General features: G+C 71.7%; 41 protein-coding genes and 3 pseudogenes (1 of these 44 cut by a window edge). 16 read left to right on the forward strand and 28 right to left on the reverse strand.

The window, feature by feature from the left end; genetic code table 11:
* Positions 1 to 115: 115 nt before the first annotated feature.
* The 4 genes from ACGF2Y_RS24790 to ACGF2Y_RS24805 all read right to left on the reverse strand — a co-directional run bounded on the left by ACGF2Y_RS24790 (position 116) and on the right by ACGF2Y_RS24805 (position 3,749).
* A complete protein-coding gene (locus ACGF2Y_RS24790; RefSeq protein WP_392951376.1) occupies positions 116 to 868 on the reverse strand; it encodes a hypothetical protein in 753 nt (250 codons plus the stop codon).
* Positions 869 to 913: 45 nt separating this feature from the next.
* On the reverse strand, positions 914 to 1,207 hold the full coding sequence (locus ACGF2Y_RS24795) for a 2Fe-2S iron-sulfur cluster-binding protein (protein ID WP_392951379.1): 294 nt from the start codon (positions 1,205 to 1,207) through the stop codon (positions 914 to 916).
* A 10-nt stretch (positions 1,208 to 1,217) separates the two neighbouring features.
* Complete coding sequence (locus tag ACGF2Y_RS24800) at positions 1,218 to 2,237, reverse strand: NAD(P)/FAD-dependent oxidoreductase (protein ID WP_392951381.1); 1,020 nt, start codon at positions 2,235 to 2,237, stop codon at positions 1,218 to 1,220.
* 468 nt (positions 2,238 to 2,705) lie between these two features.
* Complete coding sequence (locus ACGF2Y_RS24805) at positions 2,706 to 3,749, reverse strand: ParB/RepB/Spo0J family partition protein (RefSeq protein WP_392951384.1); 1,044 nt, start codon at positions 3,747 to 3,749, stop codon at positions 2,706 to 2,708.
* A 406-nt stretch (positions 3,750 to 4,155) separates the two neighbouring features.
* Here ACGF2Y_RS24805 and ACGF2Y_RS24810 point away from each other — a divergent pair, with 406 nt between their 5' ends.
* Positions 4,156 to 5,241: a transposase gene (locus ACGF2Y_RS24810; RefSeq protein ID WP_392951387.1), complete on the forward strand. Its 1,086-nt coding sequence runs from the start codon at positions 4,156 to 4,158 to the stop codon at positions 5,239 to 5,241.
* A gap of 183 nt (positions 5,242 to 5,424) precedes the next feature.
* On the opposite strand, the gene ACGF2Y_RS24815 is transcribed toward ACGF2Y_RS24810, so the two are convergent.
* From ACGF2Y_RS24815 to ACGF2Y_RS24825, 3 genes are all read right to left on the reverse strand, one after another.
* Positions 5,425 to 6,006: a TetR family transcriptional regulator gene (locus ACGF2Y_RS24815; RefSeq protein ID WP_392951389.1), complete on the reverse strand. Its 582-nt coding sequence runs from the start codon at positions 6,004 to 6,006 to the stop codon at positions 5,425 to 5,427.
* Between the two features lie 984 nt (positions 6,007 to 6,990).
* A complete protein-coding gene (locus ACGF2Y_RS24820; RefSeq protein ID WP_392951392.1) occupies positions 6,991 to 7,851 on the reverse strand; it encodes an NAD(P)H-binding protein in 861 nt (286 codons plus the stop codon).
* Positions 7,848 to 8,471 carry a ScbR family autoregulator-binding transcription factor gene (locus tag ACGF2Y_RS24825; protein ID WP_392951395.1) on the reverse strand — a complete coding sequence of 208 codons (624 nt, stop codon included), beginning with the start codon at positions 8,469 to 8,471 and terminating at the stop codon, positions 7,848 to 7,850. Before ACGF2Y_RS24825 ends, ACGF2Y_RS24820 begins: the two co-directional genes overlap by 4 nt.
* Before the next feature lie 91 nt (positions 8,472 to 8,562).
* Between ACGF2Y_RS24825 and ACGF2Y_RS24830 the strand changes: the two genes are divergently transcribed.
* Complete coding sequence (locus ACGF2Y_RS24830; RefSeq protein ID WP_392951398.1) at positions 8,563 to 9,540, forward strand: ScbA/BarX family gamma-butyrolactone biosynthesis protein; 978 nt, start codon at positions 8,563 to 8,565, stop codon at positions 9,538 to 9,540.
* 167 nt (positions 9,541 to 9,707) lie between these two features.
* A complete protein-coding gene (locus ACGF2Y_RS24835; RefSeq protein ID WP_392951401.1) occupies positions 9,708 to 13,049 on the forward strand; it encodes a S8 family serine peptidase in 3,342 nt (1,113 codons plus the stop codon).
* A 286-nt stretch (positions 13,050 to 13,335) separates the two neighbouring features.
* On the opposite strand, the gene ACGF2Y_RS24840 is transcribed toward ACGF2Y_RS24835, so the two are convergent.
* From ACGF2Y_RS24840 to ACGF2Y_RS24890, 11 genes are all read right to left on the reverse strand, one after another.
* Positions 13,336 to 13,941 (reverse strand): hypothetical protein, encoded by a 606-nt coding sequence (locus ACGF2Y_RS24840; RefSeq protein WP_392951404.1) that lies wholly within the window; start codon positions 13,939 to 13,941, stop codon positions 13,336 to 13,338.
* Entirely contained in the window at positions 13,938 to 15,461 is a 1,524-nt protein-coding gene (locus ACGF2Y_RS24845; RefSeq protein WP_392951406.1) for an ATP-binding protein, read from the reverse strand. The genes ACGF2Y_RS24840 and ACGF2Y_RS24845 overlap by 4 nt, the downstream gene beginning before the upstream one ends.
* The gene (locus ACGF2Y_RS24850) at positions 15,458 to 16,141 is read right to left on the reverse strand and encodes a response regulator (protein WP_392951409.1); all 684 of its coding nucleotides are present in this window, start codon (positions 16,139 to 16,141) and stop codon (positions 15,458 to 15,460) included. Before ACGF2Y_RS24850 ends, ACGF2Y_RS24845 begins: the two co-directional genes overlap by 4 nt.
* A 177-nt stretch (positions 16,142 to 16,318) precedes the next feature.
* On the reverse strand, positions 16,319 to 16,945 hold the full coding sequence (locus ACGF2Y_RS24855; protein ID WP_392951412.1) for a class I SAM-dependent methyltransferase: 627 nt from the start codon (positions 16,943 to 16,945) through the stop codon (positions 16,319 to 16,321).
* A 204-nt stretch (positions 16,946 to 17,149) separates the two neighbouring features.
* Positions 17,150 to 17,428 (reverse strand): hypothetical protein, encoded by a 279-nt coding sequence (locus ACGF2Y_RS24860; RefSeq protein WP_392951415.1) that lies wholly within the window; start codon positions 17,426 to 17,428, stop codon positions 17,150 to 17,152.
* Positions 17,428 to 18,792 carry a helix-turn-helix domain-containing protein gene (locus ACGF2Y_RS24865; RefSeq protein WP_392951417.1) on the reverse strand — a complete coding sequence of 455 codons (1,365 nt, stop codon included), beginning with the start codon at positions 18,790 to 18,792 and terminating at the stop codon, positions 17,428 to 17,430. Before ACGF2Y_RS24865 ends, ACGF2Y_RS24860 begins: the two co-directional genes overlap by 1 nt.
* A gap of 732 nt (positions 18,793 to 19,524) precedes the next feature.
* The gene (locus ACGF2Y_RS24870) at positions 19,525 to 20,091 is read right to left on the reverse strand and encodes a DM13 domain-containing protein (protein WP_392951420.1); all 567 of its coding nucleotides are present in this window, start codon (positions 20,089 to 20,091) and stop codon (positions 19,525 to 19,527) included.
* A 250-nt stretch (positions 20,092 to 20,341) separates the two neighbouring features.
* Positions 20,342 to 21,004: a hypothetical protein gene (locus ACGF2Y_RS24875; protein WP_392951422.1), complete on the reverse strand. Its 663-nt coding sequence runs from the start codon at positions 21,002 to 21,004 to the stop codon at positions 20,342 to 20,344.
* Between the two features lie 342 nt (positions 21,005 to 21,346).
* On the reverse strand, positions 21,347 to 21,544 hold the full coding sequence (locus ACGF2Y_RS24880; RefSeq protein WP_392951424.1) for a ferredoxin: 198 nt from the start codon (positions 21,542 to 21,544) through the stop codon (positions 21,347 to 21,349).
* Positions 21,545 to 21,549: 5 nt separating this feature from the next.
* A complete protein-coding gene (locus ACGF2Y_RS24885; protein ID WP_392951427.1) occupies positions 21,550 to 22,812 on the reverse strand; it encodes a cytochrome P450 in 1,263 nt (420 codons plus the stop codon).
* A gap of 512 nt (positions 22,813 to 23,324) precedes the next feature.
* A complete protein-coding gene (locus ACGF2Y_RS24890) occupies positions 23,325 to 23,816 on the reverse strand; it encodes an FBP domain-containing protein (protein ID WP_392951429.1) in 492 nt (163 codons plus the stop codon).
* Between the two features lie 82 nt (positions 23,817 to 23,898).
* On the opposite strand from ACGF2Y_RS24890, the gene ACGF2Y_RS24895 reads away from it, so the two are divergent.
* The 4 genes from ACGF2Y_RS24895 (at position 23,899) to ACGF2Y_RS24910 (ending at position 27,445) form a co-directional block, all read left to right on the forward strand.
* The gene (locus ACGF2Y_RS24895) at positions 23,899 to 24,471 is read left to right on the forward strand and encodes a TetR/AcrR family transcriptional regulator (RefSeq protein ID WP_392951432.1); all 573 of its coding nucleotides are present in this window, start codon (positions 23,899 to 23,901) and stop codon (positions 24,469 to 24,471) included.
* 43 nt (positions 24,472 to 24,514) lie between these two features.
* On the forward strand, positions 24,515 to 25,699 hold the full coding sequence (locus ACGF2Y_RS24900) for a GDSL-type esterase/lipase family protein (RefSeq protein WP_392951434.1): 1,185 nt from the start codon (positions 24,515 to 24,517) through the stop codon (positions 25,697 to 25,699).
* A gap of 271 nt (positions 25,700 to 25,970) precedes the next feature.
* Positions 25,971 to 26,876, forward strand: a complete 906-nt coding sequence (locus tag ACGF2Y_RS24905; protein WP_392951437.1) for an NAD-dependent protein deacetylase — start codon at positions 25,971 to 25,973, stop codon at positions 26,874 to 26,876.
* Between the two features lie 239 nt (positions 26,877 to 27,115).
* Positions 27,116 to 27,445, forward strand: a complete 330-nt coding sequence (locus tag ACGF2Y_RS24910) for an antibiotic biosynthesis monooxygenase (RefSeq protein ID WP_096624240.1) — start codon at positions 27,116 to 27,118, stop codon at positions 27,443 to 27,445.
* 127 nt (positions 27,446 to 27,572) lie between these two features.
* On the opposite strand, the pseudogene ACGF2Y_RS24915 reads toward ACGF2Y_RS24910, so the two are convergent.
* Positions 27,573 to 27,900: pseudogene (locus ACGF2Y_RS24915) on the reverse strand (kinase); the annotation flags it as partial.
* Positions 27,901 to 28,140: 240 nt separating this feature from the next.
* On the opposite strand from ACGF2Y_RS24915, the gene ACGF2Y_RS24920 reads away from it, so the two are divergent.
* Together ACGF2Y_RS24920 and ACGF2Y_RS24925 are read left to right on the forward strand one after the other, a co-directional pair.
* A complete protein-coding gene (locus ACGF2Y_RS24920) occupies positions 28,141 to 41,112 on the forward strand; it encodes an amino acid adenylation domain-containing protein (RefSeq protein ID WP_392951441.1) in 12,972 nt (4,323 codons plus the stop codon).
* Positions 41,109 to 41,234 carry a hypothetical protein gene (locus ACGF2Y_RS24925; RefSeq protein WP_392951444.1) on the forward strand — a complete coding sequence of 42 codons (126 nt, stop codon included), beginning with the start codon at positions 41,109 to 41,111 and terminating at the stop codon, positions 41,232 to 41,234. The genes ACGF2Y_RS24920 and ACGF2Y_RS24925 overlap by 4 nt, the downstream gene beginning before the upstream one ends.
* A gap of 115 nt (positions 41,235 to 41,349) precedes the next feature.
* On the opposite strand, the gene ACGF2Y_RS24930 is transcribed toward ACGF2Y_RS24925, so the two are convergent.
* Positions 41,350 to 42,114: an SDR family oxidoreductase gene (locus ACGF2Y_RS24930; RefSeq protein WP_392951447.1), complete on the reverse strand. Its 765-nt coding sequence runs from the start codon at positions 42,112 to 42,114 to the stop codon at positions 41,350 to 41,352.
* Between the two features lie 250 nt (positions 42,115 to 42,364).
* Between ACGF2Y_RS24930 and ACGF2Y_RS24935 the strand changes: the two genes are divergently transcribed.
* Together ACGF2Y_RS24935 and ACGF2Y_RS24940 are read left to right on the forward strand one after the other, a co-directional pair.
* Positions 42,365 to 43,252 carry an SIS domain-containing protein gene (locus ACGF2Y_RS24935; RefSeq protein WP_392951450.1) on the forward strand — a complete coding sequence of 296 codons (888 nt, stop codon included), beginning with the start codon at positions 42,365 to 42,367 and terminating at the stop codon, positions 43,250 to 43,252.
* A gap of 49 nt (positions 43,253 to 43,301) precedes the next feature.
* Positions 43,302 to 44,171: a ketose-bisphosphate aldolase gene (locus tag ACGF2Y_RS24940; protein WP_392951452.1), complete on the forward strand. Its 870-nt coding sequence runs from the start codon at positions 43,302 to 43,304 to the stop codon at positions 44,169 to 44,171.
* A 279-nt stretch (positions 44,172 to 44,450) separates the two neighbouring features.
* On the opposite strand, the gene ACGF2Y_RS24945 is transcribed toward ACGF2Y_RS24940, so the two are convergent.
* Positions 44,451 to 45,380 (reverse strand): NAD(P)-dependent oxidoreductase, encoded by a 930-nt coding sequence (locus tag ACGF2Y_RS24945; protein ID WP_392951455.1) that lies wholly within the window; start codon positions 45,378 to 45,380, stop codon positions 44,451 to 44,453.
* On the reverse strand, positions 45,373 to 46,401 hold the full coding sequence (locus tag ACGF2Y_RS24950) for an NAD(P)-dependent oxidoreductase (RefSeq protein WP_392951458.1): 1,029 nt from the start codon (positions 46,399 to 46,401) through the stop codon (positions 45,373 to 45,375). Before ACGF2Y_RS24950 ends, ACGF2Y_RS24945 begins: the two co-directional genes overlap by 8 nt.
* Here ACGF2Y_RS24950 and ACGF2Y_RS24955 point away from each other — a divergent pair.
* Positions 46,400 to 49,513 carry a BTAD domain-containing putative transcriptional regulator gene (locus ACGF2Y_RS24955; RefSeq protein WP_392951460.1) on the forward strand — a complete coding sequence of 1,038 codons (3,114 nt, stop codon included), beginning with the start codon at positions 46,400 to 46,402 and terminating at the stop codon, positions 49,511 to 49,513. The two genes, ACGF2Y_RS24950 and ACGF2Y_RS24955, sit on opposite strands and share 2 nt — an antisense overlap.
* A 192-nt stretch (positions 49,514 to 49,705) precedes the next feature.
* On the opposite strand, the gene ACGF2Y_RS24960 is transcribed toward ACGF2Y_RS24955, so the two are convergent.
* The gene (locus tag ACGF2Y_RS24960; RefSeq protein ID WP_392951462.1) at positions 49,706 to 50,692 is read right to left on the reverse strand and encodes a hydroxyacid dehydrogenase; all 987 of its coding nucleotides are present in this window, start codon (positions 50,690 to 50,692) and stop codon (positions 49,706 to 49,708) included.
* Positions 50,693 to 50,949: 257 nt separating this feature from the next.
* Positions 50,950 to 52,084: pseudogene (locus ACGF2Y_RS24965) on the reverse strand (substrate-binding domain-containing protein).
* Positions 52,085 to 52,488: 404 nt separating this feature from the next.
* Between ACGF2Y_RS24965 and ACGF2Y_RS24970 the strand changes: the two are divergent.
* A pseudogene (locus ACGF2Y_RS24970) lies at positions 52,489 to 53,000 on the forward strand (DinB family protein).
* 65 nt (positions 53,001 to 53,065) lie between these two features.
* The gene (locus tag ACGF2Y_RS24975; RefSeq protein WP_392951464.1) at positions 53,066 to 53,809 is read left to right on the forward strand and encodes a transporter substrate-binding domain-containing protein; all 744 of its coding nucleotides are present in this window, start codon (positions 53,066 to 53,068) and stop codon (positions 53,807 to 53,809) included.
* A gap of 211 nt (positions 53,810 to 54,020) precedes the next feature.
* Here ACGF2Y_RS24975 and ACGF2Y_RS24980 read toward each other — a convergent pair whose 3' ends face one another.
* The 3 genes from ACGF2Y_RS24980 to ACGF2Y_RS24990 all read right to left on the reverse strand — a co-directional run bounded on the left by ACGF2Y_RS24980 (position 54,021) and on the right by ACGF2Y_RS24990 (position 55,590).
* Positions 54,021 to 54,521 carry a GNAT family N-acetyltransferase gene (locus ACGF2Y_RS24980; protein ID WP_392951466.1) on the reverse strand — a complete coding sequence of 167 codons (501 nt, stop codon included), beginning with the start codon at positions 54,519 to 54,521 and terminating at the stop codon, positions 54,021 to 54,023.
* Between the two features lie 93 nt (positions 54,522 to 54,614).
* Entirely contained in the window at positions 54,615 to 54,785 is a 171-nt protein-coding gene (locus ACGF2Y_RS24985; protein WP_392951469.1) for a DUF6381 family protein, read from the reverse strand.
* Positions 54,786 to 55,155: 370 nt separating this feature from the next.
* A complete protein-coding gene (locus ACGF2Y_RS24990) occupies positions 55,156 to 55,590 on the reverse strand; it encodes a hypothetical protein (protein ID WP_392951471.1) in 435 nt (144 codons plus the stop codon).
* Between the two features lie 173 nt (positions 55,591 to 55,763).
* Between ACGF2Y_RS24990 and ACGF2Y_RS24995 the strand changes: the two genes are divergently transcribed.
* Entirely contained in the window at positions 55,764 to 56,294 is a 531-nt protein-coding gene (locus tag ACGF2Y_RS24995; protein WP_392951473.1) for a helix-turn-helix domain-containing protein, read from the forward strand.
* Positions 56,287 to 56,673 (forward strand): DUF4180 domain-containing protein, encoded by a 387-nt coding sequence (locus ACGF2Y_RS25000; RefSeq protein WP_392951476.1) that lies wholly within the window; start codon positions 56,287 to 56,289, stop codon positions 56,671 to 56,673. Before ACGF2Y_RS24995 ends, ACGF2Y_RS25000 begins: the two co-directional genes overlap by 8 nt.
* 31 nt (positions 56,674 to 56,704) lie before the next feature.
* On the opposite strand, the gene ACGF2Y_RS25005 is transcribed toward ACGF2Y_RS25000, so the two are convergent.
* Positions 56,705 to 57,671 carry the 3' portion of a sporulation protein gene (locus ACGF2Y_RS25005; protein ID WP_392951478.1) on the reverse strand. The gene runs 59 nt beyond the window's last position, so 967 of the gene's 1,026 nt are visible here — the last part of the coding sequence; its start codon lies beyond the right edge, outside the window — the gene reads right to left on this strand; it ends in the stop codon at positions 56,705 to 56,707.

The raw sequence follows: 57,671 nt of genomic DNA on the forward strand, positions 1-57,671 counted from the left end.
ACCCGCCGGGGCCCCCCCCCCCCCCCCCCCCGCCCCGGCCCCCCCCCCCCCCCGCCCCCCCCGGGGGGGGGGGGGGGGCGGGGGCCCCCCCCCCCCACCCCCGCTGGGGCGGGTATCAGGCAGGCTGCTGCTCGGCCTTGGCGACGGTGTCCAGGTAGAGCTCCTCGAAGTACTGCGCCAGGATCGTCTGGTGCTCGCGGAGGTACCGCTTGAACGCGACGATGTCGTCGTCGTTGCGCAGCAGGTGCCGGACGGCTGCCCAGACCTCGCCGGGGTGGTCGTCGTTGATGTCGGTGTGCGAGTGGTTGATCTGGCCGCCGATGTTGCCCTCGCCGACCGAGTTCTTCAGCGCCTCCAGCTTCTTGGGCTCCAGCTTCACGTTCACGTATTCGACGAGATAGGAATACGCGACGACGCCGAGCGGGCCCTCGTGGTCCAGGAGGTAGGAGAAGTAGCCGGTCAGCAGCTTGGTCGACAGGTAGGGCTCGGTGGCCAGGAACTCCTCGCGCGACACGCCGACCTTCTCCAGGTCGGTGATGAAGAGCTCGTCGTGAAGCATCTCCTCCTGCTCGTAGTTGGCCCAGACCTGCGCCGCCTCCGGGCTGCGCTTGGCGATCTCGACCAGGGCCTTGGCCTCGGAGACGCGCAGCATCCGGATGCGCCAGGCGGTCTCGATCAGGTTCCGCTTGTAGTACTCGGAGTCGACGTTCCTGCCCTCCAGGTGGGCGGCCTCGGGAACGTTGGCGTACCACTCGAGGACCTGCTGGTCGAGCTGCTCGTCGATCTCGGCGCGCAGCTTCGCGGAGGCGGTGGCGGTGAGGAACCGGGAGCGGTCCCCGTAGCCGACGTTCGTCACGCGGTTCGGCATGGTTCACCTCTTCTTTTGCATGCTCGGACGTTTGTACGAGCGGTTTCAGGTGGCGTCGACGACGCGGATGGCCGCGTCGCCCTGCAGCCGGCACTGGCAGGCCAGGCGATGTGAGCCGCCGGTCCGGCCGAGGTCTTGCAGGAAGTCGAGTTCGTCGTCGTCGGGCTCCCCGAGAGAGCCGGAGCCCTCCAGGACCTCGATCACGCACGCACCGCAGGATCCGGAGCGGCAACCGAACGGAATGAGCCGCTGCGAGATCTCGTACTCGACTTCGGTCAGGGGGGATCCCGCGGGCAGCAGGACCTCGGTTCCTGTCGGGAGGATTTTCAGTCTTTTCATGGTCATGGCATCAATGGCCGTCGGTGTCGGTGGAGTGGCCCGGCGCGAGACGGGAGCCGGGGCGAAGCTCTACCGCCACATGGTTCGCCGCGGTCGCTGCCTCTCCGAAGCCCACCGACACGAGCGGAACACGCCCCTCGTAGGAACACATGTCGCCGATCGCGTAGACCCCCGGCACATTCGTGCGCATCGTCATGTCGACCACGATCTGGCGATTTGCCATTCGGAGCCCCCAATCAGCGATCGGGCCCAGGTCGGTGATGAATCCCAGCGCTGCGACAAGAGCCTGGGCGGGCAATGTCCGTTGCTCTTCACCGACCCGTACGCGCACTTCGTCCAGACGCTCGGCACCGTGACAGGCCACCACCTCGGCATCGGTGATCACGCGAATACCGCACGCGTACATCTGCTTGACGCTGTGCTCGTGGGCACGGAAGGCCGAGCGCCGGTGGACGACGGTGACGGACCGCGCGATCGGCGCGAGGGCGAGGGCCCAGTCGACCGCACTGTCACCACCCCCCACGATCACCACGTCGCGGTCGCGGTGTTCGTCGAGACGCGGCACGTGGTACGCCACGCCCCGCCTCCGGTAGGGCCCCAGGCAGGGCAGGGTGCGGGGGACCGCGCGGCCGAGTCCGGCCGCGATCACGACGGCCCCGGCGCACACTCGCTGGCCGCCCTCGAGGCCGATCGCCCAGCCCCCGCCCTCGTCGGGCGTCAGGGAGACCGCCGTCCGGCCGAGCAGGTACACGGGCCGGAACGGCTCCACCTGGGCGACCAGGTTGTCGACCAGTTCCCTGCCCCGCACAGCCGGGTGCCCCGCGATGTCGTAGATCTTCTTCTCCGGATACAGGGCCGCGATCTGGCCGCCCGGTTCGGGCAGCGCGTCGATCAATACGCTGGAAAGCCCCCGGAAGCCCGCGCAGTAGGCGGCGTACAGCCCGGCCGGGCCCGCTCCGACCACAGCGACGTCCGCGCTCGTCTCCGCATCGGCCGCGGTCGCATCCACTCGAACTTCCGCTCGGTTCATCCTGAACTCCAGGCCTTTCTCGCGTTAGGTCGAACAGCTCGGACAGCTCGTTCTCTCGGCCGGTTCATCCTTTTCGCTTCCGGATATCCACACCTCCTGCCATGCGGAATTCTCACGCCTCGCGCAAGAGCACTCAGGTGAATTCTCTTTACGCTCCAGGCGAATCACCGCCGAGTGCCATTTCATAGTCCAGCGGCATGTCCACACCGTCAAGAAAGGGACTCGGAACTCCGAACCGCCCTGTGCCCGGGTGAAATCAGAATGCGTTTTCCGTTTACGCACGGGGCGCGGGGTGCCCGCCACCGGGACGCCCTCGCCCAGTCGGCGGGCGTCCGGTTTCCGGAACGATCCTCCGCCGGGACGCGAAGCGTCACCACGTTCCACGCGCCGGCACCGATTCGCTTTGCTCCTGGCTCCCACGCGCCGCACACCCGGGTCCGGCACGCCCTCCTCCCGGACCCACACGCCCTACTTCTCGTCGGTGTCGCTGACGGCCTGGTCCAGGGCGCTGGCGAACCGCTGCCATTCCCGGGCGTAGGAGTTGGCCAGGTCGGCGACGACGACGGCGCAGTGCGGCGGCACCGCCGCCATCAACTGCTGCCCCACTTCGAGGTTGGGTGCGCGCTCGTTCAGCCAGCGCAGCAACGCGCGCCCCGACTCCGTGAGTCGGAGCGACGGGTCCTTCGCCAGGGTCTCGGCGCGCTGTGGCCGGCCGCGCTCCGCGCACCGGCCGCCCGCCGGTTTCCCGTCGGTGCCCGCCGGGTCACGGTCCGGGGTCCCATGTGCGGCGCCCGGGTGCGGCGGGGAGACCGGCTCGTCACGCCGCATGCGCTGCCGTACATCGCACGCGGTGCTGACCGACACTCCCGCGCTGGCGGCCGCGTCATTGAGCGTGGCGTCCGGGTGCTCCGCGAGGAAGGCGCGCACGGCCTCCCTGCGTCGCGCCGCGTCGAGTGGTCGGGACCGGCCGTCCGCCCCGACCCTGACCTTCGACTGTGGAACATCCTCGGTCGAAACCCGGCGAACGGCGCTCACCGTCTTCGGGGACAGCCGGGTGATACGGGCGATCGCCCGGTCCGACAGGTCAGGGTGCGAACCCAGGATCCGCCGAGCTGCGGCCCTTCGGTCCGCGAGCGTCAGCGGCAGACCGTGGCTGACGTTGGCCGCCACGGAGTGGATGAAGACCTCGCTGACCGGCCCGTCCAGGTAGCGGACCGGGATCGTCTCCTCGCCCTGGAGCCTGGCCGCTTGGATCCGGTGCATCCCGTCGACCACCCGCCGGGTGTCCCGGTGGACCAGGATCGGCTCGATGTCACCCTGCGCGAGCGCCTCGACGTGCTCCTGATCCACCCCGCCCAGACGTGGCGAGTCGGCGACCACCAGGGAGGCGAGCGACACGTGACGGACGTCGGAACACCCGGATCCCGTCACGTTCTTGAGGTCGCGGGCCGTCGTCTTCAGCTGGTCCGTCAGGTACGTGGAGGGCGGTATGTCCGCCAAATCTAAAGGCACCGAAGGTCTGCTTTCTATCCGGTCTTCCGCAGGTGGATGTTGCAGCGCCGGGAACGCGCGGACGACTCCGGTCGGCATGGTCCCGGCTCTGGGCGTGCCGTGCAGGTGACGGGCAGAAGGTGGATCCCGCCGGGAGCGCGGACAGCGCTCCCCGGGAGAAGGCTGCGTGCGCTGCGTGCCGGACCGGCAGACCGCGCGCCGGGCTGCCGGGTCCGCGACCGGGCGGGAATCGCCCGATGACGCGCATGCCGGGCCGAACCCTCGGCAGTGGCCTCGCCCGTCGGCCGTGCTGCGGGGAACGGGCGGGCCTCCCCCGCCGGCGACGAGACCGGCCGTGCGGGCGAGTCCGTCCGGGGGCGCTGCCCGATGTCCGCGACAAAACCTCGGCATACGGCTTCGGCCATGCGTGCCGGCTCGTTCGGGGGAGACAGCCGAAGACGGTCTCCCCCGAACGGATCAACGCAGATGGGCGAAGTTCTACATCAGGGCGCTGCTACAGACGCCGGGCAAGAAGTCGACGCGTCGGCTGGCGGAGTCCGTCAGCGACTCCCCGACGGCCTCCCAGGCTCTGCACCAGTTCGTGAACGCGAGCCCTTGGGACTGGCTGGCGGCACGTCAGGGTCTGCTGCGCTGGGTGGCACAGAGCGGCTCGGCGGTGACGGCCTGGACGCTGGCCCCGGTGTACATCCCCAAGCGCGGCGACCACTCCGCCGGGGTCCACCGCAGGTTCGATCCCACGCAGGGGCGGCTGTCGAACTGTCAGCTGGGAATGCTCGTGCTGGCCACGGGTGAGTACGGCCCACTGCCGGTCGACTGGGACCTGTACATCCCCTGCGGGTGGACCAGGGTCCGGCGGGCCAAGGCGCGGGTGCCGGAGGAGATCCGCGGCCCTTTGTGGTTGCAGGCCTCGGAACTACTGGGACGGGCCCCCTCGTGGTCCCCTGACCTGCATGCCCCTGTCACAGCCGAACTGTCCTGGCTGCCGGACCGAGAACTCTTCCTCACTCATCTGGCACAGAACGAGCAACCGTTCGTGGTGGAGGTCCCCGACACCATGCGCGTCGCACATACGGCCTCCCCGGCCGCCGGCACACCACTGCTCACCGTCCGGCAGATCCTCATGGACCCCGCGACCGCGGCCACGAAGGAAGGAGAGCCCGTCCTCTCCCTCCCGGTGACCCTGTCCAGCTCCTCCGCGGAACGCGTACCGCTGCGGCTGCTCGCCCGGCGCCGCCCGAACGGTTCGGCGCGGACGTGGCTGACGAATCTGGTCGACCGACAGCTGCACGAACTGCTGCCGCTGATGCGCCAGCCAGGGCTGGCCGCGCGTGTGGTGAGCACCCTGAACGGAGACTTCGGGCTCCAGGACTTCGAGGGCCGGTCGTTCCCGGGGTGGCATCACCACACGACGCTGGTCTCCGCCGCCTTCACCTACTCCCGGGTCAACGACCGCGGTGCGGTGCGCGGTGCCGGAACCGGCCCTCGCGGCTGAGATCCCGGAACACCTGCTGCCCGCCCGTCACACACGGAGGTCGGTTTGTGCGCGGGGACCGGTCGCAGGAGAAGACCGCAGGCTGTCCCCACCGCGTCTCCCTGTGCGCGTCGGCCCCGCAGCGAACGCGCCTGCCCGACGGCCGACGGCCGCGTTTCCGAAGGCATATGCTGACAGCGCTGCTCAGTGTGTGTCGGCGGCCAGGCCGTTGAGCACGGCGCGCCAGACCTCGGCGAAGTCGAGACCCGTCGGGCCTCCCCCGTCCACAGCTCTCCTGGCCTCCGCCGTGGCCCCCTCCACCACGTACATGACGAGACGCTCGGCAGTGACCAGCCGTACGTCGGCGACGAGGTCACCGGTGGCGAAGGCCCTTTCGAGGAGGCGCAGAACCTCTTCACGGAAGGCATCGAGCCAGTCGGAGGCGGCGTGTCCCTCCTGGACCAGGCGTAGGGCGGCCCGGGTGAGGACGTTGCGCTGGAGGGCCGTCGCCACCTGCCGGACGAGGAGTGACAGCTCGGGGAGGGCCCCGGTGTCGGCAGAGCACGCCGTGCTGATGCGCCGCAGCTCTTCGACGCCCTCCCGCACCACCGCGGACGCGAGCGTCGCCTTGCAGCGGAAGTGGAAGGTGAGGGCCCCGAGCGTCACGTTCGCCTCCGCGCACACGCTGTTGAGCGTCGTACCGTCGTAGCCGTGCTGATCGAAGTGGCGTGCTGCTGCCAGGACGAGATTCGCGCGAGTGCTTGCGGCTCGTTCACTGTTCTTCATGTGGTCCTCGGGGATCGCAACGACAATGAGGGCGCACAGCTGACCCGCCGGGAGCGGGCTCCAGATGGGCCGGCCAGACCGAAGGGGCCCCTTCAGAGGCCGGGTCAGAGGGCGCTGGCTGTGCGGGGCAGGGCGGGGCGGGTGGCCGCTGAAGAACGTCGGCGAAGAGCGGCGGGTGCCGGCCGTGCACCGCGAGGGCCGCGGGAAAGGGACCGCGCCTCTTCGCCCAGCGCTCTTTGATCGACTTCTCCGCGGTGGCGGGTCCCCGGCGCCGCCACGAGGCCATCGCGCCCGCGGCGTGACGGCGTGGCGCCGGGACCGGCCCACCGGGCCGGTGCTTCGGCTCCGGATTCGACGCCGGGTCCGCCGGGCTTGTCGGCCTGCCGTCCGGAACGGTCCGGGCAGCACCTGCGGCGGCAGGGGAGTTGTCGCACCGGACCGGGTATGACGGCTCCCGGCGTCACCGGTGACGCCGGGACCCTCCTGGCCGGGGGCGGGGCCGGATACCGTGCCGAGCCCGACGGTCCGCGAGCCGGGCCTGCCCCTTCCGAGGGAACGGGGCCGCCGGACCGGCCGGTTCCTCCCCAGCCCTCCACGACACCGCGGTCGCCACGTGTGATGACGAGGCCAACCAGGTCCCTCACGTACCGTCCTCAGATCTGGCTGCCCGTGGCAGCGGGCGGCGCGGTCCCGCGGCAGCAGCTCGACGGGCGGTCCGACCATACGGTGGGCGTCGAGTGATGAGCACGGGAACGAAGGAAACCCGGAACGTTCTGGGCAAGTTCGCCAGTGCGGCGTGGTCTACCGGGCGGTCCGTCCCCGCTTCGTCCCCTTCGGTACGGGCACCCCGGGAGTCGTCATCCCGAAGAGGCCGGGCTCACGAGCCGGCCCGAGCCGTTCCCGGTCGCCGGCCCGCCGGACGGAGGCCGGCACCATACGGACCCGGGGGCGCGTCCGGCACCCGTGCCTCAGCGGGTGCCGGTCTCACTCGAAGCGGTCCCGGTGGTCGGCCGCCCACTGCGCGAAGGTGGTGGCGGGCCGTCCGGTGAGACGCTCGACCGTGTCGGTGGCGTGGGCCTTGGCACCGGCGAGTTGCCTCCCGGCGCTCGCGAGCAGGGCGTCGGCCATCGCCGCCGGGTACCGGCGTGAGTAGTGCAGGTGAGCCTCCTCAGGAGAAAGCGCTCGGCAGACGAGGGGACGCCCCAGCAGTTCGGCGAGGACGGCCGACTTCTCATGGGCCGAGAGCGGCTGCGGCCCGGTGAGTTGGTACGACCGGAAGTGGTGTCTGCTGTCACCCAGGACGAGGGCGGAGACCTCCGCGATGTCTTCGGGCGCGATACAGGCGTTGCGACTGTGGGGATACAGAGCGTACGTGGAGTCGTGACTGCGGATGCCAGGCGCCCATCCCAGGGCGTGGGACATGAACGACCGCGGCTGGACCATGGTCCAGGGAACGCCGCTCGCCTTGATGCGCTCCTCGTTGCTCCGCTGCCACTCGGTGACGAGGTCGTGCGCGGCGCTGTCGAGCACCGCCGCCGCGGAGAGCTTGACGATGTGTTTCACGGAGGCCTGGACAGCAGCCCTCACTATGTTCCGGTCGTGTTCGGGACGCGTGGGATCGCTGGTCACGACGAAGAGGGCGTCGGCGCCGCGGAAAGCGTCGACGAGGCTCCCGTACGCGTCATAGTCACAGGTGACGTGCCGGACACGGGGGTGCCGCACCATGGGGGGCGGAGTGCGGCTGGTGAGGGTGACTCGGTGATGAGCCGTGAGGTGCCGGACCATCAACGGGGCGATCTGCCCCGTCGCCCCGGTGAGCACGACGTGGGACGCGACTACGGTCACGGTCTCGGGACACGGACGGGGCCGACCTGGATGTCGTGCACCACGGACTCGGACGCGACGCTGGGCAGCAGCAGATCCCACATGTCGCAGACCCTTTCCGTGAGATCGGCACGGGTGGTCGCCAGATTCGAGTAGACCTGTATGCCGGTGCAGGCACCAACCACGAACCGCGCCAGCCGGTCGGGACACACCCCGTCGCGGAGTTCACCGTTGCCCAGGGCAACGTCGAGATGGGTGCGCATGAGCTCCCGCCACTCCTCGAAGGAGGTGGCGTCGTTCATACCGTGGCTGCCCTGCTCTATGGCGAGACGAACGCCCGCACGCAGGATCGGGTCGCGCTTCATGCGGTCCGCCCACACGAGGGTGATGTCGACCAGGCGCTGCAGTCCGGTCGATTCCAGGTGGGGTTCTATCGTCGTCGGCTGGGCGTCCATCAGGGCTTTGGCCAGCCCCTGCTTCGAGCCGAAGTGGAAGTAGAGCGCACCGAGGGTGAACCCCGCCTGTTCGGCGATCCGGGTCACCGCCGCCTGCTCGTAGCCGGCTTCGTCGAAGACTTCCGCCGCCGCCCGCAGGAGTCTTTGCCGCGTCTGAGCAGCCCGCTCCACCTTGACAGACGTCACCCTGAATCACTCCTCGACAGACATAGATAGCGTAATTTATGTTAGCTGCACGGTCGTCACGCAGGCCAATGATTCAGGGGGGCAGTGCTGCATGTCCAACGTTCACGATGGCAGACAGGACAGATCGCGAACCGTCGGAGGAGTCTCTCAGGAGCTCGTCCACAAGCACGACTCGACCGAGGTCCTCCTCACCGGCTGGACCACCCACGGCGGCAACCTGCACACCGTCCACGCCCGGTGGCCCCGTTGCCACGCCTTCTACCGGCCCCGCCACCGGCGCTTCGACCCCTTGCTCTTCGTCGAGACGGTGCGTCAGACGTTCCCGCTGCTGTCCCACGCCGCCTACGACGCACCCTTCGGCGGCCATCTGGTCTGGGGCGACTTCTCGTTCGAAGTCGAACCGCAGGCCATGCTGATCCCGCAGGCCCAGGCCGATGTCGTCCTGGAGGTCGCCTGCACCGACGTCCGGACCAGAAAGGGCTGTCTGGCCTCGATGACCATGCACGCGGAGGTCCTGCTGAACGGTCATCGTGTCGGCAGCGCCAAGACTCGGTTCACCAACCACTCCCCCGCCGTCTACCGGCGATTACGCGGCGAGCGCGACCTCGCCGAGACACGCCGCCGGGCCTTGCCGCCACTGCCTCCGCTGCCGCCGGCCACGGTCGGACACCACCATCACGAGAACGTGGTCCTCGCGGACACCGGGCGCGCGGACCGATGGCGGTTACGCGCCGACCTGGACCACCCCGTCCTGTTCGACCACCCGGTCGACCACGCCCCCGGAATGCTCCTCCTGGAAGCCGTCCGCCAGGCCGCACACATGAACTCCCCCACCGCGAACCGCATGGTGACCGGAATGGCTGTCTCCTTCGACGGTTGGGTGGAACTGGACGCCCCGGCCTGGGTCTCGGTCACACCGGCACGCGGCGACACACTGCGGGCCGTCATCGAGCAGGAGCACGGCACCTGCCTGGCCGCCGACGTCACGGTCGAGGCCGTGCCGCCCCGAACGGCGGAACACCTGACCGTTCGGAGTCCAGTGAACCTCCAGCTGTCGCCTCAGCCTTGAACCGCTCCGGGTCCGCCGGATCACGCCGGGCGCCTGTTACACAACGATCATTGAGTGCCTTCGAACGGCCTCTGCATACTTCAGAAATCCGGGGCGCACACGTAGCCGAACACGTCCCGTGCGGCCGGGCCTTCGCCCGCCCGATTCACTTCTGAGCAGGGACCATCTTGCGTAAACGACCAATGAAAGCCTGCGCCGTCGCGGCGGCCGCAGTCGCCATGACGATGGGCATGACCGGCCCGGCGTCGGGGAAGACCGGCGGCCCGGACACGGCGTCGCCGGTCACCGCCAAGGGTTTACAAGAAGCGGCCGGCGGGACCGTTCACACCGTCACTCTGATCACCGGAGACCGGGTCCTCGTGGACGCCGAGGGCCGGGTCGGCGGCATTCAGCGGGCCAAGGGCCGGGAGGGCATCCCCTTCTTCACCGAGATCCATGACGGCCGCACCCATGTGGTGCCGCGTGACGCCCGGCAGCTGATCGCCGACGGCAGCCTGGACCGGCGGCTGTTCGACATCACCGCACTCGCCGAGCCGGAGAGCCGCAAGGTCCACCGGGCCGGCCTCAAGGTGATCGTCGGCTACCGGGGGGCGGCGGCCGATTCCGCCCGCGCCGAGGTGCGGTCCGCCGACGGGACCACCGTCCGCCGGACCCTGTCGGCCCTCGACGCCGATGCCGTCACCACTGCCGCCGCCACCGACAGCGAGGGCGCCCTGTGGGACGCGCTGACGCGTCAGCAGCACGACGGTTCGGCGGCCACCGCCTCCGGCATCGCGCGGATCTGGCTGGACGGTGTGCGCAAGGCGTCGCTCGACCGCAGCACCGGCCGGATCGGCGCCCCGGCGGCCTGGTCCCGGTCGTTCGACGGCACCGGTGTGAAGATCGCCGTCGTGGACACGGGTATCGACGCCACCCATCCGGACCTGGCGGGCCGGGTGGCGGCGGAGCGCAACTTCAGCGCCTCCCCGGACGCCAACGACCGTAACGGGCACGGCACGCACGTCGCGTCCACGGCGGCCGGCACCGGGGCGAAGGACGCCCGGTTCAAGGGCGTGGCCCCCGGGGCCCGGCTGATCAACGCCAAGGTGCTGGACGATCAGGGGTTCGGTGACGACTCCGGCATCATCGCGGGGGTCGACTGGGCCGTCGCCCAGGGCGCCGACGTCATCAGCATGAGTCTGGGCGGCCTCGACACCCCCGGAATCGACCCGCTGGAAGCCCAGGTCAACAAGCTCTCCGCGGAGAAGGGCGTCCTGTTCACGATAGCCGCGGGCAACGAAGGGCCGCGCGAGGGCACCGTCGGGTCGCCGGGCAGCGCCGACGCGGCCCTGACCGTCGGCGCCGTCGACGACGACGACCGGATCGCCGACTTCTCCAGCGCCGGACCCCGTACCGGCGACAAGGCCGTCAAGCCCGACATCACCGCGCCGGGCGTATCGATCACGGCGGCCGCCGCGGCGGGCGTGGAGGGGCAGGACCCGCCCGGCTACCAGAGCCTGAACGGTACGTCGATGGCGACCCCGCATGTCGCGGGCGCCGCGGCGATCCTCAAGCAGAAGAACCCCGCCTGGACCGGAGCACAGATCAAGGCCGCCCTGACGGGCTCGGCCAAGGACGGCTCCCACTCGGTGTTCCAGCAGGGCGCGGGCCGGCTCTCCGTCGACAGGGCGATCGACCAGACGGTCGTCGCCGAGCCGGTGTCGGTCTCCCTGGGCACCCAGCCGTGGCCCCACGCCGACGACTCCCCTGTCACCGAGCAGGTGACGTACCGGAACAACGGCAGCGCCGATGTGACGCTGGATCTGTCGCTGGCCGCGCCCACCGGCGGGGACGGACAGCCCGCCCCGGCCGGATTCTTCACCCTCGGGGCCCAGCGGGTCACGGTCCCGGCGGGCGACACCGCCGCCGTGGACCTGACGGCCGACACCCGCCTCGGCGGTACGGTCGACGGCTCCTACTCGACCACCGTCGTCGCGTCCGGCGGCGGCCGGAGCGTGCGCACGGCGGCTGCGGTGGAGCGCGAGGCGGAGTCGTACGAGGTCACCTTCCGCACCACCGGCCGGGACGGCGCGCCCAGCACCGGCTGGCAGGCCGACCTGAAGGGGTACGACGGCTCCGCATCGGGCCTGCGGTTCTTCCCGGATCTGTCGTCCGGTTCGGCCACGGTCCGGCTGCCGCGCGGCACCTACAACCTGTCGGCAGACATGCTGGTCGACCCTGCGGCCCCGGGGAAGGGCGCCGACCTGATCAACAACCCGCAGTTCTCGGTGACCGGCCCGACCACGGTCGACCTCGACGCCCGGACCACCCGGCCGGTGTCGTTCAAGGTGCCGGACGCGACGGCCACGCCGACGCGCGCGGGGATGATGTACTCCCTGAACACGCCTGACACGGGCATCACTTTGTGGAGCGACTTCACGAGCTTCGACAACGTCCGTACCGCCTACCAGGGCGCCCGGGTGACCGACGGGTCGCTCTACCAGCAGTGGTCCGCCCACTGGAAGCGGGGGGCCACCGAGTACAACGCGCTCGCCGGCAGCCTGGTTCCGGAGCTGGCCACCGGCTACAGCAAGACCTACACGACCAAGAACATGGCCCTGGTGAAGGTGAAGATCGGGTCGTCCGCGCCCGGCGTCGACGGCATCGTCCAGGCGTACGGCGAACTGGCCAACGGGGGTGTCGAACCGGTCTTCACCGCGCATGCGCTACCGGGGACCCGGAAGGTGTACCTGTCCACGGACGACGAGGCCGTCTGGAACATCACGGCCGGTGTGCTGGGTGAGAAGGACCCGGCGGGCAACCGGCAGGCCGAAGCGGCCTACTCCCTCGACAGGGCGCGGCGCTTCGAGCCGGGGACGACGCACACCGAGAAGTTCCATGCCGGTGTGATGGGACCGCAGGTGAACGCGGGCGACGGGATCGTCCGCGACGGCGACGCCATCCACGGCTCGCTGACGCTGGTCAGTGACGAGGCGGGCCATCCCGGGTTCGCCCGGTACGCCGGCGCGAGCACCACCATCCACCGCAACGGCGTGCTGTACGCGAAGGAGGACGCGGCCATCGACGAGCAGTTCTTCACGCTGCCTCCGGAGTCCGCCACGTACAAGGTGGCGACCACGATCAACCGGAACCCGGCGGTCTACCGCGCCGGGACCCGGATCGACGCCTCGTGGACCTTCACTTCGGCCCGTACCGAAACCCGTACGACGCTGCCGATTTCCACGGTCCGCTTCCTGCCGAGGCTCGCGCTTGACTCCACCGTTCCGGCGGGCCGCAAGCAGACGATTCCCGTCGTGGTGCAGGGCGCGGCGGCCGGATCCGGTCTCAAGTCGCTGCGGGTGCTGGTCTCGTACGACAACGAGAAGTGGCTGCGCGCCAAGGTCGGCGCGGGCAAGGTCACCGTACGCGCCCCGGAGAAGGGCAGGGCGATATCGCTGAAGGCCGTCGTCACCGACAAGAAGGACAACAAGTCGACGGTCACGATCCACAACGCCTTCTTCGGCAGGTGAAACGCTCACGGGGCCAAAACCCACGCGCGGCGCGCGACCGGGTGAGGCTGCGCCGGGCGGGACACGGCCCGGGGTGAGTTGAGGAGAGCGGCCCGCCGGAGCGGAAGTCCCGGCGGGCCGCTGCCCTTTCGTGCGAGCGGGCCGGTCGGCCGATGCGCAACGCACGGCGGCCCGGCTGCCGGGCGGCCCGGCAACCCGCAGCCCGTCGGCCCGGCGGCACTCGGCCCAGCAACCCGCAGCCCGGCGGCACCCGGCCAAGCAGCCCGGCAGCACTCGGCCCGGCGGCTCAGCGTGCCGGGGCCGGGACCGGGCGAACGGGGCAGTCGGCCGGGGCGAGGCGCCCGTCCGGCCCGACCAGGCTGACGGACACAGCCCCCTGTGCGTGCGCCGCATATGCGGCCGTGCAGACGAGCTGGTCACGGGCGGGGGCGGCCAGTCGCGTCACCCGCAGCCGCAGTTCGACCTCGACGGTGGGGCCGTCCACCACGACCCGGTACGCGGCGGAGCCCGCGCGCGGCAGCGAGGGGGCGTTGCGCAGTCCGGCCCGCCGTTCGGCCTTGTCCGGTCCGGCGAGCAGGGCGGTGACGGCCACGAGCGGCGAGGCGGACTCGTTCATCTCCTCGCCCGCCGCGGCCGAACTGCCGGGCCCCTCGTTCCCCCTCTCCCACGGCGACTCGACGATCCGGGGCACGGGCAGCAGTTCGTCGTCGGGGGAGAAGAAGAACAACAGGACGCGTCCCTCGCGCGGGGGAAGGAGGTCGGCGACGACCGGCCGGCCCGCCTCGATCACGGCCGTCTCCTGGATGCCGCAGCCGGCGAGGAGTCCCCCGGCGAGCACGGCCGGCGCGGCGAGTCCGACCGCCGGGCGCCCGCGGAACACCGTCCGTCTCATGCGGTGGCCTCCGTTCGCTCGCGGTTGTCCGCCGGCTCCGCGTCGTGGGCGGGTTCGGGGCCGTCCGGTGTGCTGTTCCTGGACCCGGGCCCGTCGAAGGGCAGGCGTACCGTGAATCGCGCGCCGCCGCCGGGGGCGTTCTCCGCGTGGATCGTGCCGCCGTGCAGCCGTACGTTCTCCTCGGTGATCGCGAGTCCGAGACCGCTGCCCGACGACCGGGACCGCGCGGCGTCCGCCTTGTAGAAGCGGTCGAAGATGTGCGGCAGCGCGTCGGGGGCGATCCCGGGGCCGCTGTCGTACACCTCGGTGATCAGCGCGCCTCCGTGGGCCGAGAGCCGTACGGTGACCGGTACGGTGCCATGGCGCAGGGCGTTGCCGACGAGGTTGGCGACGATGACGTCGAAGCGGCGCGGGTCGAGGCGGATACGGAGTCCGTCGGGCAGCTCGGCGCGGACCCTGCCCTGCCACTGCCTGCCGGACAGGGTGCTGCGCACGGCCTCCGCCGCGTCCACCTCGTCGGCGTTGAGCTCCGCCGCGCGGGCGTCGAAGCGGGAGATCTCCATCAGGTCCTCCACCAGCACGGCCAGTTTGCCGGTCTCGGCGCTGATCAGGCGCACCGCTCGCGCGGTGTCCGGGTCGAGCGCCCCGGCGTCCTCGTCCAGCAGGTCCGTGACGGCGAGCATCCCGGCGAGCGGGGTACGCAACTCGTGCGAGACGTCCGAGGCGAAGCGCCGGGCCCGCCCGCCGGCGTCCCGCAGCTCCTGTACGGAGTGTTCGAGGCGAGCGGCCGACTCGTTGAACGTCCTGGCCAGGTCGGCCATCTCGTCCCGGCCGTGTACGGGGATACGGGTGTCGAGCTGCCCACCGCCCATGGAGTGCGCGGCACGGCGCAGTTCGCGGACGGGGCGCAGCACGCTGCGCGCGGCGAGCAGGGCGGGCACCAGGGCCACGGCCAGTCCCGGCAGCGCACCGTCGCGGGCTGCGGTCACCAGTGCGTCGATGTCCACCTCCTCGTTCGTCATGGCCATCACGGCGAAGAGGACGAGACCGCTGGGCACCGCGTCACCGCCGGCCACCACCCGGGTCATCACCGGCATCCCGATCGTCAGGTAGGCGCGCCCGTCCTTGACGACCCGCTGGAAGCTGCCGTGCGGCGACGTGAGTGCGGTGCGACGCAGCTTCGCGGTCAGCACTCCGGAGGCGGGCCGGTCACCCGAGGAGACGCGGAGTGAGCCGTACTCGGCGAAGACGATCCACGGATGGGGCTGGGAGCGCGCCGCGATGTCGTAGAGGTCCCACCGGAGCGATTCCGGGTCCAGGGGCAGGCTGGGGGCGAATCGTTCCGCCTCCTCGCGGAAGGAGACGACAGCGGTGTCCTGCGCGCGTTCGAGGACCGCGCTGCGGGCCTCCCGGTAGGTCAGCGCGGCGGTCGTGACGGCGCTGACGGCGGCCACCAGCAGGAACGCGAGTACGAGGCGGGTGCGCAGCCCGAACGCGGCGGTCGTCGCGGTCCTTCTCACAGCGGGCCGAAGCGGTAGCCGAAGCCGCGCAGGGTCTGGATGTACCGCGGGCTGCGGGACGGGTCCTCGATCTTGACGCGCAGTCGGCGCACGCAGGCGTCCACCAGCCGGACGTCGCTGTGGTAGGTGTGCTCCCAGACGCTTTCCAGGAGCCGCTGCCGGCTGAAGACCTGATGGGGCGTCGCGGACAGGTGCAGGAGCAGTTTCAGTTCGGAGGGTGCGAGGGAGACCGGCTCGCCCGACTTGAGGATCGTGTGGCCGGCGCGGTCGATGTCGAGTTCGCCGTGGTGCTCGACGGCGGGTCTCGCGTCGGCCGGTCTCTCCATGCGGCGCAGTACGGCGCGTATGCGGGCCTCGATGACTTCGGTACGGGCGGGCTTGACGATGTAGTCGTCCGCGCCCGCGTCCAGTCCGACGACGATGTCCAGTCCGTCGCCGAGCGCGGTCAGCATGATGATCGGCAACTGGCTGGTCTCGCGTACGCGGCGGCATACCTGGACGCCGTTCATGGCGGGCAGCATCAGATCGAGCAGCAGGAGATCGGGGCGGAAGGTGCGCAGCGCGTCCAGGCCGGTCTCGCCGGTGGCGGTGGCGAGGACCTCGTGCCCGCGCCGGCGCAGCCCCATCTCGACGCCCTCGCGTACGGAGGGATCGTCTTCGATCAGGAGGACGCGTGGCATCGAGGTGTCTCCGGAGGTTGTGAGGAAGGGGAGCCGTGATGGGGGCGATGGTGGTGGGGGGGCAGTGGCGGTGTGCGGGCCGACGGGCTCATGTGAAACGGGCTCGTGTGGCACGAGCTCATGCGGCACGTACTCAAGGGGCGCGAGTTCATGCGGCGTGAGCTCACGCGGAGCTGCTCAAGAGGCGGGGCGGGAGTGCACGCTCACGGCGTAGCCGCAGCCGTGCTGGTACGGGTCGCCGCTCCAGGTCGCGTAGCGCTGCCGCAAGGTCAGTCCGGCGCGGGTGCACCAGTCGTCGAACTCCGTGAGGGTCATGGGCGGTTCCGGCAGTGGCAGGTGTGCCGCGTCCAGTCCCATGCCCGTGACCAGCAGACCGCCGGGGCGCAGTGCGGCCGCCAGGTGCCCGACGACGGTCGGTCCGGTGCCGGGGACCAGCAGGGGGATGACGTTCCCGGCGGCGAGCACCAGGTCGAAGTCCGGATCGAGGCCGAGGGCGTCCAGACGGGACAGGTCGCCAAAAAGCCACTCCTGGGTGGGTGCGTCGCGCCGTGCGACGGCGAGCATCGAGGAGTCGACGTCCACTCCGGTGCAGTGGTGGCCCAGCTCGGCGAGTCGGATCGCGATCCGGCCGGTGCCGCAGCCGGCGTCGAGTACCCGCGCGGCGGGCTCCAGCAGCGCGGCGCAGAAGGCGGCCTCGCCGTGGATGTCGTGGCCCGATGCGGCGAGCTGGGCGAAACGCCGAGCGTATTTCTCCCCGGCTTCTCCACCGGTCAGTTCCGCCCAACGGTCGCGTTGCCCAGTCATGTTCCCTATGCCTTTCGGTCGGCTCCCCCAGCTCGTGTGCGGTGGGCCGGTCAGGTGACCCAGCCGGTGGAGGAGGCGTTGCTGTATGCGTCGTGGTCGGGGCCGGGGTCATCGATGTTCCGGTCCCAGATGGCGTCGAGCTCCTGTGCGCTGCCGTCGAGTCAGGCGTCGACAGCCCTGTCCCGCACGCCGCGGACATCGATGCTACGGCTGACCGGGTCGCGTCGGTACGTGCGCTCCACCGCGGTCTGGTCGACGAGGTCCGGTCCTGGAGTGGCGAGACGTCGATGCGCCGGCGCGGTCCATGGCCTCGTAACCCGCGTCGGTGGTGGTGAGGTGGCGCAGGCGGACGGCAGGGCCGCGCTCGGTGTCGACGGGTGAGGCGATGCCGGTGATCACGTTCTTGATCGCGATGCCCAGGGCGTCGGCGCGCTGGACACCGTTGGCGTCGCACCGGCCGAAGTTCAGCCGGCGGCCTGCCATCAGCGGGTCACCGTGCCGATCGTGTACTCGCCCGACGCCCTGCCCTCGCCGTGCCTGATCCTCATCCGGGTCACACCTCGGCCCTCGGGGAAGACCTGGCGCCAGTCGCCCGTTACGTGCAGTTCGTCGGTACCCGCCATCGCGACGACGGTCAGGCCTGCCTGGTGGGCCTGGTGGGCCTTGGCCCAGAGGTTGGCGTAGGCCTGGCCGCGGATGATGTGCATCCAGTCCGGCCGGACCATCTCGCGGTTGTCGGTCGACTCCCCCATCGTCGAGATGAACTTGCTGTACATCGCCTTGACATACTCCAGCGTCAGGAAGTCGTCCTCGGCGATGGCTGCCTCCCGGGCGGCCCCGAGGGTCTTGCGCAGGGCGTCGAGGGCGTTCTCCGTAGCACCGGACGTCCACGACTCGTGGATCACGGGCGCCCCGGTGAGACCGTACTTGGGTCCGGAAAGGCGTTGCAGCAGCCGCAGGGTGGCGTCGGTGATCCAGAGAGCGCCGAGTCCGTCACGGTCGCCGATCGGGTCCGGCAGGTGCGGGTGGGGCCATGGGGCGGGGGTGATCAGGTGAACGCCGGAGCGCTTGGGATGGACACCGCCGGCGCCGGTGCTGTGTTCCAGATTGCCGATGGGGAGCCAGCACTTCAGCGCGGACAGGCAGGCGGCGTCGACGACGAGGGCGGTGACCCCGGTGTCGCCGGGGGCCTTGAGGGAGTAGCCGGGGTGGTGGAAGCGGGGGCGGGCTTCCCAGATCCGGTCCGGGTCCTTCATCGAGGGCTTCTTCAGGATGTCGGGCAGGGCGGGGTGGGCCGTGTAGTCGTAACGGGTGGTGGCCCGGGTCTCGTTGAACAGGTGCATCACGTCCGGGATCGCCCGTTTGATCAGAGCCTTGAGCGCGGCTTCCTCGTCGCCCCCGGAGCGTTCGGCTTCTTCCTGGACGGCGCGGCCGATGAGCGATGCCGTCTCGGGCCGGGCGCGGACGGCCGACCGGGCTCGGTGCTGCGGCCGGGCCGGGACCGGTGCCGGGGTGGGTGAGGCGGCCGCCGGGGCGGGGGCGGCCGGGGCGCCGGGTTCGCCCGGGTCGGCTGCCGGGGCCGGAGCGGGGGCGGGCGTGGGGGTGGCCGACCAGATTTCGACGAGGCCCTTCAACAGGCGCAGGTAGGGAAGGCGTGCGGGCGGCTGCGGGTCGGAGACCCCGGTCTCCCAGTTGGCCACGGTGGAACGTCCGACACCGACCGCCGACGCGACCTGAGCACGGGACAGGCCTGCTGCTTCACGCAGCCGCTGCCGCTCGGCCGGCGGCGGAGCGGCGGCTGTCAGGCGGGCCTCTTCGAGGAGCGCTTCGACACTGTTCTCACTCACGGCCTCACCGTACAGTGATGGGACATTCCTTGCGCGTTTGTTGGACGTACGTTGGACGCTCGTTGGACGTACGTTGGATTTTCTCCAGATGCGACTGGGGGATGCGGTTGTTCCCGGCCGCGCGCCTGCCGGGTCCTGCGCGCCGGCGACCCCGCCGAGGGGAAGGCGTCCCGGCTGGTCATCCCAGCGCATCTCCGGCCCGGCGAAGACCCGGACCACATGATGGCCTCGGCAAGCTACCGCCCTCTGATCGCCGTACAGCAGGGGCTCCAGCTCCAGGCACACGACGAGCGGCTCGTCGAGCATGTGCCCTGCCGAACCACCACCGCCCGGGGCGGAGCCCTTTCCGTGATCGGCCTCGACCCGGTCCAGGTGCACGACACCTGCGACGACGCGATGTCATGCACCCCGGACGGGGGCACCGGCGGCGATCGCCCCGGACTGGAATCCGTCGTGGCCCGTCGACCAGCAGCGGCACTACGCCGCCGTCCGTATGCTGCTCGCCGAGGACCACGGCATCCCCGATGTCCTGCCCGGTGTCACCGTCCACGGAGTCGCCGTCGGGACCGTGGGCCCGCCGGCAGCGCGAACCGGCGGTGTGGCGGGGTCTGATGCCCGAGCAGCGCGAACGCCTGGAACAGCTCGGCCTGCACCCCTTGTTCGTGCCGGAGCAGCCTCGGGCCCAGGGTGTGATCCGTCGGACCACCGAGCCGTATCGGGTGAGGGCGCTCGCTATACGGGGCGGGTCAACTCGGCCGCGCCGAAGGAGACGTCGAACCGGTCGCACCAGATGGTCAGGCTGGTGAAGTCGGCCGGGTCTACATGAGGGGGCAGCCGGTAGTTCTGGTCGCCCTTGTTGCCCTTGAGCTTGCCGAGGCTCTCGTACGCTCCGTCGTCGAAGACATGCCAGCCGTCTCGTCCCTCCTTCACCGGCGCGTCGGTGAGCCACACCCGAAGGTCCGGACCGTTGCTGGTGTCGAGGCCCTCCAGCCGTGCGATGTGCGAGCCGTCGGCGAGGCGGAGCAGCCTCACCGTGCCGGACGTGTGGTGCTCATGGCTGATCAGCTCCCCCGTGGCCACGGTCACCGGGCCGGCGGCCTCGGGGGGCTCCGACGCCGTCGGCTCGCTGCCAGAGCCGCCCACAGGAAGCGCCGCCGCCCCAGGCAATGCCTCCTGGACGGTCTCGTCCTGCCACAGCGTCCACGGCTGGAACCAGTAGAGCCCCGCTCCTGCCAGTGCGACGGCCACCAGCAGTCCCGCGACCACCGGCCGGGTCAGCCTCTCGCGCACGTTTCCCATCACTCCTCCTCCTGCGGTGAGCCTGCTCGATCGGGATCGACCGGGATCGACCGGCTCAGGAAGATCCATTCAAGTCGCCCGGCGCACCGGTGGCCATCGTTCTCAGGTGACGGAAGTCTTACGGTGGTGGCGTCGTCGGCCCCGTTCGCGGGCGGAGGCCTCAGTTCCGGGATACGTCGATCTGTCGATCTGCCCCACCGACAACCCGGTGCGCCGGGGCGGCCGTCGCAGGTGCACGACATCAGTCCGGTTACTTCCAGACGGTGAAGTACTGCTGGGTGGGGATGGTGAGTTTGAACACCATCCCGTACTCGCGGCGCAGATCATCCACGCTGGTAGAGGTCGGCTCGTGCAGGCAACGCCGTACCGTCGGGCCAGGGGGTGCGCACGGGCGCGGCTCTTCGATCAGTTCACGGGCGTCTCCGCTGCGCACCTGGTCCCAGTTGAGCGTGGTCGTTGCCGCGGCGAAGAGTTCTTTCGGCTCGCCGGTCCCGGGCCCTTGCGGGTCGCCCGTCTTTCCCCGGTAGTAGTCGACGACTGTTCGCGCGTACGAGAAGTCGTGGGCGAAGGGGATGGAGGATCCGGTGCGGTCTCCTGCGGCGAGGACGCCGTCGATGGTGTCGGCGATACGGCGGGGGTCGGCACCGAAATAGGCAGTGACGTACATGGTGCAGCGGATGTCGTACCGATCGTCACCTGATGGGAAGAACCACTCTCTCGCCTGCCCGCCCGCGCACTCGTCCTCCAGGGCAACCAGCCCGAGCGTGAGCGGGGTTTCGGTGTCCCAGGCGGCGATGGTGTCACGGCTCCAGGACTCGGCTTCCTGCCGCGCCTTCACCGCCTCCGAGCTGCCGGCGAGACTGCGCACGGCCTTCTCGCTGGTCGCGCCCCCACATGCCACGAGAGCCGGCATCAGGGTGATATTGAGACCTATGAAGAGGGCACGGCGTATGCGGGACCTCCGCTGTTGTCGTGGAGCAGGGGTCCTATGCCAGGCCACAGCGGCAGAAGCCAGAAGCGCGGCCAGGGAGAGCATCACGATCCACGGGGTGGTGATCATAGGATCATGTTTTGTCGGCTGTATGGACTACTGCTATCCGTACAGCTACTCAAAGATCACGGGGGCGCCCGGGTGACGATCAGCCCGACCCCCGCCGCGTAAAGGAGCGGAAGTCCGGCGGGGTGCAACCTGTTGCACCCCGCCGGTCGGGCCCTGTGCATGGCGGCCGGGCACCGTGACGAAGTGTCGAGCCCGTCAGTCGTCGGTCAGGGCCACCGCCCCCACCGGGCAGGCCCGCACGGCTTCCCGCACCAGCGGGTGGTCCCCCGTCGCCGCCGGGCGGCCGGGAAGCGTCTCGCTGAACCCGTCGTCGTCCTGCGTGAACACGTCCGGAGCGGTCAGCGCACACATGCCGGCCCCCACGCAGCGTTCCCTGTCGACCCGGATGCCCATGCGGCTCACCACGCCACGGGGAGTTCCAGCAGGCCCTGCACCGTGTCTCCGGGTTTGTGCTGGATCTCGTGCGCGGGCACGGCGAGCCGGAGGGCCGGCAACCGCTCGAAGAGCGTGCGCAGCGCGATGTCGAGTTCGGTGCGCGCCAGGTTCTGGCCCAGACACTGGTGGACGCCGAACCCGAAGGCGAGATGATGACGGGCCGACCGGTCCCAGTCGAGCGTCTCCGGATGGGCGAACACCTCGGTGTCGCGATTGATGAGCGAGGTCGAGAACACCACGCCATCGCCCTTGCGGATCGTCGTCCCGGCCACCTCGATGTCCTCGGCCGCCAGCCGCTGCAACCCGTCGGCGATGGACAGGAACCGCAGAAGCTCCTCGACCACCACGGCCGTCGTCGTCTCTCCCGCGCGCAGCGCCGCCAGCTGTCCGGGGTGCCCCAGCAGCGTGAACGTACCGAGCGAGATCATGTTCGCCGTCGTCTCGTGCCCCGCGACGAGCAGGATCATGGCGAACGAGACGAGGTCCTCACGGTCGACGGGCCCGTCCGGGCCGTCCCGGTGGATCAGCTCGTCCAGAAGCCCCTCCCCCGGTTCCACCCGCTTGCGGTCGATCAGGGCACCCAGGTACTCCTCCAGCTCGACCCGGGCACTGTCCACATCGGCCGCTCCCGGGCCGCGCAGGAGTCGCCGTGAGCACCCCTCGAAGAGCTCGTGGTCGGCGTACGGCACACCGAGGAGCGCGCAGATCACCATCGACGGCACCGGCAGCGCGAAGTCGGCCACCAGCTCGGCCGGCGGCCCCTGCCGTTCCATCTCGTCCAGCAGCCGGTCCACGGTCTCCTGGATGCTCGGGCGCAGGGCGGCGATCCGCTTCACGGAGAAGCTCGGGATGAGCATCCTGCGCTGTGTGTTGTGCTCGGGATCGTCGACGCCGAGCAGAGCCACCCGCCGCTGCCGTACGTTCGCGAACCGCTCGGCCGGTACGGGAAAGCCGGGGTGGGTGCGGTCGGTGGACAGCCGTGGATCCGCCAGCAGCCGTCGGGCCAGCGCGTGCCCGGTGACGGCCCAGACCGGACGTCCGTCGAAGAAGGCGACCCTGCTCAACGGCCGCTCCGCGCGCAGCTGCGCGTACCCGGTGGGCGGGTGGTAAGGGCAGTCGCGGTCCTGCGGGAACGGTGTCGCGGTGGCCGGTTCGGGGGCGGGGGCGTGGGCGGGGCAGGTGGAGTCAGGGTCCTGGCGGGCCGGTTCCGTCGTGGATTCCGTCATGGGAGCGGTCGCCTCGCAGAGCTCGGTGATAGGTGCGGAGCGGGTCGCTCCACACCACACACCAATTGGATGCCCTAGGCACCTATGTGGTCGACGCGCGGACCGGCCAGTTCGCGGGACGGCGGATCTGGCCGGTACCTTTCACCCCCGCCCGAGCCGTTCCGCATCTGCTCAGGTCCAGCGGGTGCGGCGGACCGGCAGGGGACGGAACCCCGCACCGCACATGGCCGGAACCGTTCACCTCGCCGTCCGGAATCATGCCGTCCGCGGTCGGCGGCGGCACACCCGTGCCCCACGCCGACGCTCCACGGCTCGGCGGCAGGCACCGTGCGTGTGGCTCACCCAACACTGGCGCGGTGTCACATCCCGCGATGCCGCCCTGTCTTCATTTCAGAGCCACCGCAAGGACTGCAAGCGCTCCATGTACCGCAGAAGCGCCGCGGAAGCCGGAGAGGGAAGGGGAAGGGAGGTCAGCCTCACCGCCGCTGTCACCCTGTCACCCTGTCACCCTGTCACCCTGTCACCCTGTCGATGAACGCGTCGAGATTCGCCACGGTTCGCTGGATCTGCTGTTCCAGGGTGAGCGACTCACGAAGCCGCGCCCCGACACCGGCGTCCTTCTTCCCGCGTACGTAGAGCGAGCAGGCGAGGTCGCTGCACATGTAGGCGCCGACCGAGTTGCCCTGCTGGCCCGCCTTCCCGGACTTCGGGGCCACCAGCAGGGAGACGCCCCCGGTATGGACGGTCACGCACAGGGAGCACATGCTGCGGCGGGTCTGCCAGGAGCCGGCGTCGGAGGAGCGCAGCTGGATCCCGACGGGCCCCTTGTCGGACACGGTCACGAGGTAGGCCCGGTCGGGGGCCTGAGGGTCGCGCCAGCCCAGGAAGTCCAGGTCGCCCCAGGGGCGGTCGGCCAGGTCGCGAGGGACGGACAGGCGCTTGGCCTCGCCCTTGGTGCAGTTCACGAATGCGGTACGGATCTCTTGCTCGGTCAGCGGTTCCATGCAATCCACGCTAAGATGCCTAATACTCTTAGGCAAATGTATATTTCTTTAGGCAATCGCAGAGAAGCGTTCGGAGCGTGGCATGGCGCGAGCAGGACTGGACGCGGAACGGGTCGTACGGGCGGGGGCCGAGCTGGCCGACGAGATCGGCTTCGAGCACGTGACCCCTTCGGAGCTGGCCCGGAAGCTGGGCATCAGGACCGCGAGCCTCTACTCGCACGTGAAGAACGCCCACGACCTCAAGACGAAGATCGCGCTGCTCGCCCTGGAGGAGCTCGCCGACCGGGCGTCAGCCGCTCTCGCCGGGCGGTCCGGCAAGGACGCGCTCAGCGCGTTCGCCAACGCCTACCGCGATTACGCCCTCCAGCACCCGGGGCGCTTCACCGCGGCCCGGTTCCGGCTCGACCCGGACACGGCGGCCGCCGGCGCGGGTGTCCGGCACTCCCGGATGACGCGGGCGATCCTGCGCGGCTATGCCCTGACCGAGCTCCAGGAGACACACGCGGTGCGGCTCCTGGGCAGCGTCTTCAACGGCTATGTGGAGCTGGAGACGGCCGGCGGTTTCAGCCACAGCTCCCCCGGATCCGAGGAGAGCTGGGCCGAGATCCTCGACGCGCTCGACGCCCTGCTGCGCAACTGGCCCGCCCGCACCTGAGCACACTCCTCCCAGCCCTTCGACGAACGAAGAGACCCAGAGCATGACCACCCAGCACGACTGGACGACGACGCCCATCACCCCCGCCATCCTGCGGGGCGCGCTCGACCTGGAGCACACCGAACGCGGCGTGCTGCCGCACCGGCTGCCCGAGCACGCACGGCTGCAGATACCCGACGGTCAACTGGCCATGGCGGAGTCGCAGCCCTCCGGGGTCCGGCTGGCGTTCCGCACCCGGGCCACCGCCGTCGAGCTGGACGTGGTGGCCACCAAGCGGGTCCATCCCGGGGCGCCGCCGCGCCCCGACGGCGTGTACGAACTCCTCGTGGACGGCCGCCCGGTGGCCCGAGCCAGTGCCCCGGACGGCGACACACTCACCATCGATCTGGTCTCGATGACCGCACAGACCCGGCCCGGCCCCGTGGAAACGCTCCGGTTCACCGGTCTGCCGGAGGCCGAGAAGGACGTCGAGATCTGGCTGCCCCACGACGAGACCGCACACCTGGTCGCCCTGCGTACCGACGCGCCCCTCCAGAGCCCCCGGCCGAGCGGCCGACCGGTCTGGCTGCACCACGGCAGTTCGATCAGCCATGGATCCAACGCCGCCACCCCGACCGGCACCTGGCCCGCCCTGGCCGCCGCCCTCGGCGAAGCCGAACTGATCAACCTGGGGTTCGGCGGCGGCGCGCTGCTCGACCCCTTCACCGCCCGCGCGATGCGCGACACCCCCGCCGACCTGATCAGCGTCAAGATCGGCATCAACGTCGTCAACACCGACCTGATGCGGCTGCGCGCGTTCGCCCCGGCCGTCCACGGCTTCCTCGACACCATCCGCGAAGGGCACCCCACCGCACCCCTGCTGGTCGTCTCGCCGATCTGCTGCCCGATCCACGAGACCACGCCCGGCCCCAGCGCTCCGGACTACAGCGCGATGGGTGAAGGGCGACTGGGGTTCATGGCCACCGGCGACCCCGCGGAGATTGCCGCCGGGAAGCTCACCCTCACCGTCATCCGGGACGAGCTGGCCCGGATCGTCGGACATCGCGCCGCCACCGACCCCCACCTGCACTACCTCGACGGCCTCGGCCTCTACAACGGGAGCGACCACGCCGAACTCCCGCTGCCCGACGATCTGCACCCGGACCCCGCCACCCACCGGCGCATCGCCGAACGCTTCGCCCGCCTCGCGTTCGGCGACGGCGGCCCCTTCCGCACGAAGAGCCGGTGACCCGGGCGGCTGACTGACCTCTCCGCCACCGCCGGGTCCGGCACGGGAGCTGTGTGCACCGCCGTGGCCGTGGCCGTTGCCGTGGCCGGAAAGCACACCCTGCCCGGATTCCGGTCGGCGGCGCCTCGGTGGCCCCTCTGCGAGACCTCTCTGCGGCCTCTCCTCACCTGCGGGTCGTCGTCCCGTCCCCTCTCTTCCCACCGCGGATCGCCGCCGCTCCGTGGTCGCGCGACGTCATCGGTGCCGGGGGTTGCTTCCGTACCCTGGGGACATGCGTATGCGACCCACTCTGAGCTGGACCTCCACCGAGGAGCTGCCGCCGGGCACCACGGACCTGGAGCCGGTCGCCGAGGCTCTGGGCCGCGGCGGTGTACTGGTCCTGAGCGGGGCGGGCATCTCCACGGAGTCGGGCATCCCCGACTACCGGGGCGAGGGCGGGAGCCTGAGCCGGCACACCCCGATGACCTACCAGGACTTCACCGCCGACGCCGGGGCCCGTCGCCGGTACTGGGCGCGCAGCCATCTCGGCTGGCGCACGTTCGGCCGTGCCCGGCCCAACGCCGGGCACGGGGCCGTGGCCGCGTTCGGGCGGCACGGTCTGCTCTCGGGTGTGATCACCCAGAACGTCGACGGTCTGCACCAGGCCGCCGGCAGTGAAGGCGTCGTGGACCTCCACGGGCGCCTGGACCGGGTCGTCTGCCTCTCCTGCGGCGCTGTCGGCTCGCGCCGCGAACTAGCCCGGCGGCTGGAGGAGGCCAACGAGGGCTTCGCGCCGGTGGCCGCCGCGATGAACCCCGATGGGGACGCCGATCTCACGGACGAGCAGGTCGGGGACTTCCGGGTGGTGCCCTGCAACGTCTGCGGGGGCGTCCTCAAACCGGATGTGGTGTTCTTCGGCGAGTCCGTGCCTCCGCAGCGGGTCGAGCACTGCCGCGAACTGGTCCGTGAGGCGACCGCGCTGCTGGTCCTGGGCTCCTCTCTGACGGTGATGTCCGGGCTCCGGTTCGTCCGGCAGGCCGCCCAAGCCGGGGTGCCGGTGCTGATCGTCAACCGGGACCCCACCCGGGGCGACCGACATGCCCTCACCCGCGTCGCCCTTCCGCTGGGTACGGCCCTGACCACCGTGGCCGGCCGGCTGGGCGTTCCCGTCGACGAGGCGGCGGCCGGGCCCGGGTGAGGTGGTGGGACGTCACCGGAGGTCGGAGCCGGTCCGGCCCTTCGGCCGGGAGCACCCCCGCCCAGGTGCGTACCTCGTCGATGTCAGCCCTGAGGAAGATGTCACCCTTGCGGAAGTGGTCCCCACCCGTCGGCCGCGAAGCCCCGCGCACCGGAGGTGACACATCCGGGAGCCCGGTCCCGTCCGCATCCGCCCCCCTGGAGCGACGGAGTCCGGACGTCGTACGGCAGGATGGTGCCATGAGCGTAGTCAAGATCAACGTGCTGACCGTCCCTCAGGAACAACGCGAGACGCTGGAGAAGCGCTTCGCTTCCCGGGCCCACGCCGTGGAGAACTCCGACGGATTCGAGTGGTTCGAGCTGCTCCGGCCCGTCGAGGGCACGGACGACTACCTCGTCTACACGCGCTGGCGTGACGAGGCCTCCTTCCAGGCATGGATGGAGGGACCGATGAAGGCAGCCCATCAGGGCGGCGACGCCGGGAGCGGCGAACGCCCCAAGCCCGCGGCCAGCGGGTCCACCGTGTGGTCCTTCGAGGTCGTGCAGCAGGCCGCGCCGACCGGCGCGTAGGCGAGCACGCACAGATGTGTCACCTGCCCGGACCGGCCCATGACCGGCCGGGCAGGTCCGCGCCGGGCGGGTCCACGCCGGGCAGGGCTGTTCGGCCCGCAGGGCTCCGGCACGTGACCGGTGTACCTGCGGCAGCCGGGACAAGGCCGGTGTCGAGGTAGCACCCATGCGTCGGGCACCGGTGGTCGGCGCGCAGCCGGGCGAGCATGTCACCGTAATGGTCGGCGTAGAGGATGCCTTCGACCATCACCTGGTAGCCGGCGTCCAGGGCGTAGCAGGACGGTCACGCCGGTCACGCCGATGTTCACCGCCCCCGGCCGGTCGTGTGCGCAGCACGGTGCGGCGCGGGTTGTCCTGGCCGAGCACGGCGGCCCGCGGCCGAATCCGTCGCGGAGACCGGCCGCGACGCTCGACTTCCCCCGATCGATGCGCTGTTTGCCTCGCAGGACGATCAGCCGGGTTTCTTCGGTGCGGTGCCGGTGCCCGCGTCGGCGCCTGCGTCGGTGCTCACCCCGGCGCTCACCCCGGTGCCCGCAGTCACGCCGCACGCGCCGGCGGCTGCCCGGGGCAGGCCCGGGGCCGAACAGCTTCCGGCAGGGTCACTCTCAGGGTGCAGTCGGTCTCCTCCCGGCGGTTGATCCCCTGTGACCCGCGCGTTCTTAAGATCATTCTCCGGAGAACGGACCGACTGACCGGTGGAGCACGACATGACCCTGCTGGATGTACTGCTGGACGCGGTTCGTGAGGCTCCCGGGCAGGTCGTCGTTCATGTGCGCGGCGACGGCAGCGAGCTGACCGTTACGCTGCGCGAACTCCTGGACGCCTCCTTGCGCGTGGCCGGCGGATTCCAGGAGGCGGGGGTGGCGCCGGGGACCTGTGTGCCGTTGCTGGCCGACCGCAGCGAGGACTTCCAGCCGATGTTCTGGGGTGCGCTGGCGGCCGGACTCGTTCCGGTTCCGCTGGCGCCGGACGCCCGTCGGGTGCTGCCGGTCTGGGAGCACCTGGGGCGCCCTCCCGTCGTCGTGGACGCCTCGACCGCGTCTGTGAGCAGTGAACTACCCGACGGCGTACGCGCCCTGACTCTCGATGTCCTGCGGGAGGGGCCGGCCCTACGGGAACCGGCCCCTCCCGCAGGACATGACGACGTCGCGTTCGTGCAGTTCTCCTCGGGCAGCACCGGTGCGCCCAAGGGGGTCGAGGTGACCCATGGTGCGGTGCTGGCCAATCTGGAGCAGATACGGGCTGCCTCGGCGCTGGGCGCCGACGACGTGGTGGTCAGCTGGATGCCGTACTTCCACGACATGGGGCTCATCGGCACCCATCTCGCTCCTCTGGCCGCTCGGGCCCGACAGGTCAAGATCGGTCCGCTGACGTTCGCCAAGCGGCCCCGCGTGTGGTTCGAGGTGGCGGCCCGGCACCGGGCCACGGTGCTGTCCGCGGCCAACTTCGCCCTGGCGCTGGCCGTACGCCGTGTTCCCGACGAGGTCCTGGCCCGGCTGGACCTCTCCACCGTACGGCTGATCCTGGTCGGGGCGGAGCCGATCGCGCCCGCGGTGTGGCGTGCCTTCTCCCTCAAGACGCGGCCGGCGGGGCTGGATCCGGCGGCGGCCCAGCCGGTCTACGGCCTGGCGGAGGCGACGCTGGCGGTGACCTTCCCGCCATTGGGAGAGGTGGCCGTGCCCCTGGTCCTGGACCGGGCGTCGTTGAGCGGCGGAGTGGCGGAGGACGCCGAACCGGGCGAAGGAGCCGTCGAGTTGATGGACGTGGGGCGGCCGGTGGCGGGCTGCGCCGTGCGTATCGTCGATGACGCGGGCACCGTCCTCGGGGACCGGCGGGTCGGTCACATCATGGTGAGCGGGCCCCACCTGGCCCGTGGCTACCACCGCCTTCCCGACGTGAGCGCCGAGGTGTTCGCCGAGGGGTGGCTCCGCACCGGTGATCTCGGGTTCCTGCGCGACGGGCGGCTGTGCGTCACGGGCCGGCACAAGGACGTGCTGTTCCTCAACGGCCGTACCTTCCACGCCACGGACATGGAGACGGTAGCGGCGGCGACACCCGGGCTGCCTCCCGGCGCCCCGGCGGTGATCGGTTCGACCGACCCGGCCAGCGGTGCGGAGCGCGTCGTGGTGTTCGTCCCCTGGGCGCGGCCCCCGCTCGATGCGGCGGAGGTGCTCGAACGCGTCGCGGCCCGGGTGCGCGAGGCCCTGCTCCACGACGATGTGCGGGTGCTGGCCCTGCGGCCGGGTGCGTTCCCCCGTACGACAAGTGGCAAGCTGCAACGCCGACGGTTGCGGGAGCGCTTCGAGACGGGTGAGTTCGGGGCGGTCGAGCGGGGGGTGGACGGCGGAGGCGCTCCCCCGTATGCGGCTCCCTGCGGCGCGGAGGCGCCCCGGGCGTGGGCGAATCCCCGTACGGAAGCGCCCCTGGCGTGGGCCGAGGCCGTCGAGATCGTACGGGAGGTGTGGGCGCGGGTACTGGGCCGGCCCGCCGCGTCGATCGGGGCGCACGAGTCGTTCGGGAGCCTCGGGGGGACGTCGCTCAAGGCCATGGAGGTGCTGGTGGCGCTGGAGGACGCCTTCGGTGTGACGCTGCCGCCGGCCGTCATCCGCGACCACGGCACGGTGACCGCCCTCGCCGGTCACCTTCTGACGGTTGACCCCGGTCCGTCGTCGTCCGCCCCCGGAGCAGGGGAAAGCGTGGGAAACGCCGCGCCGCGTACCGGAGCAACGGCCGGGGCGGACACGACCGGCGGCCCCACCCCGGCCACCGCACCCCCGGCCACCACATCCCCACGCACAACCACCGCGGCCACCACGTCCGCAGCCGTCATCGGGATGGCGTGCCGGTTCCCCGGTGCCGACACCCCCGAGGCTTTCTGGGACCTGCTCATCGACGGGTACGACGCCGTCGCCCCCGTACCGCACGGGCGCTGGGGCGACGGCCACGACCGTCCGGGGGCTGAGCCGGAAGCTCCCCGCAGGCGTTGGGCGGCGCTGCTGGAGGACCCGGCCGCTTTCGACGCCGGCTACTTCGGCATCGGCGAGGACGAGGCGCGTGCGCTCGACCCGCAGGCACGGCTCTTCCTCGAACTCGCGCACGAGGCCCTCGAACGTGCCGGATACGCGGGGCCCCGTCGGCGCGGCCGCAGGATCGGCGTGTTCGCGGCGGTCGGGGACAGCGGCTACCGGGAGGTTCTGGACCGGGCCTCGGCCGACGGCTCTCCGCCGCCCACCGCGCTCACCGGGAATCTGCCCGCCCTCATCGCCGCCCGCGTCTCCCAGAGCCTCGACCTCGACGGTCCCGCGCTCGCTGTGGACACCGCCTGCTCGTCGGGCCTGGTGGCCCTGCATCTGGCCCGGCGCAGCCTCCTGGACGGCGAGTGCGACCTCGCCGTCGTCGGCGGGGTCAATCTCCACCTCACCTCTGCCCCGCACCGGCTGCTGGAAGAAGCGGGGGCTCTGTCCCCCACCGGGCGCAGCCGCGCCTTCAGCGCCGGCGCCGACGGCTTCGTGCCCGGCGAGGGAGGCGCGGCCGTCGTCCTGACGCGCCTCGAAGCGGCCCTGCTCGCGGACGATCCGGTGCTCGCGGTGGTCCGGGGCACGGCTGTCAACAACGACGGCCGGTCGATGAGCCTCTTGGCGCCCAACCCGTTGCGGCAGCGCGAGGCCATCACCCGGGCGTACGAGACGGCGGGCGTCGATCCCGCGTCGGTGAGCTATGTGGAGGCCCACGGAACCGGCACGGCCGTGGGGGACCCGATCGAGCTGCGATCACTCGCCCACGCGTTTCCCGTACGGCCCGACGGCGAGCCGCGGTCGCTCGGTTCGGTGAAGACCAACATCGGGCATCTGCTGAACGCCGCCGCGCTGCCCGCGCTGGTGAAGGTCGTGCTGGCCCTGGGCCATCGCAGGCTGCCGCCGTCGCTGCACCACAGCCCGCCCTCACCGGGCCTCGCCCCGGCCGGCTTCTCCGTGGTGACCGAGGCCCGGGACTGGACGTCCGCCGGGCCTCTCGTCGCGGGGATCAACGCGTTCGGCTTCGGCGGTACGAATGCCCATGCTGTTCTTGAGCAGGCTCCGTCCCTGCCGTACCTGCCGTCTCCGCCGTCCCTGTCGTGCCCGGTGGTCCCGGTGGTCCCGGTGGTCCCGGTGGTCCCGGTGGTCCCGGTAGCTACGACCTCGCTGTCGCCGGGTGCGGCGCGTGAAGTCGTACGCGAAGTCTCGCGCGAGGACACCGCCGAGGGGCCTCACTTGCTGACTCTCTCGGCGCGCAGTGCGGGCGGGCTCCGGGACGCGGTGGCGCAGCTCGCCGCGCACGTGGCGAGCCGTCCGCACCTGCGCGAGGGCGACATCTGCCGGACCGCGAGCACGTCCCGGGACGAGGGGCCCCACCGCCTCGCCGTCATCGCGGACGGTGATCTGCGCGAACGGCTCGCCGCCATCGCCGCCGGGACGGGCGGAGCGGGCGGGCACGTCGGGAGCGTCGTCGGTTCCCGGCCGCGCGTGGTCTTCCTGTTTCCCGGGCAGGGAGCACAGTTCCCCGGCCAGGATCGGGCGCTGTACCGGACGGCGCCGGTGTTCCGGGACACGTTCGACGAGGCGTCCGCGCTCCTGGGCCCGGTGTGCGGCCGGTCCCTGCTGGACTGGGGGCTGGATCCGGAGGTGGACCCCGCCGCGCAGGCCGTGACGGAGGTGGCGCAGCCGCTCCTCGTCGCCTCCGGGGTGGCGCTCGCCCGCCAACTGCGTACCTGGGGCGTGGAGCCCGACGCGGTCGCCGGGCACAGCGTCGGGGAGATCACCGCCGCCTGTGCCAGTGGGATGCTGACCCTTCGGGAGGCAGTACGGTTCGCAGCCGAGCGCGGCCGTCTCATGGGCACGTTCACCGAGCCGGGCGCCATGCTCGCCGTCCGCGGAGGTGAGGACGCGGTCGCCGCGGCGGTGGCGGCGTCCGACGAGGCGCTCGCTGTGGCCGCGTACAACGGTCCCGGGCTCCAGGTCCTCTCCGGAAGCGTCTCCGCCGTGGAGCGTGCTGCCCTCGGCCTCGACGCCCTGGGAGTCCCCAACCGTCGTCTCCGGGTCTCCCGAGCCTTCCACTCACCGCTGATGCGGCCGGTCGGTGACCCGCTCGCCGACGCGGCCCGTGCGCTGACTCCGCAGGCCCCCTCCGTCGCCCTCATGAGCACCGTCACCGCCGAGTGGCAGCCGGTCCTCGACCCGGAATACCTGCGCGAGCACGCCGAGCGCCCGGTGCTGTTCGGGGCGGCCGTGGAACGCCTGGCCCGGGAGGGGTACGACACCTTCGTGGAGGTCGGCCACGGCGCGACCCTCTCGGGTGCGGTCCGCGCGGCGACGGGAGCGTACGCGGCCGGCGAGCCGGTGGCACACGTCGGCGGAACCCGTGCGTCCGCGCGCCCGGACCGGACCGTCCCGCCCGCGCGTGAAGCGTTCCTGGACTCCGGCACGCCCGGTGCGACTGGTGTATCCGATGTATCCGGCGCGGCTGACACGGCCGGTGCGTCCGGCGTACCCGGTACGTCCGGTGGCGGAACGACGGTGGTGTGCGCCCTTCCGGGACGTTACGACGACCGCACGGACGCGGAACGGCTGCCCGGTGACGAGCACGGCGGACGCGGCGGGCACGGCGGACGCGGGGCGCTCCTGGAGACCGTCGGTCGCCTGTGGGCGCACGGCGTGCCGCTCGACCGGACCGCTCTCGACGCGGAGCACCACCGGATTCCCCTGCCCACCTACCCCTTCCAGCGCAGCCGTTACTGGGCCGATCCGCCCGCGAGCCCTCTGCTGCACCGGGTCCTGTGGGCGGACGCCGCCCTGCCCGGAAAGGCAGCGGACGCCGTGCGTTCGGTGCTGCTGACAGGACCCGACTCCGCGTTCGTCGACCGGTTCGCCTCGCAGCTCTCCGCCGAGGGCATCCGGATGTACGAACCGGGCGACGTACCGCCGGACGCCGTGGTTCTGGTGGCCGGGCCCGCTCCCGGTCAGGACACCGGCGACGCGCTCGGCCGGGCCCAGGCCACCGCGCTGGCCGCCTTTGACGAGGCCCTCGCACGGTTCGACGCGTCACGCGCGGACCGGCTGCTGGTGCTGACCGAGGACGTGCACACCACGGGGACCGCACCGGAAAGGCCCCGACCGGCCCACGCCGTGCTGGGCGGACTCCTGCTGGCCCTGCCGCAGGAGACTCCGGGCGCTTCGGCGACCGCCGTCGACCTCTGTTCGCTGGACACCCCGTCCCAGCGCCTGGCGGCCGTGCTCGCCGAGCTGGAGTCGGGCGGCGCTCCGGGCAGGGCCACCACCGTCGCCTGGCGCGCGGGGCGCAGGCTCGCCCGCCGTTTCGCACCGCTGACGAGCGGCGCCACAGCACCGGGCGAGGCGACGCGGCCACCGCTGCCGCCCGACGGCACCTTCCTCATCACCGGGGGCGGCGGCGGAATCGGTGCGGCCCTCGCCCGGGACCTCGCCGGCCGGGGCCGCCCGACCCTCGTGCTCGCCGGACGCTCCCCGCGACCGCCCGAAGGGCTGGTCGAGGAACTCCGCTCGCTGGGCGCCACCGTCCACTACCGCGTGGCCGACGTCTCCGTGGAGCTGGACGTCGACGCGCTCCTCGCCGGACTGCCTCGCCTCGACGCCCTCTTCCACGCCGCGGGGGTGGTGCGGCCCGGCACCCTGCGGAACAGGCGCGCGGAGGAGACGGCGGATGTCCTGGCCGCCAAGACCCGGGGCAGTCTGCTGCTCTCGCTGGCCCTGCGCCGGCACGGGCTCGACCCGGCGGTCCGTGTCGTGTTCTCCTCCGTCAGTGCCCTGCTGCCCGGCCTGGCGGGCGCGCTGGGCGACTACGCCGGTGCCAACGCCTTCCTCGACGCGTTCGCCGCGTCGGAGCGACACGCGGGCAGGCCCTGGCAGTCGGTGAACCTCGCCGCGGTCGCCGGGACGGGCATGACGGCGGCCCTCAGAACCGGGGCGGATGCAGACTCCGCCACCGTACGGAGCGCCGGGGACCGGCCCGTTGCCCCCGCTCCCGCGCTGGCGGCGCTCCGTACGGCATGCGGTGTCGACGCGGCGCAGCTGCTGCTCGCCGACCTGACGCCGTCCCCGCGACCTGTGGTCGTTGCGCCCCCGACCGCGACGACGGCAGCCACCGGAACGGAACCTGGAACGGACCCGGTGCCCCCCAGCCGGGCACCCGGCACCGACTCCGGCACCAGCACCGGCACCAGCACCAGCACCAGCACCAGCACCAGCACCAGCACCGACGTGAGCGTGAACGGGAGTACGCGGGCGGGGACCCAACCCCGTACCGGTACCGCCGCGTTGCTTCGCCGGCTGCTGGCCTCGGCACTACGGCTGCCTCCCGCCGGGATTCCCGAAGACGAGCCGTTCCTTACCCTCGGCCTCGACTCGCTCGCCGCCGTCGACCTCGTCAAGCAGCTCGAACGGGAGCTGGGCAGACCCCTGCCCGCCACGCTCTTCTTCGAATACCGGACCGTCGGCGAGCTGGCCGCGCACCTCGACACAACGCCCTCCCCCTCTCCGACGTCCACACCCTCCCAGGCCCTCTCCCCCGCCCCGGCTCCTGCGCCGACTGCCGCCCCGGCTGCTGCGCCGGACGGGGTGTCCTTCCCGCTCACCCCCGTCCAACTCGCCCTGTACACCAGCAGCCGGCTCTACCCGGACGTACCGCCTCACGGTTACGTCCGCCAGACCGTCCGGGGTCCCCTGGACACCCGGCTCCTGGGCCGGGCGCTCTCCGCGCTCGCCGACCGGCACACCATGCTGCGGATCCGCGTCGAGAGCATCGGGAGCACCCCGGACGGGATCGGCTCGGCGACACCGCGGCAGTACGTCGCACCGCCCGCCGCGCTCTCCGCCTGGTACGAGGTCCGCGAGCTCCCCGGGCCTGTCGAGGAGCTCGAAACCGCCCTGTGCAACCGGCCGTTCGACCTCTCCGCCGAGCCTCCCGTGCGTGCGGTCCTCGCCCGGGAGAGCCCGGAGCTGTCGCATCTGGTGCTGGTGATCCACCATGCGGCCGGTGACGGATACAGCCTCAACGTCCTCGCCGGGGAACTCTGGTCGCTCTACACCGCCCTCGCCCACGGGCACGAACATGGACACGGATACGGATACGGATACGGATACGAACACCGGCGCGGGCACGGGCACGGGCACGGGCCGACGTTGCCCGCGCTCGGCACCGACTTCGCGCGGTACGCGACCGCTGCCGCCGCTGACCGGTCCTCCACGGACGGCGCGAGGACCCTCGCCGTCGACCGGCGGTACTGGTCGGAGCGGCTGGCCTCCCGGGGCGAGCCCCTGCGCCTGCCGTACGACGGTGATCCGACCGCCCTTCCATCTGCTCCTCTGGCCACGCACCAGAGTGCCCTCGACGCCGTCCTGACCGCCGCGTTGGAGAAGCGGGCCGCAGCTCACGGGGTGAGCCTGTTCCATCTGCTGCTCGCCGTGCACGTGCGCTGTCTGGCTCGGTGGAGCGGACAGCGCGAGCTCTCCGTCAACATCGCCCGCGCCCGGCGGGAGAACCGCCTGCCGGGTCTGGACCGGCTCGTGGGGCCGCTCGCCGACACCCTCCCCCTGCTGTGCGAAACGGACCCGGACGAGCCGGTCGGGGCCCTGGCCGAACGGCTGGCGGGAATCTGGCTGGAGAGCGAGCAGCACGCGAGCCTCACCGGCCTGGACCTGGCACGGCTGCTGCCGGCCGACACGACCGGGACCGGCCCCCGGACGGTGAGCCCGGCCGGCTTCAGCTTCTCGCGCTTCCCCGCCGCCCTCGACGAGCGTTGTCCGGTGAGCGTGCGGCCGACCGCTGCCGGCACCGCCACCGCCGCGACGCACCTGAGCCTGCTGTGCTGGCAGGACGAGACGGTCCTGCGCTTCTCGTGGAACTTCCCCGTCCGGCTCTTCGCCCCGGCGACGGTGGCCCGCCTGGACCGCGACTTCCACGACGAACTGGCCGCTCTCGTCCGGCCTCGGCCCGACGTCCCGGATCGGCCGCTGACCGGTGTGGGTGTCGGTGTCGGTGTCGGACAGAGCGAGCCCGGTTCCACCGCACCGGCCGTCACGGAATCCACCGAAGCCACCGAATCCGCCGAAGCCACGCCGCTGCGGGACACCGGATCCGCCACCGTCGTGCGTCGGCTGGTCGACCGGTTCCGGGCCACCCCGGACGCGGTCGCCGTCGACACCGGCGACGCCACTTTGACGTACGCCGAACTCGACCGTGCCTCCCACGCACTCGCGGCCTCGCTCCTGGCCCGCGGCGTCACCCCGGGAAGCCTCGTCGGGCTGCTCACCGAACCGGGCGCCGACACCGTCGTCTCGGTCGTCGCGGCCCTGCGCGCCGGGGCCGGCTGGGTTCCGCTGGACGCCGGCCACCCGACCGCACGGCTGGTGGACCAGCTCACGCGCTCGGGCACCCGTACGGTGCTGTGTCACGCCGCCACCCGGGCGGTGGGGGAAACGCTCGGCGACGTCACCCTGATGTCCGTCGACGCTTCCGCGCCGCTCTCGTGGGACGCGCGGCAGGAGTCCGCCGTGAGCGTGGACCGGGCCGACGGTTCCGTCCGGTGCCCGGACGGGCTCCCCGCACCCGACGGCCCGGTCGACGCGGACGAGATCGCCTATGTGATCTTCACCTCCGGATCCACCGGCCGGCCCAAGGCCGTACCCATCACCCACCGGTCGATGGAGAACTACCTCGACTGGGCGATCAGCACGTTCGGATACGACGAACACGACCGGCTCGCGCAGACCGCTTCGCCCTGCTTCGACGCCTCCGTCCGCCAGCTTCTCGCCCCGCTGCTCGTCGGCGCCACCGTGGTCACGGTGGCCTGGGACCTGCTGCGCGATCCCGACCGGCTGCTGACGCACGTCGAGCGCAGCCGGATCACTGTCTGGAGCTCCGTCCCCACGCTCTGGGAGCAGCTCCTCTGCGCTTCCGAGGAACGGGTCCGGAACGGCGCACCGCGACCGGACCTGGCCGCACTCCGGTGGATCCATCTCGGCGGCGAGGCCCTGGCGCCCGCTCATGTACGCCGCTGGTTCGACCTCTTCGGCGACGGCCAGCGCATCGCCAACCTGTACGGTCCGACCGAGGCGACCATCAACACGAGCTGCCACATCATCCGCGCCCGGCCCGGCGACCAGGTGCGGCGGCTTCCCATCGGCCGCCCGGTCTCGGGCACGGAGGTGGAGGTCGTCGGACCCGGCGGGGAGCCCCGGCGGCCCGGCGAGGCCGGCGAGCTCCTCATCTCCGGAATCGGCCTGACCCCGGGGTATCTCGGCGAACCCGCCCTGACCGAAGCCGCGTTCACGGTCCGGCGCGGGCGGCGCTGGTACCGCAGCGGCGACCGGGTGCGGTGTTCCGAGGACGGCACCCTGGAGTTCCTCGGGCGGCTGGACGACCAGGTGAAGATCCGTGGCAACCGGGTCGAGCCGGGCGAGATCGAGGCGGTGCTCCAGACCCACCCTGACGTCACCCACGCCGTCGTCCTCGCCCAGGACGGACGCCTCAGCGCCTTCGTGACCCCCGGGCCCGGTTCGGCCGGAGCGGATGCCGTGGCGCTGCGGCTCCATCTGGCGGAGTCGCTGCCTCCGTACATGCTCCCGTCCCGGATCACCCGTGTCGGCAGGATGCCGCTGACGAGCACGGGCAAGATCGACCGCCGGGGGCTGCCGGCCCTTGAGGAAGCGACCGTCCCGCCCGGGGCGGACCCGGACGCCGGCCTCGGCGCGCGTACGGGCGACATCGGCACACCGCCACGCACTCCGCCCCGCACTCCGACCGAGGTCCTGCTGGCCGCCATCTGGTCCGCCCTGCTCCGGGCCGAGGACGTGTGCCGTGAGGACGACTTCTTCGCCCTCGGCGGCGACTCCCTCCTCGTGCTGGAAGTGTTCGCCCGGTTGGAGAAGCAGGGCGGTCCGCTCCCCCGGCCGACCGTGATCTACCGGCACCGTACGCTCGCGGCTCTCGCAGGCGCGGTGGACGCGGGCATCGACGCCGCGGCGCACGTGCCGGCACGGGAACGCGATGATGCCGCCACCCGCCCCCAAACCCTCGATCCGACCGCGACTCCCACGCCCTTCCCGCTCACACCCACCCAGCGGGGCTTCCTGCTGGCCGAAGTCATGGCACCGGGTATGACATCGTCCGGGCTCACGCGGCTGCGGCTGCACGGCCCCCTCGACCCCGCCCGCTTCCAGAGCGCGGTGGACTTCCTCGTCGGGCGGCATCCGATGCTGCGTACCGTCTTCCCCGCCGGGACGCGCCCGGCCGTCCAGCAGGAGCTTCCGCCCTCGCTGCGCCTGCCGGTCGACTTCGAGACCCTCACCGACCCGGAGCAGGTGGAAGAACGGGTCGCCGCGGAACGGGCGCGCCGCTTCGAACCCTGGGCGTGGCCCCTGCTGCGCCTGCGGGTGCTCACCGTCGCACCGGACGAACACGTCCTGGTGGCGCACGCCCACCACATCATCGGCGACGGATACAGCGCAGCCCTCCTGGTACGGGAGCTGACGACCGTGTACGACGCCTTGTCCCGCGGCGAAGAACCGGCGCCGGCCCCCCTGCGCAGCACCTTCCGCGACCACGCCGTCCAGCTAGCGGAACGCGCGAAGCGCATGGAGCGCACGGGTGCCCCCGCCACGACGCCCCCTGGTGCGGGCTCCGTCGGGCCGACCGGCGAGGACCGGCGGGCACGGATCGGCGCGCCCTACCGGCCGCCCGTACTCTCCGCCGGCACGACCACCGGTACGCCTCCGGGCACGAGCACGCGCCCGCTCTTCCACACCCACGGGTTCACGGTCGACGCCGGCCAGGTGACGGCGCTGCGCAGCCTCGCCGCGCGCAACGGCTCCACCCTCTACGCCCCTGTGCTCACCGCCTACTACCGGGCGCTCGTAGCGACCACCGGCCGGGCGGACCTCCTGCTCGGTCTCGCGGTGAACGGCCGGGACCCTGCCCTGCCCGACGCACACCGGGTGTTCGGTCCCTTCGCCACGGCTGTTCCCCTCCGGCCGGCCGGCCCGGCGTCCGGGCGGCCCGACGACGCGGGTTTCGAGGACGATGTGCGGCGTGTCGCGGCCGAGGCCGCCGCAGCGCAGACGTACGAGGGGGTCGTACCGCTGCTGCCCAACGGGCTGCCCCTGACCTCGCAGTTCTTCTTCACCTATCTGGACTTCTCCGCTCTGGGCCCGGAGAGCGGTGGGACGCTGACGGTCACCCGGGAGGACGGCGACAGCGCGTACACACCGCCTCCGGCCGGTACGGACGTGTTCCTGGCGGCCGGTCCGGACGGCGGGCGGCTGCGGATCACCGTCCGGGCGGCGGCGAGGGCGTTCACTCCGCAGGCGCTGGCCGCGTTCGCGGACTCGGTACGCGACGGGCTCGCGCGGGCGGCGGCCTCGGCCGTGCCCGGTCCCGGCCGCCTCGACCGCCCGGCCGGCCCCGGCCGGGACCAGCGGATGGACGCCGCGCTCGTCGGCTATCTGCCGTCCCCGGCCGACCTCGCCCGGCTGGCGGGCCTGCCGGAGACGGCGCTGCCGCGCGAGGAGTTGCGGGCCCTGCTGTTCCCCGACGGGCGGCCACGGCTCCTGGAGACACTGCGTACACCGCTGGGCCGTTCGGGCTTCGTGTGCGTCCCGCTGTTCGCGGACGAACTCGCCCCCGGCGACGGCCTGCTCGGACACACCACGCGAGGGGTGGAGCTCGCCTCGTCCCTCGGTGCGCGTGCTGTGTCCCTGGCCGGAATGATCCCGTCGCTCACCGGTTACGGCTTCGATGTCCTGCGGGCGGTCGGCACGACCGCAGCCGTCCCCGCCACCCTTGCTGTCCCCGCCGTCCCTGCCACTCCTGCCGCCTCTCCTGTCCCCGCCGTTACTACCGGTCATGCGGCGACCGTCGTGTCCGTCGTCAGAACCGTGCACGCCGCTCTCGACGCGACCGGGCAGGAACTCGGCTCTCTCACCGTCGCGTTCGTGGGGCTCGGCTCGATCGGCTCCTCCTCGCTGGAGTTGCTGCTCACCCGGGCCCAGCGGCCGCCCGCCCGGCTGCTGCTCTGTGACGTACCGGGCAGCGGACCGCGCCTGAAGGAACTGGCCGAAAGCCTCCTGGAGCGCCGGCTCGCCGAGGTCGTGGAGGTGGTCGAGTCGCACAAGGGGCTGCCCGACGCCGTGTACGGGGCCCGCCTGATCGTCGCGGCGGTCAGCGGGGGCGGCACGCTCCTGGACGTCGACCGTCTCGCACCGGGTACGACCGTGGTCGACGACTCGTTCCCGCACTGCTTCGACACGTCTCGCGCCATCGGCCGGATGGAACGGGCGAAGGACGTCCTGGTCGTCGGCGGTGGGCTGCTGAGCGTCGGCCCCACGGAACGGCAGGTGGCCGAAGACCTGCCGGCCGCCGCGGTGGCCGGATATCTCGCCCAGCCGCTGGTGCCGGACACCATCGCGTCCTGCCGGCTGGAGTCCTTGCTCCATGCCTCGGGGGCCGATGTGCCGCTCGTCCACGGTCCGGTCGACGCGGCCACCGGCCTGGCCTACTGGGAGGCCGCGGAGGCGACCGGCACCCGTGCCGCGCCGCTTCACCTTCTCACCCGCACCATCGACCCGGACATGCTCAGGCAACACCCCTGGAACTCATGACCGTTCCTCTCCTCACACAGGGCGGAACGGCGGACCCGGCCCCGCTGTTCGTCAGTGAGACAGGGTCGACCCTCCCGGCCCGGCTCGCGGCACTGGACGCGTGGGCGCCGCCCGTGGCGTGAGGGACACGAGAGCTTCGGGGGATGCGAGGGACATGTGGATGCGAGGGAGGGACGTAGGGATGTGTGCGGTGCCGGGAGGCCGATCGGGTCGCCCCGGCACCGTGCCCTCCGCCGCTCAGAGCCCGATGCCGCCCGTGGCGTCGATGCTCTGGCCGGTGACCCAGCGGGCGTCCTTCGAGGCGAGGAAGGCCACGACGTCGGCGATGTCGGCCGGCTGGCCCATGCGGCCGAACACCGAGTGCGCCGCCAGGGCCGCCGCGGCCTCGGGCGTCTCGCGTCGCCGGGCGTTCATGTCGGTCTCCACGAAACCGGGCACCACGGTGTTCGCCGTAATGCCTCGCCCTGCCACTTCCTTTGCCACAGCAAGCGTCAGCGTCTCCACCGCTCCCTTGGTCATGGCGTAGGTCACCGACTCCGGAAATGACCGGTGAGCGGCGGCCGACGAGATGTTGACGATCCGCCCTTCATCCCGCATCAGGGTCAAACCCTGCTGGATAAGGAACAGCGGTGCTTTCACGTTCACCGCGAACAGCCGGTCGAAGACCTCCGGTGAGGCGTCACCTATTCGCCCGGATCCGCTCTCACCGGCGTTGTTGACCAGAATGTCCAGCACCGGCTCCTCGCCCCGGTCCGCCATTCCCGCGCCGAACGCCTCGTACAGCGCTTCGGAGTCGCCCCGCACTCCCAGCAGGGAGCCCACCGCGAAAGCCTGTCCGCCCGCTTTCCGGATCTCCTCGACCACCTGCCGCGCCGCCTCCCCCCGCACACCGTAATGAACGGCGACCAAAGCACCGTCACACGCAAGCCGCCGGGCAATCGCCCGGCCGATGCCGCGACTGGCACCCGTGACCAGGGCGACCTTTCCTGCCAACGAACCCATGAATCAGCCCCCTACCTCGAACATTCCGCAGAAATCGCGAAGCGCAGCCACCCTACCCATTGCCACGGACGGAAATGCGCTACCGCGAAGCAGGGGACCGCGCGGACCGGGCCTGCCTCCCCGGTCCGGCGGCGGGAGGAGGTCGGGCCCGCCCCGATGCACGGAGCACGCACCCATCTGCTTGTTATTGCTTGAAAGGCTGACCTAATATGCAGCTTCGAGCATCACTCGCGGGACAGGGAGCAACCAGATGACGTACGTGGCTCAGGAGCTGGCCAGCCAGCCCGACTGCTGGCAGGTGGCCGCCGGTATGGCGGACGGGCTCGCCCACCGGCTTCCGGCCGCCGGTGAACGCATCGCCGTGGTCGGCTGCGGAACGTCGTACTTCATGGCCCAGGCCTACGCGGCTCTGCGGGAGGGCAGCGGTCAGGGCGAGACCGACGCCTTCGCCGCGTCGGAGTTCCCGGTCGGCCGCCGCTACGACCGGATCGTGGCGCTGAGCCGCTCCGGCACCACGACGGAGGTGCTCGAACTCCTCGGGCGGATCGGTGACACGAGCCGCCGCACGGTGGTCATCGGCGACCCCGACACCCCCATGGCGGCGATGGCCGACGACCCGATCGTGCTCGACTTCGCCGATGAGAAGTCCGTTGTGCAGACCCGCTTCGCGACCTCGGCGCTGACCCTGCTCCGTGCCCACCTGGGCCTGCACACGGACGCGGTCGTCGAGGACGCCCAGGTGGCGCTCGCCGAGCCGCTGCCCGTCGGACTGGTGGAGTGCAGCCAGTTCACCTTCCTCGGGCGGGGCTGGAGCGTGGGCCTCGCCAACGAGGCGGCGCTGAAGATGCGCGAGGCCGCGCTCGCCTGGACCGAGGCGTACCCGGCGATGGAGTACCGGCACGGCCCGATCAGCATCTCCACCCGCTCCACGGCGACCTGGATGCTCGGCGAGGCCCCGTCCGGGCTGATGGACGAGGTGCACGCGACCGGCGCCCGGTGGGTGGCCGGCGGCCTCGACCCGCTCGCGGAACTGGTACGGGTGCAACGTCTGGCGCTCGCCATCGCGAACGCCCGCGGTCTCGACCCGGACCGGCCCCGCCACCTCACCCGCTCGGTGATCCTCAGCAGCACGGCCTGACGGCCGGCCCCCTTCTCCCACTCGACGGTCCCTCATCCCGGAGTTCGCCATGCCCATCGCCGCCACCGGCGATCTGATCGCCGAGGCCACCGCGCAGCAATGTGCGGTCGCCGCGTTCAACGTCATCACCCTCGAACACGCGGAGGCCGTCGCCGAGGGCGCGGAGGCCGCGGGGTCACCGGTGATCCTGCAGATCAGCGAGAACGCCGTCGCCTATCACCGGGGCCGGCCGCGTCCTCTCGCGCGCGCCGCGGCGGAGGTGGCGGACCAGGCCGGTGTCCCCGTCTCCCTGCATCTCGACCATGTGCAGTCGGCCGAGCTGCTGCACCGGGCGGCGGACTGCGGTTTCAGTTCGGCGATGTTCGACGCCGCCCGGCTGCCGTACGCGGAGAACCTGGCGGCCACCCGCGCCGCCGTCGTATGGGCGCACGAGCGGGGCCTGTGGCTGGAGGCGGAGCTCGGGCAGGTCGGCGGGAAGAACGGGGAGCCGCCGCTCAACGCCCATGCGCCCGGGGCCCGTACGGATCCGGAGGAGGCGCGGTCGTTCGTCGCGGCCACCGGGGTCGACTCCTTGGCCGTGGCGGTCGGCACGTCGCACGCCATGACCTCGCGGGACGCCGTCATCGATCACGCGCTGCTGGGCAGGCTGTGCGAGGCCGTGCCGGTTCCGCTGGTGCTGCACGGTTCCTCCGGCGCGTCCGACGAGGAGCTGGCCCGTGCCGTGGCGGGCGGGATCCGCAAGGTCAACATCGGGACCGCGCTCAACATCGCGATGACCGGAGCGATACGGGAGCGGCTGGCCGAGGACGAGCGGGCGGTGGACCCGCGCCGGTATCTGGCGGACGGCCGGGACGCGATGGCCCGCACGGTGGCCCGGATGATCTCGGTGCTGCCTGCGGGGTGGGCACACGCCGCGTGACGGGCCTCGGGAGGCGTCGCTCTCACCGTCCGCCACCGTCGTACGGAACACCTCGCCGCCCAACGTACGCAGCACCGCGTCCGCCACCCGGCGCGGTTACAGGTGGTGGAAAACCGGGACTCCGCGAACAAGAGGTTCGAGCTGGACATGAACAGCCGCCCGGATCGGGACCTGGCCACCTCGGCGACGGGCGACCGGCCCACGCACTCCGCGCGGAGAGGCCGCCTCAGAAGCCGGTGAGGCCAGAGCGAACCTGTGTCAGGGCGGAGTCGCCTCCCGTCAGAAGTGCCCGTCGTCCGGTCGTCCCGCGCTCTGCGTCCCTTGCTCCGCAGTGCCTCGTGCTTTCAGCAGCTCGAACACGCTGGAGAAGCTGTCCTGCCCGTGGCCATCGGCCGACCGCTCGTCGAGCAGGGCCTTCAGCGGCTCATGGACGTCGGTGGCGATTCCGCTGGCCCTGCTGAGCTGGATGAGGCTGTCGACCCCGGCCCGGTTGAGGTCGACCGTGGAGACTCCGCCCGCATACGCCGATTGTCCTGCCTCGCGCGCCAGTTCGGGCAGGAACTCGGCCATCCCGTGCAGCCATCGGGCCGCCAGCGGGGCGAACACCTCAGGGGTGGTACCGACCGGGTCGAGCAGTGCCGCGGCGTGCAGAAATCCGGTGAGGGCCGCGTATCCCGTACCCAGCAGGGCCAGGTCATGGATCTCCGCAGAACCGGGGTCGGTGCCGAAGTAGTGTGCCGGCGCCATCACTTCCAGTTCGCGCCGGTACGTGGTGAAGGCATGCTGGGAACCGCTGTAGAGGAAGAAGCCCTCCGGGGTGGCGACGGTCTCGGGGAGGGCCATCATGGCGCCGTCGAGGTAGTCGGCGCCGTGCCCGGCGGCCCAGGCGGCCAGTTCACGGGCGTGGTCGGGGGTGCTGTTGGCGAGGTTGACCAGGGTGCGGCCCTGCAGGATGGAGGCCGTGGGGCCGAGGGCCTGCCGGACCGCGGCGTGGTCGAGGAGCGGGACGATCACCAGTGAGCCGGCCTCGACCGCATCGGCGGCGGTGGCCGCGCGGATCGCACCTTGTGCGACGAGTGCGTCGGCTTTCGCCGCGGTGCGGTTCCATACGGTGGTCGAGTAGCCGGCGTCGAGGAGCGCAGAGGCGATAGGGGCGCCCATGCGGCCGAGGCCCAGGACCGTGACGTGGGGCTTGGTCTGTTCAGGCACTCCGCTCGCCCTTCGTGATCGTCTCGATGACGCTGGCGATGCCGCTGGAGCCGTGTCCGGTGGCCGCCGCCCGGTCCAGCAGGCTCCCGATCAGTTCCGGCACGTCGGTGCCGAGGCCGCCGGCCCGGCTGGTGTCCAGGAGGTGCTCCATCGCTGCGGCGTGCACCTCCACGGTGCCGTCGTCGTCCGGGAAGACGCCGTTCTTGATCTGGCGGGAGTGGTCGGCCATCAGCGAGGTGACGAACGGCATGTGTTCCGTCGCCACCGCCGCGAAGGCTGCCGGGTCGACGCCTGCCGAGCCCACCAGGGCGACAGCGTGGTAGAAGCCCGCCAGCGCCCCCCAGGCCATGCCGAACAGCGCGGTGTCGTACACCGGGGCCAGCGCCGGATCGGCGCCGAGATGGACAGCGTTGCCCAGGCTCGCCAGCACCGGCCGGTGGGAGGCGAAAGCCTCCGGCGAACCGCTGAAGACGAACAGCGCCTCGGGCCGCCCGACGAGACGTGTACCGCTCATGGCCGCGCCGTCGAGGTAGTCGGCGCCGTGCCCGGCCGCCCAGGCGGCCATCCCGGTGGCATCCTCCGGAGTGCCGGAGGTCAGGTTCACCAGAACCCGCCCGCGCATGCGCGGTGCCACCGGGCCGAGCAGATCGCTCACGGTTGCGTAGTCCGGCAGGCAGACCACGACCAGGGGACTCGCGGCGACCGCCTCTTCGACGGTCGCCGCACGGACGGCGCCCTGGGCGACGAGTGCGTCGGCCTTCGCGGCGGTCCGGTTCCATACGGTCGTGGCGTAGCCGGCGGCGAGGAATGCCTGGGCGAGCCGGGTCCCCATCTGTCCCAGGCCGATCACCGACACCATGGACTGCTCGTGGTTCGCGTTCTCCGACATGAAGTGACTCCTGGTTCCTTGCTTCTCCGCTGACCGCACCGGACGGTTCGTTCGGTGTGTCCTCACTGTGCCGACCAGTGCTGGCGGAACTCTGTCGGTCCGCTGTCGGTCGGCCCGATACCGTGCAGCCATGTACTTCTCGGTGCTCGGGCCGCTCACTGTCCGGACAGCTGCCGGCCACACGGTCGACGTCCCCGAGGCGAAGGTGCGCGCCTTGCTGGCCGCTCTGCTCGTCCACGCGGGACAGCCCGTCTCGGCCGACCGGCTCGTGGACGATCTATGGGGTGAGCGGCTGCCCGGAAATCCCGCTGGTGCCCTGCAGACAAAGGTCTCGCGACTGCGCCGCGCCCTGGCGCGGGTCGAACCCGGGGCCGAGACGCTGGTGGAGTCGAGGCCGCCGGGGTATCTGCTGCGTATCGGCCCCGAGGATGTGGACTCCCGCCGGTTCACCGACCTGACCGCCATCGCCTACGGCACGCAGGACGCGCGCATCAGGGCGGATCTGCTGACCGAAGCTCTGGAGCTGTGGACGGGAGAAGCCTTCGCCGGCCTGGGCGACCTGGAGTTCCTGCGCACCGCGGCCGAACGCCTCGCCGAGCAGCGACTCACCGCCCTGGAGGCGCTGGCCGAGGCCCGCCTCGAACTGGGCCAACATCACATGCTGATCGGAGAGTTGGGCGAGCTGGCGGTCCGCCACCCGCTGCGGGAGCGGCTGCGCGCCGCCCAACTGCGTGCCTTGTACCGGGCCGGGCGGCAGTCCGAAGCGCTGTCCGTGTACGACGCATTGCGCAAGCAGCTGGCCGAGGAGCTGGGCGTGGACCCCAGCCCCGAACTGGCCGCCCTGCGCCAGGGGATCCTCGAACACGACGCCGCCCTTCAGCCGCCTCCCGCCTCCCCGAAGCGGAGGTACGGCGACCTGGCGGCTCCGCTGACCGGCCTCATCGGCAGGAGGGAAGCGTTGCCCGCGCTGGGTGAACTCCTCACCGTCCACCGGCTGGTGACACTGACCGGGCCCGGCGGGGTGGGCAAGACCCGCCTGGCGGAGGAGGCGGCCGGCCGTGCAGCCGGCGCCTACCCCGACGGCGTACGGATGGTCGAACTCGCCGGATCCACCGAGGTGGCCGAGCAGCTCAGCGCCGCCCTGGGCATACGGGAAGAGGGGGCGCTGGGGCTGGAGGACGCCCTGCGTTCGAGGCGACTCCTCCTGCTCCTGGACAACTGCGAGCACGTCATCGACTCGGCGGCCGACGTCGTACGCCGAATCCTGGCCGCTGCACCCGGGTTGAGCGTCCTGGCCACCAGCAGGGAACCTCTCGGCCTGGCCGCAGAGGTGGTGTGGAACGTACCACCGTTGCCGCAGGCCGACGCCGAGGAGCTGTTCGCCGCGCGAGCAGCGGCCGCCGCGCCTGGTTTTGCCGTCACGGAGGACAACGCGGAGGCCGTCGCGACGATCTGCCGCCGCCTCGACCGCATACCGCTGGCCCTGGAACTGGCAGCCACCCGGGTCCGTGCGCTGGGTGTGCACGAACTGTGCGCCCGCCTCGACGACAGATTCCGTCTCCTTGCCGGTGGCCGCCGCGGCGTGTCACCGCGTCAACGAACGCTCCGAGCGATGATCGACTGGAGCTGGGAGCTGCTCGGCGACGACGAACGGATCCTCCTGCGTCGTCTGGCCGTCTTCGCCGATGGCTGCACCCTCGAAGCGGCCGAGGCCGTGTGCGGCGGAACCGGCCAGGACGTCCTCGACCCCCTGATCCGCCTGGTGGATCGCTCACTTGTCACCGTGACCGACGGCCGTCGCTACCGGCTGCCGGAATCGATCGCGGCCTACGCCCATGAACGCCTGACGGAGACAGGCGAGTCCGGGGCACTCGAACAGCGCCACCAGGCCTACTACAACGAGCTCGCCGAACAGGCGGCAGCCGGACTCCACGGGCCCGAGCAGCAGAGCCGGCTGACCCGCCTCGACCACGAAAGCGCCAATCTGCGCACGGCCCTGGAACGCGCCGTGCTGCGGAAGGATGCCCCCGGGGCCCTGCGCATGGCGCTCGCCTCGACCTGGTACTGGTTCCTGCGCGGCCGGCTGAACGAGGCCCGGCGATCACTGAGGGAAGCCCTGCACATCAGCGGTCACACGGACACGGCCCTCCGTTCCCGAGCTGCCGTCTGGTACGCGGGATTCACCCTGCTGGCCGGGGAGGGACAGGACACCGTGGTCCGTCCGCCCGACGTAGCCGTCGACAGCGAAGCGGGTGGCGCACGAGCCATGTGGTTCCTCGGCTACGCCTCGCTCAGCGCGGGTGAAGACCTGGCCCGCAGCGAGACGCTGGTGGGCCGAGCCCTGACCGGCTTCCGCACAGCGGGCGATCTCTGGGGCATCGCCGCGGCGCAGAGCACCCGGGCCACCCAGGCCCTGCTGCGCGGCGACCTCGCCGCAGTGCGCCACAGTGCCGAGGACGGCCACGCGCTCTTCACGGAACTCGGCGACCGCTGGGGGCAGTTGCAGACCGCCTATCCACTGGCAGCTCTGGCCGCGATCACCGGCGACTACACGCGCGCCGCACGCCTGCATCAGGACGGTCTCCACCTGGCCGAGGAACTGGGCTTCTGGACGGAAGCCGCCGACCGGCTCACCGGGCTGGGCAGGGTCGCTCTCCTGACCGGTGACTTCCCTCAGGCCACCGAGCTCCACCGCAAGGCGATGACCCTGGCGGCCGAACACGGTTACGCGGCAGGCGAGATCCACGCCGAAATCGGCCTCGCCCTCACAGCCCGGCGCGAGGGCGACTTCGACCGCGCCGAGAGGCACCTGCGTAATACCCTCACATGGCACCGCGAAGTCGACTTCGGCCCCGGCCCCGCACTCCTCCTCGCCGAACTCGGCTTTCTCGCCGAACAACGCGGCGACGTGTCCGCGGCCCTGTCCCTGCACCGCCAGGGCCTCTCCGTCGCCCGGGACAGCGGCGACCCCCGGGCTGTGGCTCTCGCCCACGAGGGCCTCGCCGGGGCATATGCCCTCGCGGACCGACCCGTGCAGGCCGCCCGCCTCCTGGGCACAGCCAGCCGGGCACGGGAGTCCTCCGGCGCCGCGCTCCCGGAGGCCGAACGCGGCGACGTCGACCGCATCACAGCCAAGACCCTCGCAGCGCTGGGCACGGAGAGGTTCGCTGCGGAGTTCTCTGCCGGCATCGACGACGATCCCGACCCGGGCCGCCCTGACGGGGCGCTGCGTAGCGAGGGCTGAGGAACCTGAACGGTGCACCGTGGCCGAGCCCGAGGCACGAAAGGGCTCGGCCAGCACCCCCTATGAACGCCCCTTTCCCCGGAGCAGGATCGGAAACGGTCGGCGGGAGCGGTGCCGCCTTCGTCCCGGTGCCCGTGATCGTGACGACGAGGACGGTGCACGCCCCCGTCCTCGTACGGGTACGGGTACGGGTCAGGCCTTCTGGTGCAGGGTGCGGGGGTCCACAGCGTGGGCGAACGGCAGGCCGTGCGCGTACCGTTCGACCTCGTCGACGGCGGCGTCCGCCAGCCGGTGGAGTTCGCCGCCCTGGGACCCGGCGATGTGCGGGGTGAGGAGCACGTTCGGCAGGTCGTAGAGGGGTGAGTCGGCGGGCAGGACCTCCGGTTCCGTGTGGTCGAGCACGGCGTCCAGTCGTCCGGTGGCGAGTTCCTTCACCAGCGCGTCGGTGTCCACCAGGGAGCCGCGCGCGGTGTTGACGAGGGTTGCCCCGTCCGGCATCAGGGCGAGGCGTTCGGCGTCGAACAGTTGGCGGGTCGCCGGGAGTTCGGGGGCGTGGATGCTGACGACGTCGCTCTGTGCCGCCAGGGCGTCGAGATCTGCGCGCTCCACTCCCAGGGTCCGGGCGTCGGCCTCGTCCAGGTAGGGGTCGTGGACCAGGACGCGCAGGTCGTAGGGGCGCAGCAGTTCGACGACGCGGCGTCCGATGCGGGAGGCGCCGACGATGCCCACGGTGCGGCGGTAGTTGCCGACGCCGGGGAACCTTTCGAGGAGGTTCACCCGGGAGCGTGCTTCGCGGTAGACGCGGGCGCTCTCCAGGACGTGCTTGTTGGCGAAGAGGATCGCCGCGACCGTGTACTCGGCGACCGGGAAGGCATTGGCCGTCGCGGCGGTGCTGACGGCGATGCCCCGGTCCCAGACGTCCTGGGTGATGTGGTGCTTGACGGAGCCGGCGGCGTGGACGACCGCGCGCAGCCGGGGCATGGCGCTCAGGGCCGCCGGGTCCAGGGGCGGGCAGCCCCAGCCGGTGAACAACACCTCGGCTTCGTGGAGTCCGGTGCGCTGGGCGGGGTCGTCGGCGCCGAAGTCGGTGACGAGGACGCCGGGGACGAGGTCGGCGACGCGGGTGAGCCGGTCCAGGGCGGCGGGGGCCAGGATCGCCGCCCGGGTCTCGCCGCTCATCGCCAGGACAGTGCGGGGGCGGGTTCGCCGGTGCGGGGCTGGGGTGCTCACTTGACGGCTCCTGCGGTCAGGCCCGAGCGCCGGAAGCGCTGGAGGCGGAGGAAAGCGACGATCAGGGGGCGACGGCGACGATCGAATCGATCATTTCTGCCGTGAGGCCCCGTCATGGACACACACCTGGCCCCGGACAGGGGAAGAGCCGCTCCCCCAGGGCCTGTTGGCCGGGGGCCCGGCTCTTCGCACGGAGCTTCTCCCCGTCAGGGGGCGGCGGCCGCCCCGCAGGAGACCCGGATCCGCAGGGTGGGCAGGATGTCGAGGTGCCGACGGGCGGCGGACCCTCGGCCCGCCATCGCCTCCCCCTCCCCCGCGCCCGTCGCGTCCCCCCACGCCGAGCCGGGACAGCAGGATCCGGGCGGCGGCGGCGCCGACCGTGTGCTTGTCCGGGGAGACGGCGGTGAGCGGCAGGTCGGCGAGGCCGGCGACCTCGTCGTCGTACGCGATCACCGCGAGGTCCTCGGGCACCCGCACCCCCCGGTCCTGGAGCCGGGGGATGAGGACGATCGCGTCCGCGTCGCTGTGCACGATCGCGGCGGTCACGTTGCCGCCCGCCACGGCTTCGCACAGATACTCCAGCGTCCGCCCGAACCGATCGGCCTCCGACCGCGACGGGGCATCGTCCGGCGGCGAGGCCGGAACCGGGGTCAGCCCCCATGCCTCCACGGCGGCCCGGTGCCCGATCCGGAGCCGGGGAGCGGTCGGGCTGTCCTGCACGGCGAGCGCGATCCCTCGGTGCCCGAGCCCGGCCAGGTGCGCCACCGCTTCGGCGGCCCCGTGCGCATGGTCCGAGCGCACCCGGTCCAGGCCCGCCGCCGGATGCCCGAGCGGGGCCCAGCGCTCCACGAGGACGACCGGGGTCTCCTGCTCCACCGCCCACAGGCCCTCGCCCGGTTCCGGGCAGCCGCGCTCCCAGCTCGGTGTGAGCAGGAGTCCGTCGGCGCCGGTGGACAGCAGGCGGCGGGCCTGGGCGGCGTCCTCGTCGGGGAGGTAGTGGGAGAGCCCGATCGTCAGCCGGGCCCCCGCGGCCTCGACGGTCTGCCGGGCGCCGCGCACCACGTCCGCGTAGTAGTACTCGGTGGTCGGCACCACCATGCCCACCACCAGCCCTTCGGCGGAGGGTGCGGCGACGGGGGCGGGCCGGTACTGCCCGGCGGGCCACACCACCGCGCCGTGCAGCCGCTCCACGAGCCCCTGGGCGGCCAGCGCCTCGACGTCACGGCGCAGGGTGACGGCGGACATGCCGAGTTCCCCGGCGAGCTCGGCGACGCGCAGGCTGCCACGCTCGCGGACGAGTTCGAGCACCCGCTCGTGGCGCCGATCGACGTGCAGTCTCATGGATCCCCCTGGGCTCGGAGACAGCTGGGCTCTGGGCTGACGGTGTTCCGGCGGTGACCCGCTGCCGCACGCGGACGGCGGCACCGTGTGCGGATTCCGGGACCGTACGGCCAGGGCACAACCTTATCGATCACCTGCCGCTCGAAACGATCCGATCGGGCCTTCACGTCGGCGCGACAGGCGCGCGCCGGTTCAGCCGGACAGGGTGACACACACCCCCGGGAAACGATCGATATGATCAATTCGGCCAGAGTCATGGAGTGAGCCGTCTGGATGCTGCTGGGAACCGCCCGCCCGCTCAGAGCAGTCGGATCCCGGGCCCCACGTCCGCCGAGGCCGACCGGACGCGGTCGCGGACGCCGACCGGTCATACTGTCGGCCGGCCCACGACCGGGGGAAACACCATGACGAACGACGAGCGGATCGGGCCTCCCCTGCTGGGGAGCGAGCGCGAGACGCTGCGGGCCTTTCTCGACTACCACCGGGAGACCCTGGCCATGAAATGCGCGGGGCTGAGCGACGAGGAGTTGCGCGAGCGGTCGATGCCACCGTCCGCCTTGTCGCTGCTGGCTCTGGTGCGGCACCTGGCGGAGGTGGAACGCGCGTGGTTCCGGAGGGTGTTCGAGGACCGGTCGACCCCGATGGTGTGGTCGCAGGAGCCCTTCGACTCCAGGCGGCGTACGACGCGAGCGCCTCGACCCGGGCCGAGGCGTTCGCCGCCTGGGAGGCGGAAGTGGAGACCTCGCGCCGGATCGAGCGGGAGGCCGCTTCGCTGGATCTGGTGGGGCATCAGCCGCGCTGGGAGAAGGAGGTCTCGCTGCGGATGGTCATGGTGCACGTGCTGCTGGAGTACGGCCGTCACAACGGTCACGCGGACCTGCTGCGGGAAGGGGTGGACGGGGCGGTGGGTGCGTGACCGCAGCCGGCGGCCGGTCCCGTACGCCCTCCGACCGGGGCGGGCGCGCTCGTAGACTCGGCTCCATGACTCAGCAGTCGATGTCTCCCGCTCTCGTCTCCGCGTTCGCGCCCGGCGGCACCCTGCGTGCCTCGATCAACCTGGGCAATCCGATCCTGGCCCACCGGGATCCGGCGAGCGGCGAACCGGCCGGGGTCTCCGTCGACCTCGCGCGGGAGTTCGGGCGGCGGCTCGGGGTGCCCGTCGAACTGGCGGCCTTCGAGAGGGCCGCGCTGTCGGTCGACGCGGTGCGGGCCGAGCGGGCGGACATCGGATTCTTCGCGGTCGACCCCGCCCGGGGTGCGGGGCTGCGGTTCACTGCCCCCTATGTCCTCGTCGAGGGCAGCTATCTCGTGCCGGAACCGTCCCCGGTCTCCGAGAACGGCCAGGTGGACCGCGAGGGCACCCGGATCTCGGTCGGGACAGGGTCCGCGTACGACCTCTTCCTCACCCGCGAGATCCGCCGGGCCGAGGTCGTCCGGCTGGAGGGCGCCCCTCGCGCGCTCGCGGCCCTGCGGGCGGGCGAGGTCGAGGTGGCCGCCGGGATCCGGCAGTTGCTGGAGGCCGAGGCCGCGCGGGCCGGGGGCGTACGGGTGCTGCCGGGGCGGTTCATGGTGATCCGGCAGGCCATGGGGGTGCCGGAGGGGCGAGGGGCGGCGGCACAGGAGCTGCTGGCGTCGTTCGTGGAGGAGATGAAGGCGGGCGGTTTCGTCGCCGACGCCCTGAAGCGTCACGGTGTCGAGGGTGCGATCGTGGCGCCCGCCGGCTGAACCTCCTGCGGGCACCCGGAGGTGTCAGGGCGTGAGGACGGGGAAGTCGATGCCTGGTTCGTCGTGGACGGACATCAGACCGCCCGAAACCCCGAACGGATGATCGAGTGAACGACGGGCCTTCGTCTCGAACGACAGGTCTTCGTTCGGCGGTGACAGGTCTTCGTTCAGCGGAGGCGGATCTTTGTCTCAGCAGCGACGGGTATTCGTCTCAGCGGCGACGGGTCAGCACGCGGGTGGCGCTGCCGTCGTCCTCCTCGATGTCCCTCACGTACTCGAAGCCGATTCTGTGCAGCAGGGTCAGCGACGCCTCGTTCGCGGCGGCGACCGTGGCGTGGACCTCGGTCAGTCCGAGGGTACCGAAGCCGTGGGCAACGACGGCCTGTGCCAGCTCGGTTCCCAGGCCGGTCCCCCACGCCGTGGGCGCAAGAGCGTAGATGATCTCGTGGCCGTCGACGATGTCGGTCCGCTTGATCTCGGCATGCCCGACGAGGAGCCCGTCGCGGCGGACGGCCCAGACGGCGAACAGGTCCTGCGCGTAGACCTTGGTGAAGACCCGCCCGAACAGGGCCCGGTCCTCCGCCTCGGACGTAGGGCCCTCACCCATCCATCGGGACACCTCGGTGTCCTGGAACAGGGCGACGAAGTCCTCTTCGTCCTCGGGGACGTACGGCTCCAGCAGGAGCCTCGCGGTGCGCAGGGTCGGGGTCACGGCGCGTGACGCTACCGGGGTGCTGCCGCCCGGACAATCGGCTTTCTCCCGCAGCGGCCAAGGACTGTCCCGCAATCCCTGGCGGGAAAGCTCTCAGGAGGGAGAGGATTCGGCCGCCGGATCCTCGCGCAGCAGCCGCAGAGCCTTCTCCCGCAGCCGCTGCCGGTGTTCGGGGTCGGTGGCCCGGTCGGCGGCGCGGCCCAGTTCCTCGGCGCGTTCACGGGTGCGGCGGGCTCGCTCCGCCGGGCTGTCGTACAGGTTCATCGGGATGTCCTCCGTAATCGGTCTCCGTCGGCGACCATCTGTGCGTGCGCGACCGGAGCTCGGGCCAGGGGGCGGCACGTCGATCAGGGCCGGTCGGGCCGCCGCGCCCGGTGCGGTGCATCGCACCGTGCCGTGTCGGCACGTCCTCATCACGGAGCGATTCGGGCGTTTCGGCCATGCCTCGAAAGGGACGGGGGCCTCTCCTGCCCGGGGCGAAGCCGAGAGCTTGGGGAGGGGCCAGGCGTCGCGGGCCCGGTCGTGATCGACGAGACATCCCCAGCGTCACCGGATTCGGTCCGGCTCGCATCTCGTGCGGCTACGTTCGGTGACGGCGGGAGAGGGCGGGCTTCCCAAGGGCCGCGATCGCCCGTCAGAAGGCGGTGGGGTCCGGATGTCCCTCGGTGCGCCGGGCCGCCTTCATCTCGGCCTCGTAGAGATGGTCACGGCCCTGGGCGAGCTCCTGCCTGATCTGCCGTTCGATCGTCCGGAACACGTCGTAGTAGGTGGCGTTGTACTCCTCGACGATCTGGAACGTCCAGTGTCCGGGAATGACATTGCGGCCGAGGATCTCCCGTTCGACCTGCTCGGCCCGGTCTGCGTGCCCTGCGTCGCGGAGCAGCCGTACGGCGTCGTCGAGGGCGAGGTCGGCGCTCCCGGTGAGCTGGTGGAAGTCGTAGAGGGCGCCGCGAGCTCGCTCGGCGGTCTCCAGTGCCTTCGACAGGGCCCCGAGGGCCTCGACGGTCGTGCTGGTGACGCCTTCGGGTCGCTGGTGCCGCGGATCGGGCGGCGGGGCTCCGGGGTTCATGGGACTCCTAGGGCGCGTGGGCGGCCATTCCTTTCCCACCTTGCTGTCCCGGGCCTCGTCGCACCCGCCGAGTACGTCCGGAATGAGCGATCACCGGCCTCGATCTTCCCTAATCTTCCCTGTCTTGACGCGCCGGAGGCACAACGCGGTAGCTTGACGTATGATACGTACTCATGGGGAATGACGAGCGTGAGCTCTACTCGGTCGGCGAGGTCGCCGAGCTGCTGGGTCTGCATGTGCGGACCGTCCGGAACTACGTCCGTGACGGCCGGCTCAAGGCCGTCCGGATCGGCAAGCAGTACCGGATCAGCAAGGAGGATCTGGCGGCCCTGACCGGCCGGCCGGCCGGCGACACGGTCCCGGAGCCGATCCCCGCGCCGGGACACGTCGAGGTGTCCAGCATCGTGCAGATCGACGCGCTCGGTCCGGACGCCGCGCACCGGCTGAGCACGTTCGTCACAGCGAGCGCGCAGTCCGCGCGGGACACCTCGGACCCCCTGCGCATCCAGACGGTCTACGACAAGGAGCGAACCCGGATGAAGATCGTCATTCTCGGCGGCGCAGCCGCCACCGCCGATCTGCTGCACATGATCGACGGCCTGCTCGGCCCGGACAACGGCCTCTTCACGCCCCCATCCGCCTCCCCATCCGCCTCCACGTCCGCTTCTTCGTCCATGAGCAGGCAGGCGAGGGCCCGTGCCTGACATCGTCGAGCACCATGGCGTTCCGGTCCTGGTGTGCGATGCCGACGGGGTGACCATCGCCGGCGTCCAGGACGCCCTGGACCATCTGATCGGTGCCGCGTTCCCGAGCGCGCAGGTGGTCGCGGTGCCGTCCACGCGGCTGGACGACAGCTTCTTCGACCTCAGCACCGGCTTCGCCGGAGAGGTCCTGCAGAAGTTCGCGAACTACCGGCTACGCCTGGTCGTCGTCGGGGACATCAGCCGTCACCTGGCGGCCAGTTCAGCCCTTCCCGACCTCGTCCGCGAGGCCAACCGGGGCCGGGACATCTGGTTCGTGCCGGATCTGGACGCTCTCGCCGACCGGCTGGCTCCGAACGGGTCGGTCCGGCCGGCCGGCTGAGCGCCACCGCACACCCCTGCGGCCGAGGACCTCAGCCCTCGTCGTCGCCCTCCTCGTCCTCGAAGGCGTCGCCGATCTCGTCGACGACTTCGGCGGCGACCATCCCGCCGACGATGCCGACGGCCACGCCCGCCGCGACCCCGGCCACCACCGCACCCACGCCGGGGCCCGAACGATGCTGGTCACCATGGTGCTCGCCGTGATGGCCGCCGTGGTGATCGCCGTGGTGGCCGCCGTGGTGATCGCCGTGGTGGCCGCCGTACGGATACGGCGTGCCGTGCCCCTCGTGGCCGGCGATGACCTCCTTCAGCCAGCCGTCGACCTGGGCGTTCCAGTCGGTCTGCGGGGCCGCGTGGTGAGAGGCGGTGAAGCGGTGAACCGTGTCGTGGCCCTCGTGGAAGAGTCCGGCGCGCTTGTCCGCCTCGATCACGACCTCCAGGCCGCCCGGTGCGGCGATGAAGGTCACCTCGATCTCGTTCACGGCGTGCGCGTGGCCGGCCGGCGGGAGGATTTCGATCTCCTGGTAGCAGGGCAGCTGCTGACCGGTCCCCCGGATGTGGCCGAGCTCCAGGTCTGCCGACCTGAACACGTAGCCGAGCTGCCCGAATGCCTCCAGGATCGCTTCCTGCGCGGGCAGCGGGCCCACCCGCAGCTCGTCGAGGTCGCCCTTGTCCCGGGCTCCCGCGATCTCCAGCTCCGTCCGGATGCCGAGCACCGGGCCCAGCCGCTGGCCGCGGAGTTCGGTGACCGGTGTCTCCCACGGCAGGGTGACGGTGAACGGCACGGTGTGTTCGGCCTCCTCCGCGAGCCGGAACCCGCCGCCGACGGTGAACCGTTCGAGGACGACCGTGCCCTCCTGCTCCTCCTCCTGGTCCTCCATCTCGACCCTGGCGACGAGGAGAAGGGAGATCCGGTCGACCGTCACGTCCGTCCCGCCGCCGCGCAGACGGACCTCTCCGGAGAGAAGGCCGCCGGGCAGAGCAGGTCCGGGCTCCAGC

Source organism: Streptomyces sp. NPDC048142, from assembly GCF_043202835.1.
In the GTDB taxonomy this organism is placed as follows: domain Bacteria; phylum Actinomycetota; class Actinomycetes; order Streptomycetales; family Streptomycetaceae; genus Streptomyces.

Bases quoted from the DNA above. Each gene is read 5' to 3' on its own strand.
- ACGF2Y_RS24790 (WP_392951376.1), bottom strand. From the start codon at position 868: ATGCCGAACCGCGTGACGAACGTCGGCTACGGGGACCGCTCCCGGTTC.
- ACGF2Y_RS24795 (WP_392951379.1), bottom strand. From the start codon at position 1,207: ATGAAAAGACTGAAAATCCTCCCGACAGGAACCGAGGTCCTGCTGCCC.
- ACGF2Y_RS24800 (WP_392951381.1), bottom strand. From the start codon at position 2,237: ATGAACCGAGCGGAAGTTCGAGTGGATGCGACCGCGGCCGATGCGGAG.
- ACGF2Y_RS24815 (WP_392951389.1), bottom strand. From the start codon at position 6,006: ATGAAGAACAGTGAACGAGCCGCAAGCACTCGCGCGAATCTCGTCCTG.
- ACGF2Y_RS24830 (WP_392951398.1), top strand. From the start codon at position 8,563: ATGTCCAACGTTCACGATGGCAGACAGGACAGATCGCGAACCGTCGGA.
- ACGF2Y_RS24840 (WP_392951404.1), bottom strand. From the start codon at position 13,941: ATGAGACGGACGGTGTTCCGCGGGCGCCCGGCGGTCGGACTCGCCGCG.
- ACGF2Y_RS24850 (WP_392951409.1), bottom strand. From the start codon at position 16,141: ATGCCACGCGTCCTCCTGATCGAAGACGATCCCTCCGTACGCGAGGGC.
- ACGF2Y_RS24855 (WP_392951412.1), bottom strand. From the start codon at position 16,945: ATGACTGGGCAACGCGACCGTTGGGCGGAACTGACCGGTGGAGAAGCC.
- ACGF2Y_RS24860 (WP_392951415.1), bottom strand. From the start codon at position 17,428: ATGGCAGGCCGCCGGCTGAACTTCGGCCGGTGCGACGCCAACGGTGTC.
- ACGF2Y_RS24870 (WP_392951420.1), bottom strand. From the start codon at position 20,091: ATGGGAAACGTGCGCGAGAGGCTGACCCGGCCGGTGGTCGCGGGACTG.
- ACGF2Y_RS24875 (WP_392951422.1), bottom strand. From the start codon at position 21,004: ATGCCGGCTCTCGTGGCATGTGGGGGCGCGACCAGCGAGAAGGCCGTG.
- ACGF2Y_RS24880 (WP_392951424.1), bottom strand. From the start codon at position 21,544: ATGGGCATCCGGGTCGACAGGGAACGCTGCGTGGGGGCCGGCATGTGT.
- ACGF2Y_RS24885 (WP_392951427.1), bottom strand. From the start codon at position 22,812: ATGACGGAATCCACGACGGAACCGGCCCGCCAGGACCCTGACTCCACC.
- ACGF2Y_RS24890 (WP_392951429.1), bottom strand. From the start codon at position 23,816: ATGGAACCGCTGACCGAGCAAGAGATCCGTACCGCATTCGTGAACTGC.
- ACGF2Y_RS24895 (WP_392951432.1), top strand. From the start codon at position 23,899: ATGGCGCGAGCAGGACTGGACGCGGAACGGGTCGTACGGGCGGGGGCC.
- ACGF2Y_RS24900 (WP_392951434.1), top strand. From the start codon at position 24,515: ATGACCACCCAGCACGACTGGACGACGACGCCCATCACCCCCGCCATC.
- ACGF2Y_RS24905 (WP_392951437.1), top strand. From the start codon at position 25,971: ATGCGTATGCGACCCACTCTGAGCTGGACCTCCACCGAGGAGCTGCCG.
- ACGF2Y_RS24910 (WP_096624240.1), top strand. From the start codon at position 27,116: ATGAGCGTAGTCAAGATCAACGTGCTGACCGTCCCTCAGGAACAACGC.
- ACGF2Y_RS24925 (WP_392951444.1), top strand. From the start codon at position 41,109: ATGACCGTTCCTCTCCTCACACAGGGCGGAACGGCGGACCCGGCCCCG.
- ACGF2Y_RS24930 (WP_392951447.1), bottom strand. From the start codon at position 42,114: ATGGGTTCGTTGGCAGGAAAGGTCGCCCTGGTCACGGGTGCCAGTCGC.
- ACGF2Y_RS24935 (WP_392951450.1), top strand. From the start codon at position 42,365: ATGACGTACGTGGCTCAGGAGCTGGCCAGCCAGCCCGACTGCTGGCAG.
- ACGF2Y_RS24940 (WP_392951452.1), top strand. From the start codon at position 43,302: ATGCCCATCGCCGCCACCGGCGATCTGATCGCCGAGGCCACCGCGCAG.
- ACGF2Y_RS24955 (WP_392951460.1), top strand. From the start codon at position 46,400: ATGTACTTCTCGGTGCTCGGGCCGCTCACTGTCCGGACAGCTGCCGGC.
- ACGF2Y_RS24950 (WP_392951458.1), bottom strand. From the start codon at position 46,401: ATGGCTGCACGGTATCGGGCCGACCGACAGCGGACCGACAGAGTTCCG.
- ACGF2Y_RS24960 (WP_392951462.1), bottom strand. From the start codon at position 50,692: ATGAGCGGCGAGACCCGGGCGGCGATCCTGGCCCCCGCCGCCCTGGAC.
- ACGF2Y_RS24975 (WP_392951464.1), top strand. From the start codon at position 53,066: ATGACTCAGCAGTCGATGTCTCCCGCTCTCGTCTCCGCGTTCGCGCCC.
- ACGF2Y_RS24985 (WP_392951469.1), bottom strand. From the start codon at position 54,785: ATGAACCTGTACGACAGCCCGGCGGAGCGAGCCCGCCGCACCCGTGAA.
- ACGF2Y_RS24990 (WP_392951471.1), bottom strand. From the start codon at position 55,590: ATGAACCCCGGAGCCCCGCCGCCCGATCCGCGGCACCAGCGACCCGAA.
- ACGF2Y_RS24995 (WP_392951473.1), top strand. From the start codon at position 55,764: ATGGGGAATGACGAGCGTGAGCTCTACTCGGTCGGCGAGGTCGCCGAG.